At 65.5% G+C, this 56,674-nt stretch carries 50 protein-coding genes and 1 pseudogene (1 of these 51 cut by a window edge); 15 read left to right on the forward strand and 36 right to left on the reverse strand.

What is annotated here, in order from left to right; all coding sequences use genetic code 11:
* Positions 1-129: 129 nt before the first annotated feature.
* The 10 genes from ABZY89_RS03140 to ABZY89_RS03185 all read right to left on the reverse strand — a co-directional run bounded on the left by ABZY89_RS03140 (position 130) and on the right by ABZY89_RS03185 (position 10,563).
* Complete coding sequence (locus ABZY89_RS03140; RefSeq protein WP_355224544.1) at positions 130-1,104, reverse strand: helix-turn-helix domain-containing protein; 975 nt, start codon at positions 1,102-1,104, stop codon at positions 130-132.
* A 113-nt stretch (positions 1,105-1,217) separates the two neighbouring features.
* Positions 1,218-1,928 (reverse strand): ATP-binding cassette domain-containing protein, encoded by a 711-nt coding sequence (locus ABZY89_RS03145; protein ID WP_355224546.1) that lies wholly within the window; start codon positions 1,926-1,928, stop codon positions 1,218-1,220.
* Positions 1,925-3,700: an ATP-binding cassette domain-containing protein gene (locus ABZY89_RS03150; protein ID WP_355224548.1), complete on the reverse strand. Its 1,776-nt coding sequence runs from the start codon at positions 3,698-3,700 to the stop codon at positions 1,925-1,927. Before ABZY89_RS03150 ends, ABZY89_RS03145 begins: the two co-directional genes overlap by 4 nt.
* Positions 3,687-4,529 carry a branched-chain amino acid ABC transporter permease gene (locus ABZY89_RS03155; protein ID WP_355224550.1) on the reverse strand — a complete coding sequence of 281 codons (843 nt, stop codon included), beginning with the start codon at positions 4,527-4,529 and terminating at the stop codon, positions 3,687-3,689. Before ABZY89_RS03155 ends, ABZY89_RS03150 begins: the two co-directional genes overlap by 14 nt.
* Before the next feature lie 26 nt (positions 4,530-4,555).
* Complete coding sequence (locus ABZY89_RS03160) at positions 4,556-5,725, reverse strand: ABC transporter substrate-binding protein (RefSeq protein ID WP_355224552.1); 1,170 nt, start codon at positions 5,723-5,725, stop codon at positions 4,556-4,558.
* Between the two features lie 260 nt (positions 5,726-5,985).
* Entirely contained in the window at positions 5,986-7,131 is a 1,146-nt protein-coding gene (gene fahA, locus ABZY89_RS03165; RefSeq protein WP_355224553.1) for a fumarylacetoacetase, read from the reverse strand.
* Positions 7,132-7,208: 77 nt separating this feature from the next.
* A complete protein-coding gene (locus tag ABZY89_RS03170) occupies positions 7,209-8,186 on the reverse strand; it encodes a helix-turn-helix domain-containing protein (protein ID WP_355224555.1) in 978 nt (325 codons plus the stop codon).
* 20 nt (positions 8,187-8,206) lie between these two features.
* Entirely contained in the window at positions 8,207-8,932 is a 726-nt protein-coding gene (locus ABZY89_RS03175; protein ID WP_355224557.1) for an SDR family NAD(P)-dependent oxidoreductase, read from the reverse strand.
* A complete protein-coding gene (locus tag ABZY89_RS03180) occupies positions 8,929-9,999 on the reverse strand; it encodes an alcohol dehydrogenase catalytic domain-containing protein (RefSeq protein WP_355224559.1) in 1,071 nt (356 codons plus the stop codon). Before ABZY89_RS03180 ends, ABZY89_RS03175 begins: the two co-directional genes overlap by 4 nt.
* Before the next feature lie 30 nt (positions 10,000-10,029).
* Positions 10,030-10,563 (reverse strand): 2,4'-dihydroxyacetophenone dioxygenase family protein, encoded by a 534-nt coding sequence (locus tag ABZY89_RS03185; protein ID WP_355224561.1) that lies wholly within the window; start codon positions 10,561-10,563, stop codon positions 10,030-10,032.
* A 308-nt stretch (positions 10,564-10,871) separates the two neighbouring features.
* On the opposite strand from ABZY89_RS03185, the gene ABZY89_RS03190 reads away from it, so the two are divergent.
* Complete coding sequence (locus ABZY89_RS03190) at positions 10,872-12,335, forward strand: alpha/beta hydrolase domain-containing protein (protein WP_355224563.1); 1,464 nt, start codon at positions 10,872-10,874, stop codon at positions 12,333-12,335.
* Positions 12,336-12,437: 102 nt separating this feature from the next.
* On the opposite strand, the gene ABZY89_RS03195 is transcribed toward ABZY89_RS03190, so the two are convergent.
* A complete protein-coding gene (locus tag ABZY89_RS03195; RefSeq protein ID WP_355224565.1) occupies positions 12,438-12,917 on the reverse strand; it encodes a molybdopterin dinucleotide binding domain-containing protein in 480 nt (159 codons plus the stop codon).
* Between the two features lie 485 nt (positions 12,918-13,402).
* Here ABZY89_RS03195 and ABZY89_RS03200 point away from each other — a divergent pair, with 485 nt between their 5' ends.
* Positions 13,403-14,830, forward strand: a complete 1,428-nt coding sequence (locus tag ABZY89_RS03200; RefSeq protein ID WP_355224567.1) for an APC family permease — start codon at positions 13,403-13,405, stop codon at positions 14,828-14,830.
* Positions 14,831-15,540: 710 nt separating this feature from the next.
* The gene (locus ABZY89_RS03205; RefSeq protein WP_355224569.1) at positions 15,541-16,197 is read left to right on the forward strand and encodes a TetR/AcrR family transcriptional regulator; all 657 of its coding nucleotides are present in this window, start codon (positions 15,541-15,543) and stop codon (positions 16,195-16,197) included.
* 58 nt (positions 16,198-16,255) lie between these two features.
* On the opposite strand, the gene ABZY89_RS03210 is transcribed toward ABZY89_RS03205, so the two are convergent.
* Positions 16,256-17,599 (reverse strand): aspartate aminotransferase family protein, encoded by a 1,344-nt coding sequence (locus ABZY89_RS03210; protein ID WP_355224571.1) that lies wholly within the window; start codon positions 17,597-17,599, stop codon positions 16,256-16,258.
* A 170-nt stretch (positions 17,600-17,769) separates the two neighbouring features.
* On the opposite strand from ABZY89_RS03210, the gene ABZY89_RS03215 reads away from it, so the two are divergent.
* Together ABZY89_RS03215 and ABZY89_RS03220 are read left to right on the forward strand one after the other, a co-directional pair.
* A complete protein-coding gene (locus tag ABZY89_RS03215) occupies positions 17,770-18,546 on the forward strand; it encodes an SDR family oxidoreductase (protein WP_355224573.1) in 777 nt (258 codons plus the stop codon).
* 154 nt (positions 18,547-18,700) lie between these two features.
* The gene (locus ABZY89_RS03220) at positions 18,701-19,063 is read left to right on the forward strand and encodes a thioesterase family protein (RefSeq protein WP_355224575.1); all 363 of its coding nucleotides are present in this window, start codon (positions 18,701-18,703) and stop codon (positions 19,061-19,063) included.
* A 70-nt stretch (positions 19,064-19,133) separates the two neighbouring features.
* Here the strand turns inward: ABZY89_RS03220 and ABZY89_RS03225 are convergent, their stop codons facing one another.
* The 11 genes and pseudogenes from ABZY89_RS03225 to ABZY89_RS03275 form a co-directional block, all read right to left on the reverse strand.
* Entirely contained in the window at positions 19,134-20,630 is a 1,497-nt protein-coding gene (locus ABZY89_RS03225; RefSeq protein ID WP_355224577.1) for an NAD(P)/FAD-dependent oxidoreductase, read from the reverse strand.
* Entirely contained in the window at positions 20,627-21,532 is a 906-nt protein-coding gene (locus ABZY89_RS03230; protein ID WP_355224579.1) for an alpha/beta hydrolase, read from the reverse strand. The genes ABZY89_RS03225 and ABZY89_RS03230 overlap by 4 nt, the downstream gene beginning before the upstream one ends.
* 28 nt (positions 21,533-21,560) lie before the next feature.
* Positions 21,561-22,697 (reverse strand): alcohol dehydrogenase catalytic domain-containing protein, encoded by a 1,137-nt coding sequence (locus ABZY89_RS03235; RefSeq protein WP_355224580.1) that lies wholly within the window; start codon positions 22,695-22,697, stop codon positions 21,561-21,563.
* 25 nt (positions 22,698-22,722) lie between these two features.
* The gene (locus tag ABZY89_RS03240; protein ID WP_355224582.1) at positions 22,723-23,088 is read right to left on the reverse strand and encodes an SDR family oxidoreductase; all 366 of its coding nucleotides are present in this window, start codon (positions 23,086-23,088) and stop codon (positions 22,723-22,725) included.
* Positions 23,085-24,113 carry a phosphotransferase gene (locus ABZY89_RS03245; RefSeq protein WP_355224584.1) on the reverse strand — a complete coding sequence of 343 codons (1,029 nt, stop codon included), beginning with the start codon at positions 24,111-24,113 and terminating at the stop codon, positions 23,085-23,087. The genes ABZY89_RS03240 and ABZY89_RS03245 overlap by 4 nt, the downstream gene beginning before the upstream one ends.
* A gap of 381 nt (positions 24,114-24,494) precedes the next feature.
* Positions 24,495-24,650, reverse strand: a pseudogene (locus ABZY89_RS03250) (acetyl-CoA C-acyltransferase); the annotation flags it as partial.
* Positions 24,651-24,728: 78 nt separating this feature from the next.
* Positions 24,729-25,496: an SDR family oxidoreductase gene (locus ABZY89_RS03255; RefSeq protein ID WP_355224585.1), complete on the reverse strand. Its 768-nt coding sequence runs from the start codon at positions 25,494-25,496 to the stop codon at positions 24,729-24,731.
* A 620-nt stretch (positions 25,497-26,116) separates the two neighbouring features.
* Positions 26,117-26,938 carry a 5'/3'-nucleotidase SurE gene (gene surE / locus ABZY89_RS03260; protein ID WP_355224587.1) on the reverse strand — a complete coding sequence of 274 codons (822 nt, stop codon included), beginning with the start codon at positions 26,936-26,938 and terminating at the stop codon, positions 26,117-26,119.
* A 4-nt stretch (positions 26,939-26,942) separates the two neighbouring features.
* A complete protein-coding gene (locus ABZY89_RS03265) occupies positions 26,943-28,115 on the reverse strand; it encodes an FAD-dependent oxidoreductase (protein ID WP_355224589.1) in 1,173 nt (390 codons plus the stop codon).
* A 32-nt stretch (positions 28,116-28,147) separates the two neighbouring features.
* Positions 28,148-29,530 (reverse strand): NAD-dependent succinate-semialdehyde dehydrogenase, encoded by a 1,383-nt coding sequence (locus ABZY89_RS03270; protein WP_355224591.1) that lies wholly within the window; start codon positions 29,528-29,530, stop codon positions 28,148-28,150.
* Positions 29,531-29,758: 228 nt separating this feature from the next.
* Positions 29,759-32,104 carry a pyruvate dehydrogenase gene (locus ABZY89_RS03275; protein ID WP_355224593.1) on the reverse strand — a complete coding sequence of 782 codons (2,346 nt, stop codon included), beginning with the start codon at positions 32,102-32,104 and terminating at the stop codon, positions 29,759-29,761.
* Positions 32,105-32,758: 654 nt separating this feature from the next.
* Between ABZY89_RS03275 and ABZY89_RS03280 the strand changes: the two genes are divergently transcribed.
* The 3 genes from ABZY89_RS03280 (at position 32,759) to ABZY89_RS03290 (ending at position 35,828) form a co-directional block, all read left to right on the forward strand.
* Positions 32,759-33,229: an aldehyde dehydrogenase family protein gene (locus ABZY89_RS03280; protein ID WP_355224595.1), complete on the forward strand. Its 471-nt coding sequence runs from the start codon at positions 32,759-32,761 to the stop codon at positions 33,227-33,229.
* A 104-nt stretch (positions 33,230-33,333) separates the two neighbouring features.
* Complete coding sequence (locus tag ABZY89_RS03285) at positions 33,334-34,572, forward strand: alpha-hydroxy acid oxidase (protein ID WP_355224597.1); 1,239 nt, start codon at positions 33,334-33,336, stop codon at positions 34,570-34,572.
* 389 nt (positions 34,573-34,961) lie between these two features.
* Entirely contained in the window at positions 34,962-35,828 is an 867-nt protein-coding gene (locus ABZY89_RS03290) for an NAD(P)-binding domain-containing protein (protein ID WP_355224599.1), read from the forward strand.
* A gap of 266 nt (positions 35,829-36,094) precedes the next feature.
* On the opposite strand, the gene ABZY89_RS03295 is transcribed toward ABZY89_RS03290, so the two are convergent.
* A complete protein-coding gene (locus ABZY89_RS03295; RefSeq protein ID WP_355224601.1) occupies positions 36,095-36,625 on the reverse strand; it encodes a hypothetical protein in 531 nt (176 codons plus the stop codon).
* Positions 36,626-37,044: 419 nt separating this feature from the next.
* On the opposite strand from ABZY89_RS03295, the gene ABZY89_RS03300 reads away from it, so the two are divergent.
* Positions 37,045-38,262 carry a cytochrome P450 gene (locus ABZY89_RS03300; protein WP_355224603.1) on the forward strand — a complete coding sequence of 406 codons (1,218 nt, stop codon included), beginning with the start codon at positions 37,045-37,047 and terminating at the stop codon, positions 38,260-38,262.
* A gap of 282 nt (positions 38,263-38,544) precedes the next feature.
* Here the strand turns inward: ABZY89_RS03300 and ABZY89_RS03305 are convergent, their stop codons facing one another.
* Genes ABZY89_RS03305 through ABZY89_RS03315 form a run of 3 tightly spaced genes read right to left on the reverse strand, consistent with a single transcriptional unit; the run spans position 38,545 to position 41,646 of the window.
* A complete protein-coding gene (locus ABZY89_RS03305) occupies positions 38,545-39,399 on the reverse strand; it encodes a 3-hydroxybutyryl-CoA dehydrogenase (protein ID WP_355224993.1) in 855 nt (284 codons plus the stop codon).
* A 43-nt stretch (positions 39,400-39,442) separates the two neighbouring features.
* On the reverse strand, positions 39,443-40,429 hold the full coding sequence (locus ABZY89_RS03310; protein ID WP_355224605.1) for a PDR/VanB family oxidoreductase: 987 nt from the start codon (positions 40,427-40,429) through the stop codon (positions 39,443-39,445).
* Positions 40,426-41,646, reverse strand: a complete 1,221-nt coding sequence (locus ABZY89_RS03315) for a cytochrome P450 (RefSeq protein ID WP_355224606.1) — start codon at positions 41,644-41,646, stop codon at positions 40,426-40,428. Before ABZY89_RS03315 ends, ABZY89_RS03310 begins: the two co-directional genes overlap by 4 nt.
* Before the next feature lie 323 nt (positions 41,647-41,969).
* Here ABZY89_RS03315 and ABZY89_RS03320 point away from each other — a divergent pair, with 323 nt between their 5' ends.
* Positions 41,970-43,235 carry an Nramp family divalent metal transporter gene (locus tag ABZY89_RS03320; protein WP_355224608.1) on the forward strand — a complete coding sequence of 422 codons (1,266 nt, stop codon included), beginning with the start codon at positions 41,970-41,972 and terminating at the stop codon, positions 43,233-43,235.
* A 38-nt stretch (positions 43,236-43,273) separates the two neighbouring features.
* Here ABZY89_RS03320 and ABZY89_RS03325 read toward each other — a convergent pair whose 3' ends face one another.
* Positions 43,274-44,599, reverse strand: coding sequence for an MFS transporter (locus tag ABZY89_RS03325; RefSeq protein ID WP_355224610.1), 1,326 nt, complete (start codon positions 44,597-44,599; stop codon positions 43,274-43,276).
* Between the two features lie 290 nt (positions 44,600-44,889).
* On the opposite strand from ABZY89_RS03325, the gene ABZY89_RS03330 reads away from it, so the two are divergent.
* Together ABZY89_RS03330 and ABZY89_RS03335 are read left to right on the forward strand one after the other, a co-directional pair.
* A complete protein-coding gene (locus ABZY89_RS03330; RefSeq protein ID WP_355224612.1) occupies positions 44,890-46,116 on the forward strand; it encodes a Rieske 2Fe-2S domain-containing protein in 1,227 nt (408 codons plus the stop codon).
* Between the two features lie 7 nt (positions 46,117-46,123).
* Positions 46,124-46,780: an aromatic-ring-hydroxylating dioxygenase subunit beta gene (locus ABZY89_RS03335; protein ID WP_355224614.1), complete on the forward strand. Its 657-nt coding sequence runs from the start codon at positions 46,124-46,126 to the stop codon at positions 46,778-46,780.
* Positions 46,781-46,959: 179 nt separating this feature from the next.
* On the opposite strand, the gene ABZY89_RS03340 is transcribed toward ABZY89_RS03335, so the two are convergent.
* The 7 genes from ABZY89_RS03340 to ABZY89_RS03370 form a co-directional block, all read right to left on the reverse strand.
* The gene (locus tag ABZY89_RS03340; protein WP_355224616.1) at positions 46,960-48,186 is read right to left on the reverse strand and encodes an FAD-dependent oxidoreductase; all 1,227 of its coding nucleotides are present in this window, start codon (positions 48,184-48,186) and stop codon (positions 46,960-46,962) included.
* 2 nt (positions 48,187-48,188) lie between these two features.
* Positions 48,189-48,524, reverse strand: coding sequence for a non-heme iron oxygenase ferredoxin subunit (locus ABZY89_RS03345; RefSeq protein ID WP_355224617.1), 336 nt, complete (start codon positions 48,522-48,524; stop codon positions 48,189-48,191).
* 121 nt (positions 48,525-48,645) lie between these two features.
* Positions 48,646-49,443, reverse strand: a complete 798-nt coding sequence (locus ABZY89_RS03350; protein ID WP_355224619.1) for an alpha/beta fold hydrolase — start codon at positions 49,441-49,443, stop codon at positions 48,646-48,648.
* Complete coding sequence (locus tag ABZY89_RS03355) at positions 49,443-49,910, reverse strand: (2Fe-2S)-binding protein (RefSeq protein ID WP_355224621.1); 468 nt, start codon at positions 49,908-49,910, stop codon at positions 49,443-49,445. The genes ABZY89_RS03350 and ABZY89_RS03355 overlap by 1 nt, the downstream gene beginning before the upstream one ends.
* Entirely contained in the window at positions 49,907-52,276 is a 2,370-nt protein-coding gene (locus tag ABZY89_RS03360) for a xanthine dehydrogenase family protein molybdopterin-binding subunit (RefSeq protein ID WP_355224622.1), read from the reverse strand. The genes ABZY89_RS03355 and ABZY89_RS03360 overlap by 4 nt, the downstream gene beginning before the upstream one ends.
* Entirely contained in the window at positions 52,269-53,114 is an 846-nt protein-coding gene (locus ABZY89_RS03365; protein WP_355224624.1) for an FAD binding domain-containing protein, read from the reverse strand. Before ABZY89_RS03365 ends, ABZY89_RS03360 begins: the two co-directional genes overlap by 8 nt.
* The gene (locus ABZY89_RS03370; RefSeq protein ID WP_355224626.1) at positions 53,111-53,833 is read right to left on the reverse strand and encodes an SRPBCC domain-containing protein; all 723 of its coding nucleotides are present in this window, start codon (positions 53,831-53,833) and stop codon (positions 53,111-53,113) included. The genes ABZY89_RS03365 and ABZY89_RS03370 overlap by 4 nt, the downstream gene beginning before the upstream one ends.
* Before the next feature lie 113 nt (positions 53,834-53,946).
* Between ABZY89_RS03370 and rraA the strand changes: the two genes are divergently transcribed.
* Positions 53,947-54,429 carry a ribonuclease E activity regulator RraA gene (gene rraA / locus ABZY89_RS03375; RefSeq protein WP_355224628.1) on the forward strand — a complete coding sequence of 161 codons (483 nt, stop codon included), beginning with the start codon at positions 53,947-53,949 and terminating at the stop codon, positions 54,427-54,429.
* 30 nt (positions 54,430-54,459) lie between these two features.
* On the opposite strand, the gene ABZY89_RS03380 is transcribed toward rraA, so the two are convergent.
* The gene (locus ABZY89_RS03380) at positions 54,460-55,251 is read right to left on the reverse strand and encodes an IclR family transcriptional regulator C-terminal domain-containing protein (protein ID WP_355224630.1); all 792 of its coding nucleotides are present in this window, start codon (positions 55,249-55,251) and stop codon (positions 54,460-54,462) included.
* A gap of 193 nt (positions 55,252-55,444) precedes the next feature.
* Between ABZY89_RS03380 and ABZY89_RS03385 the strand changes: the two genes are divergently transcribed.
* Both ABZY89_RS03385 and ABZY89_RS03390 read left to right on the forward strand, forming a co-directional pair.
* Positions 55,445-55,924, forward strand: a complete 480-nt coding sequence (locus tag ABZY89_RS03385) for a hypothetical protein (protein WP_355224631.1) — start codon at positions 55,445-55,447, stop codon at positions 55,922-55,924.
* Positions 55,921-56,674, forward strand: the 5' portion of a protein-coding gene (locus ABZY89_RS03390) for a M24 family metallopeptidase (RefSeq protein ID WP_355224633.1). 491 nt of this gene lie beyond the right edge of the window; 754 of the gene's 1,245 nt are visible here — the first part of the coding sequence; it begins with the start codon at positions 55,921-55,923; its stop codon lies off the right edge, out of view. Before ABZY89_RS03385 ends, ABZY89_RS03390 begins: the two co-directional genes overlap by 4 nt.

Here is a 56,674-nt window from a genome sequence, read left to right on the forward strand (position 1 = left end):
GCTCAAGCGCGAGGTGCTGCCGGAGAACATCGCCAACGCCGTCTTCGTGCTCTGCGGCCCCGACCTGACCCACACCACCGGTCTGCACGTCCCTGCGCAGGCGTCGGCCACCTTTCCTTGTGGATCAGATCAGGCGTCGTGAACGGCTTCGGCGCGGAACTGACGCGGCGAGGCACCGTAGGCGGCCTTGAACACCCGCGAGAAGTGTGGCGCGTCCGGTAGGCCCCAGCGGGCACCGATCTCCGAGACAGACCGCCCTGAGTGCACCGGATCGGTCAGCATCCTGCGGCAGTGCTCGAGGCGTCGCGTACGGATCCAGGTCGACACGCTGCTGCCTTCGGTCTGGAACAGCTGATGGAGCTGGCGCACCGAGATGTAGTGGGCTGCGGCGATCTGGCCCGGCGACAGCGAGTCGTCGTCGAGGTTGGCTTCGATGAAGTGTTTGATCTGGCTCAGCAGTCTCCGCCGCGGCTCGTTGGCGCCTTCCAGTCCGATGTCGAGCTCGCTGGCGAACAACGTGGTGACCAGGTCGATCGTCGTGTGAGCGAGGCGGAGCGCCGACACGCCGTGGAGCGACTCGAAGTTCTTGGCCATCCTCAGGAGGAACGGGCTGACCACCTGGCACAGCGCGAGGTCGGCCGGCAGCCGGGTGGCGGTGAGCTCGCTGAGGTCCTCGGTCGACAGGTCGATGGATGTCCGGGGAAACATCAGCACGATGTGCCGCATGTAGTCGTCGGACAGCAAGGTGTAGGGCCGGGTGGTGTCGTAGATCGCGATGTCACCGGGAGTCAGCAGGGCTTCCTTGCCGTCCTGGAGCAGCAGGCTGCTGCCGCGCAGCTGCATGGAGAGCTTGTAGAAGTCACGGCCGGACCGTGCCACCAGCTCCGGGGTGCGGATGACCGCATGTTGGCTCACCCTGATGTCGAACATCGCCAAGCGGTCGATCCGTTTGGCGCGCAGGTCGCCGTGGAACGTGTCAGGACGATCGGTTTGTACTTCCAGCGGCACGAAACTCTCCGAGACGTGGCTGCGCCAGTCGTGGAAATCGGCCGTGCTGAATGTCTCGACTCCGTTGGACGTCCCCGGCATGCTGTCCACCGTCATGGAACCTCCGGTGTGGTTGATATAGCCAAGCATGCCTCACGTGGTGTGACGGATGCCACAATCTGCTGGAATTCAGCGCATGACGTCACTAGGCATGCGCGCTGCGACAAGTTTCAGGCCCGAGCCGCCGACGTCCCCATGTAGCTGCTGTGCAGCAGATCCGGATCGTCCACCAGCGCCTGGGCAGTGCCGGAGTACGTCAGTCGCCCACCGGCGATGACGGCCGCTCCGGTCGAGATCCCCAGCGCCATCTGGGCGAACTGCTCGACGAGCAGAACGCCCATGCCGTCCTCGGCAAACGCCGTCATCATGGGCAGCAGGCGCCCGAAGACCGCCGGTGCCAGGCCCAGCGACATCTCGTCGACGAGCATGAACCGCGGTGCGGTGACGAGTGCACGAGCCAGCACCAGCATCTGCTGCTCACCACCCGAGAGCAGGGTCGCGTCGCTGTCTCGGCGCTTGGCAAGCTCCGGGAACAGGTCGAAGGCACGCTCGATCTCGGCTGCGGATCGGGTCGCGACCCTCAGGTTCTCCATCACGCTCAGCGAGCCGAAGACCGTACGCCCCTGCTCGACGTGCACGATGCCGAGGCGCCGCCTTTCGACCTTGCTGAGCTTGGTGATGTCGTGGCCGTCGCAGCTGATCGCGCCTCCCGACGTCGCGACGAGCCCGGACACGGCCTCGAGGAGCGTCGTCTTGCCCGCGCCGTTGGGGCCGACGAGTGTCGTCACCTCACCGGGGCGTACGCGGATCGTGACATCGGAGACGATCCGCCCTCCTGAGCGGTCGACGCACACGCCGTCGAGGAACAGCTCGCTGCTCATACCGTCACCTCTCCCATGTAGGCCTTCATCACAGCGGGATCTCGCAGCACCACTTCGTGGGGGCCGGCAGCGATGACGCGGCCGAAGTTGAGGACCACCAGCGATGTGCAGACCGACCTCACCAGGTCGAGGTCGTGCTCGATGAGCAGCACCGAGGTGCCGAACTTCGCAGGCACGGCCTGCAGGTGCTGGCCGAACCGGAGGTGCTCCTCGTGAGACAGCCCCGCCGCAGGCTCGTCCAGGAGCAGGACGCGGGGTCGGCTCAGCACGTGCGCCGCAACCTCCACGAGGCGACGCGTGCCCAGGTCGACATCCGCCAGGCGAGCGTGCGCAGGCGGGCAGCCGAAGTGGCTGAGGACCGCGTTGATCTCCGAACGGCTGTGCCGGCCGCGAGCCACGAGGCGTACGAATGCTCCGACGGTAATGCCCGGCGGGACCCGGTCCTGTTGGAACGTGCGCCGCAGCCCGGCTCGAGCCCGCCCGGTCGGACGCATCCGGGTCAGGTCCCGATCGTCGAGGTCGATGCTTCCCGACGCTGGGACGGTGAATCCGGTGAGCACGTCGACGAGTGATGACTTGCCTGCGCCGTTGGGCCCGATCAGGCCGATGATCGCCCCCTGCGGGATGTCGATGTCGACATCGTCAAGGGCGGTGACCGCGCCGAACGACAGCGTGATGCCTCGCGCCCGAAGGGCCACGGCGCCGGCATCGGCGCGATCCGGAGGCGGTGACGACGACCCGAGCCCGCCATCGTCAGGGGAACCCTCTTCGGATGGCTCCGGCCCAGAAGCTGCACTGCCAGGCAGATGGCGCCGGCCCAGCATCTTCTGGATGTTGTCCCCGATGCTGTTTCCGGAGGCGACCGCCTGGATGCCGGCCAGACCGAAGACCACGAGCGCCCAGTCCTGCGGGATGCCCCAGGACTTGAACAGCTCCGGGATGCCGACCCACAGAACACCGCCGACCACCGCGGCGCTGACAGCCTGCGCACCGACCAGGACGGCGAGCACGTACAGAGCGAGCGACGAAGTGGGTTCGAAGCTGCTCGGGTAGAGGACGCCGACCTGGCCGGCCGTCACTCCCCCGCTGATCCCGGCAAGCAGCGCACTGATGCCGAAGGCAGTCGTCTTCGCGTACGGAACGCTTACGCCGGCCGCAGCGGCGCCGCGTTCGGAGTAGGCCACAGCACGCCAGCTCGAGCCGAGCCTGGTCCGATCGAGGTAGGCGACCAGCAGCCCCGACGCGATCAGGAATGCCGCGGCGAGCACGAAGTAGTCCTCGTCGGAGACGGCTGCCATCGGGCGATCGATGTACAGGCCCTCGTTGATCCCGGGGAACTGGGTGAGGCCGAGGGTCAGTCGAAGCGCGGCCGCGAACCCGAGAGTGACCACGGCCAGGTTGACGCCGCGCAGACGCAGGGCGGGAATGCCGATCACGACTCCGACGAGCCCGGCCGCCGCGCCGCCGAGGATGACCCACACGATGAACCCGCCGGGCGCCTGCCACTCATTGAGCTGGGCCACGACGGCCGCGCCCACGGCGGCGAACGACAGCTGGCAGAGCGAGATCATGCCCGCACGTCCGGAGACGACACCGATGCCGACCAGCGCGATGGCGGCTGTGACGACACTGATGCCGAGGAACACCATGTACGGCGACAGCACCCGGCTGCCGACAACCGCCGCCACGAGTGCGAGGACTGCCAGGGCCGCCGGGACGAGCGGCGAATCGCCCAGGGCAGACCTTGTGGGCGCGCTTTCAACGTGCGGCATCCCATACCTCCTTACGCTCGCTCCACAGCAGGAGCACGAGGATCGCGACGAATGGAATCCAGAACTTGAGGACGGAGAGATCGTTGAACTGGGCCAAGGCGCCTTGCAGCATCCCGAGCCCGATGCCGCCGGCGACCGCCAGCCACACCGAGCGGAATGCGCCGAGCAGGGCAGCCGCGGCCGATGGCACGACCAGCATCGACAACGAGTACTGATCGTTCGTCTGTGTTGGGGCGACGAGGGCCACGGCGATGGCCGCGACCAGGCCCGTCGCCATCCACACCCCGATCGTGAGCATCCGGGACGGGACTCCCAGCAGCTCCGCGGTCGTCGGTCGTTCGGCGAGAGCGCGGAGAAGTACGCCCACGTCGGTCTTCCTGAGGAGCACGGTCGCCACGGCAGCGGTGAGGAGCGCCATCGAGCACATGATCAGGCCGACCCAGGTCACGACGGTTCCGCCGACCTCGAACGCGGCGCCATGGACGATCGGGGTGATGGTCTTCGGCTTCGTGCCGAACGCGATGAACGACGCCGACAGCGTGAGCAGAAGGGCAGCGATCGAGACGGCGGATCGCCTCGTGATGTCGGCCTCCGGCATCCACTTCGCGATGACCGCGCCGAGGATGCCAGAGCCGACTGTTCCCACAAGCACTCCGCAGACGATCGCCAACGAGACCGGCAGGCCTCGATCGGCGAGCGTCACTGCCGCGTACGTGCCGAACATCGCGAAGGCGACCTGCGCGAAGTTCACCACCCGCGCCAGTTGTGCCATCAGTGTCAGGCAGACGGCCACCGTGGCGTAGAGGCCGCCGAGCGCGAGCCCGCTCATTGCTCCTGAGAACACCGCAGCCTCGCTTAGTTCTGCTCGACGACGAGCCAGTCGTCGGCTGCGTTCGACCACGCACCGTTCTTCAACATCACCGGGAAGCCGGCGTGGTTGGGGTTGTGGCTGTCACCGGTCCCGAACTCGTACGGCGTGCCGACCATCTCGTTGTCGATCGGCTCCATGGTCTGCAGCGCCTTGGTTACCGACTCTCGGGTGATGTCACCCTTGATCGACTTCAGCACCTCGACCAGGTAGGTGGCCGAGAGGTAGCCGCCCTGGGAGAAGGATGTCAGCGCCAGCTCGTTCTTCGTCATCAGGTCGCGCCAGTCCTTGTTGGCCGTGGCGTTGGCGTCGGTGAACGGCAGGAACTCCGCGGGCAGATAGACCTTCTGACCCGCCGGCGCTGCCTTGGCGAACTGCTCGGAATAGACCGAGGTCAGGAACAGCCACGTGACGTCGGAGATGCTCTGCGCCGTCGCTGCCTTGAGCAGGCCCAGCGCATCAGGCTCGACGAAGTTCGTGAAGACGGCGTCGCAGCCCTCCTTCTTGATCTTCACCGCTTGGGGCGTGTAGTCGGCATTGCCGTAGGGAACGCTGTCGTCGAAGAAGACGAGCTCCTTGCCGGTCGCCTTGCTCCACGCGTCGATGGACGCCTGGTAGGCGGGCTTGGTCGCGCCGGTGATGGAGACGAACCCACAGATCTTCTTCAGGCCGAGGTTCTCCGATCCGATCGTCAGCGTCATCTGCGAGTCGAGGAACGGGCCGGCGTTCACGGGTGCCATCACCGGGCTGGAGAAGCAGCCCGGTCCGACGCCGGTGCCGACGACATTCATGATCTTCTGCTGCTCGTAGAACTTGCCGTTGACGTCGCAGTCGACCAGGCTCGCGCCGCCGACCAGCGCGACGGCCTCCTTCGTGGCGACGAGCTCGCGCGCCAGCTGCGTCGCGGTCGCGGGGTCGGCCTTGTCGTCCGCCGCCGTGTACTCGATCTTGCGGCCGTTGATGCCGCCGTCGGCGTTGACCCGGTCGAATACCGCCTTCGCTGCAGCAGATGCCTCCGGGAACGTAGCCGGGCCGCTGAGGGCGTTGACCGAGCCGAGGACGATGGGATCGTCGGAGCCGGAGCTTCCGGCGCTGCCACCGCAGCCGCTGAGTCCAGCAGCGGCCAGGGCCGTCGCGAGGACGATGATTCGCTTCATGTTGATGAGCCTTTCGATAGGACACCGGAACTCGATCAGCGCCAGCGTCCTCGCCAAGGTAGAAAGAAGTGACCCTTCCGGGCTTGGCTGAGCGGGTAGGGAAGTTGACACTGCGGGCACGCCGGGCATGCGGGGGATGAAGAACGGGTGCGACTCCGCGCGGGGTGGAGACAGAGGCAGTCAACGTGACCGGCGTCACGTGCGTCTTCCGCGAATCGGACATCTGACTTGCCGGATTCGGACATCCGAGGGCTGTCCCCTCAGCGACTGCCGATCGTGCCTTCGACCTCACCGAATGTGATCGCGCCGGCCGTGGCGCGCAGCGTGACGGTGTCGCCGTCCTGCAGATACGTGCGGGTGGCGCCGTCGGCGACGGTGAACGGCTGGGCGCCGCCCCAGGACAGCTCCAGCAGTGATCCGCGCTGATCGCGGTCGGGGCCCGAGATCGTTCCGGATCCGTAGAGGTCACCCGTACGCAGTGACGCGCCGTTGACCGTCATGTGGGCGAGCATCTGGGCCGGTGACCAGTACATCGAGGCGTAGGGCGGCCGTGACACCACCGTGTCGTTGATGACGACCTCGAGGTCGATCGCGTAGCCGGCAGGTTCGGCGACCCGCAGGTAGTCCAGCGGCTCGGGATCCTGTCCAGGCAGCGGCACGCGGGCATCCTGGAGCGCCGCGAGCGGGGTGACCCACGGCGAGATCGACGTCGCGAACGACTTGCCCAGGAACGGACCCAGCGGGACGTACTCCCAGGCCTGGAGGTCGCGGGCCGACCAGTCGTTGAGCAGTGTGACGCCGAAGACGTGGTCGGCGAACGCGTCCGCGGACACCGGCTGCCCCAAGGCGCTGGGCATCCCGACGACGAACCCGAGCTCGGCCTCGATGTCGAGCGCCTGCGACGGCCCGAACCCCGGCCGCCCGTCAGCTCCGGGACGGCGCTGACCGTGAGGTCGCACGATCGGTGTGCCCGAGGGGACGACCGTGCCGGCACGACCGTGGTAGCCGACTGGGAGGTGACGCCAGTTGGGCAGCAGCGGTTCGGCGTCGGGCCGGAAGATCTTGCCGACGTTCGACGCATGATCGAGCGAGGCGTAGAAGTCGACGTAGTCGGCCACCGCGAACGGCATCCGCGGCTCGATCTCGGCCAGCGGGATGCGACCGGCGGAGGAGGTGAACAAGGTGCTCTGCAGCCATGCACGTACGGCCGACCACGTGCCCGGTCCGGCAGCCATCAACGGCGCGAGTTCCGGACCAGCGAGCACCGAGGGGTCGAAGGACGGCGTCGAAGACGCAGCCAGCGACGCAAGGTCGACCACCTCGTCCTCGAGGCGTACGACCACGAGCTGCCGGCCCTGGTGCGTGACGACGCCGTAGGGCAGATGGTCCAACCCGAAGCCACTCATGCGATCAGCCTGTCAGCACGACGCGCCCTCAGCCTTGAGCGTGTGCGCAGGCCACTGGGCATTCCACGCATGCTTGGCTAGGTGCCGTCGCGTGAGGGTCCTCCGGGCAAGGGGCGAACGGACCCGCGGTCCTCCGACGGCGTGCGGCCGAATCGAGCTCGGAACAACCTGGTGAAGTGCGCCTGCGATGCGAAGCCCCAGCGTCCGGCGATGTCGGCGATCCGGTGCCCTTCCATGGAGGGCGAGGTGAGGTCCAGACGGGCCGCCTCCAGTCGACGTCCCTGGATGTACTGCGCAACCGTGGTGCCCTCGGTGGCGAAGGCACGGTTGAGGTGACGCGAGGTGACCCCCACGGCGTGCGCGACTCGATCCGTGCAGAGGTCGAAGTCCCCCAGGTGGGTGGCGATGAACTCCTTGGCCGACAGCAGGTGAGCCGCACCGTTGGGCGTCCCCTTGCCCGCCGTCATCGTTCCCAACAGGTCGAGCAGATGATCGCCGGTCGAGTGTTGAGCCGCGCCAGGATCCTCCACCAGCCCGAGCAGCATCCGCCTGAGCGCACGGGCGGTCACCGCTGCCGGCCCGACCCCGTCCGCGGCGACCTTGAGCGGCACCCCGGGCGTGGGCGCGCAACGTTCTTCGAAGACCGACCTGGGTACGTCGACGAGGATCTGGCGCATGGTGCTGCTGAAGCCGAACAGGTACGGCACGTCCGTCTCGTACACGATCACGTCGCCGGCGCCGAGGGTTGCGCACCCCTCCGCGTGGTAGAAGAACGCGCTGCCTTCGAGCAGGACCGAGGCGAAGACGGCGTCCTTCGGCCGTTTCCGAACGAGTTGAGGCGCCCGCTCGATGACATGGGCGTTGCCCGCGATGTTGGCGACCCGAAAGCCGCCGACATCGAGATTGAGCTCGCTGGCGACCAGACCCTCGGCGACGTACGACGAACAGGTCAGCCCCACGAGTGCCTCGGCGTTGTAGTGCTCCCAGAACGCCAGGCGATCCTGCGGCTCGATCCCGGCTGTCGAGACGGACGAGACGACGGAGGCTGCTGTCATGGCGTACTCCTCTCGGGTCTTCAGATCGTCAGGTATCCGCCGTCCACCGGTAGGACGACTCCCGTGACGTAGGCGGCAGCGGGCGAGGCCAGGAAGACGTACGCATCCGCCACGTCCGCAGGGGTCCCCCACCGGCTGATCGGGAGACGCGACATCACCGCCGCGGATGCCTGAGGGTCTGCCTGCAGTCCCTGCGACAGCGGCGTGTCGATCCAACCGGGAGCGATCGCATTGACCCGGATCCCCTCCCCGGCGTACTCCGCCGCCAGCGAGCGCGTGAGCTGGGCGATCCCGCCCTTGCTGGCGCTGTAGGCCGGTCGGTCGGCGGCGCCGAAGTAGCTGTACATCGAGGCAGTCGTCACGACCGAGCCACGGCGCTGCGCCAGTAGCGGCCGAGCCGCTTCGGCCACCCGCATGGTCGCCCCGAGGTTGACTGCCAGCACCTGGGCGAAGACCTCGAGGTCGTACTCGTCGCGATCGCGGCTGATCCCCGCGCAGCACAGCAGGACGTCGAGTGCGGGCACGCCGGACATGAAGGCGGACACCGCATCGGCGTCGGTCACGTCCAACTCTACCACGCGTACACGCTCATGCACCGGGATATGAGGACTTCGGGCACCCAGTCCCACGGCCAGGACGTCGGCCCCGAGCTCGGCGAATCGAAAGGCCGCTCCGGCACCGATCCCGGACGTCCCTCCTGTCACCAGAACGGTCCGGCCCTCGAACAGGTTGCTCTGCCAGCTCATGGTCGTTTCACTCTCTCGCAGTGGATCAAGGTCTTGATGCCTTCACCGGGGTCCGATGCCATCCGCACCAGGGCGTCCGGCCCCTCGTCCAGCCCGACCACACCGGTCACGAGGGCGGACAGGTCGAGGCGGCCGTCCGCGCACATCGCGATGAGCTCGTCGTGGCAGTCGCGGTAGCCCACGCTCGTGGTGATGGTCTGCTCCTTGTTGAGCAGGCGGAACGCCGGCACGACGAGCTCGTCGACGAGGCCGAGGAGGAGCAGCTCTCCTCCGGTCCGCAGTCCGGCGAGTGCCAGGTCGAAGGTCTGCTGGCTCCCGACGACCTCGAACGCGACGTGGACGCCGACCCCGTCAGTTGCCTGGCCCACCGCGCCGGCGGCGTCATCGTCCGGCGAGAGGACAACGCTTGCGCCGAGCTTGGCGGCGAGCTCGCGTCGAGCGGGGCGAGGATCGATTCCGATCACCACTGCGGCGCCCTTCTCACGCAGAAGTGCGCACACGAGCAGTCCCACCGGACCCAGCCCCACGACGAGGACCGCCTGTCCCGCGGCAAACGTCGACCGACGGATGCCGTGCAACGCGACCGCCGCCGGCTCGAGGACGGCGGCCGCGGCGAGATCGAACCCGTCGGGCAGCGGTCGCGCCATGTACTCGGGCACGACGGCGTACTCGGCCATTCCACCATCGCCCATCAGACCGGCGAAGCCGAATGCCGCGCATACCTCGTAGCGACCCTCCCGGCAGGCGGTGCACGTCCCGCAGCGGTAGTTCGGCTCCACCGCGACCCGGGTGCCGAGCGGCAACGCGTCCACGCCGGTCCCCACCGCGACCACCGTGCCGGAGAACTCGTGCCCCAAGGTGATCGGCGCCATCGTTCCCGACAGTGCATGTGGGGTGCTCACCGGAATGGCGTGCGGGCCGTCGGCGATCTCGTGGAGGTCGCTCCCGCACACACCGCAGTAGGCGACCGCCAACAACACCTCACCGTCGCCGGGCGGCGAGATGTCGACGGTCTCCAGCCGGAGGTCACCAGCCGCATGCCATCGGACCGCGCCTGCTGTCGTCATTGGTGTGCCTGGGTCCTGAGCTTCGGGCGCTCAGCGGATCAGGGTGTCGACGTAGTCGGCGCCGATCCCCACCTTGTCGTAGTGGTCCCGGCAGAGCGCCAGGTAGTCATGCACGTCGAAGTGACCGTCGCTGTTGCCGTCCTCGTCGAGCCAGATCAGCGGGCCGGTGACCACGAAGAAGCAGCGCATCGGCTCATCGGACTCGTACGCCACGAGGGTGTGCCCCTCGCCCGGGGTCTCGTAGACGAACGACCCTTCGGTCGCTGTCCACGGCTGCTCGAGGTATCCCCACTTGCCGCTGATCGTGTAGGCGAACACCTCGTGCGGGTGGTAGTGCCGGTTGACCAGGCCGGCGGACTTGGCCCACAGGACATCGGCCCAGCGGTTGTCGCGAGGAGAGATCCACAGGGGGCGGGAAGCGACGGTGTCGCTGAAAGGCACGTAGTAGCGCTCGTCCTCGACGGGCGCGAACTGGTGGAAGACCTCCGGCTGGGCGTCGGGCTTGAGGGCGTTCTCGATCGGCTTGAGGTCGCGCCAGAATTCCGAACCAGGTGTATCAGGCATGATCGTCGATCCTTTCGAAGTGCGGGCGTCACGCGGTGCGGCGACGTACGCAGTCAACGTGACCGGCGTCACCCGCGTCTTCCACGAACCGGACATCCGATTTGCCGGTCCTGGACATTGTGATGTCCGCCCGCGCGCACCCACTTGCTGCACCACGCACGGCTGTTGATCGCGGGCGCACGACTTGGCTGGCGGTGAAGACCCCAACTTCCCGCCCGACTCAGACTCCCCATGTGTCGCGGGCCGCTCGCCGAGCGGCGAGCCCACGCCTGTCTCGAGGCGCTCCCGCAAACAGGAAGAGGATTGTGATGTCCACACTGCACAAGACGTTGTCAGGGGTGAGCGTTCGCCGAGCTGCGCTGTTGCTGCTGCCGGTAGCTCTCGCCGGGGCCATGATCGCCGTGCCGCCGGCGACCGCGCAGGCACCGAGTCCGGTCGCTGTGCCCGCCGCAACCCTGTCGGAGGTCGACGTTCCCGGGACGTCGCCGATGTCGGCGACGGCCGTTGACCTCGCGGCCGCGGGTTACACCGCTCGCGAGTTCTACGCGGAGGGCCAGGCCAGCCGGTACGCCGGCGCGACTCCGGGCACCTTGACGACCGCCTCCGCGTTGGACGGCGGAAATCCTTATCGCACACGCGTGATGGTGCGTTACCCGAAGGCCGACAAGTTCAACGGAACGTTGGCCGTGGAGTGGACCAACGTCACCATCGGGGTCGACTTCGAGTTCGCTGCCGCCGAGGCCTCTGAGTACCTGCTCCGCGAGGGCTACGCGGTCGCGGTCGTCTCCGCACAGCGCGTCGGTGTCGAGCGGCTGAAGACCTGGAGCCCCGCGCGCTACGCCGGACTCTCGGTCGACGTCAACAAGTGCGGCGACGACGGGGCGTCGCTGTGCCCCGGAGACCCGCTGTCGTACGACATCTTCGCGCAGGTCACCCAGGCGCTGAAGGACAACGCCGGTGGCGCGGCCGCTCCGATGCCGGGCCTGAAGGTCAAGGACGCGATCGCCATCGGTCAGTCCCAGTCGGCCGGCCGACTGGCTGTCTACTACAACACCATCCAGCCGCTCCACGACGTCTTCGACGGCTTCGCCCTCTGGGACCGTTCGGGCCAGCTGCGATCCGATCTGAACGTCCCGGCGATCAGCGTCAACTCCGAAGGACTCGGCGGCTCATTCGGAGGCGCCAGGTGGAGCACATCGAAGTACACCCGCAAGTGGGACATCGCCGGCGCGACGCACGCCTCGCTCTACGGCGCGGAGTACATCGAGGCGATCGCGCAGCGCGATCAGTCGATCCAGGCACCCGACGGCCAGCCGATCACCTTCTTCGAGTGGATCGAACCCGCCTGCATCAAACTCCCGCCCTTCACGACGGTGGACGTGGGTCTGGTCTACAACAAGGCCATCGACTCGGTGCGCAGCTGGTCCAGGACCGGCAAGCCCGCCGCCGCTTCACGGAGCTTCGTGACGACGGACGCAGGGACCGTCGTACGCGATGCCGACGGCAAGGTGGAAGGCGGGATCCGACTCCCCCAGTTCGTCGTGCCGACAGCTGATCAGGGAGCACTCAACGGGCCCGCATTCCCCTGCAACGTGTCCGGCTGGCACCGCTACTACTCGGACGCGGAGCTCAAGGCGATGTACAGGACACACGCCCAGTACGTCTCCAAGGTGCGGAAGGTCATCACCCCGCTGGTTCTGGAAGGCTACGTATTGCCGACGGACGCCGCGGCGGCCAATCGCGACGCTGCCCGCTCGGACGTGGCAAGGTAGCCGAGCTGGTCAGGTGGGTCGACAAGGCATAAAGGCACGACCGGCACCCACACGGCGAGCAGTCCGCAGACCAAGCAGGCGCATGGCGGGCCGCCCACCAAGTCACTTGCTCCCGGCCGGCTCGAGCCGCACGATGACGCCCTTGGAGGCTGGGGTGTTGCTGATCTCGGCGACGCTGTCCAGAGGGACGAGCACGTTGGTCTCGGGATAGTAGGAGGCCGCCGAGCCACGTGCGGCGGGGTAGGCGACCGCCCGGAACCCTTCGGCGCGTCGCTCGGTGCCGTCGGTCCACACGCTGACGATGTCGACCAGGTCACGGTCGTTCAGGCCGAGGTCAGCCAGGTCGTCGGGGTTGACCAGCACCACTCCTCGACCGTTGCGGATGCCCCGGTAGCGGTCGTTGTCGGCGTACGGGATGGTGTTCCACTGGTCGTGGGACCGCAGGGTCTGCAGGACCAGATGACCCGGCGGTGCCTGGAGGTGAACGAAGTCGTTACGGGTGAAGACGGCCTTGCCGCTAGGAGTGGGAAAGACACCGCTGTTGACCGGGTTCGGCAACCGGAACCCACCAGGTCGGGCCACTCGTCATGCCAGGCTGGTTGTTCTGGGTCACAGGACATAGCCAGCAGGGGTCGCGATCCGACGACTCCGCCTGCTATACGACAGCGGGAAGAATCCCCAGCAACTGGAGTTCCCGAAATGCTCGCACCGGCACTGCCCCTTCCCCCGTTCACGCGTGACAACAACAACTTCGCACCGCTATGGCGATCAATCGTTAGGCACCTTCTCGAAATCGCGAGCAACCTTTCACGCGCCCCTCGGGTCCACCAAAATTGCCGCCTCCCCAGGAAGACTCCGGGGACCCCAGCGCTTCTTGTCTCTCCGCTAAATCGAACTTCTTACCATCTGGAGACCCAAAACCCTTGACCGGAGATCATTTCTCCCTCACGATCGTTCGGGTAGGTGACGTGACTTACATCTCTCGGCCTCGGCACCTGTCGCGACCTGCCGCCCCCTTCAACAGCTGGGAGAGACCAATGATCGACACACCCCCCGCAGGAACCAGCGTGACTGTCGCGAACGACCAGCAGAGGCTGCGAGGACGCCTCGGCGTCGTCGGACTCGTTTTCACAGTCCTCGCCTACAACGCCCCGCTCGCCGTGATGGCGGGGTTCGCCCCGCTTGTCATCGGCCTGGGCAACGCCTCCGGCGCTCCCACCACTTTCCTGGTACTGGGCGTCTTGCTGATGCTGCTGGCCGCCGGCCTGGTCGCCATGAGCCGGTACATGACCAGCCCCGGCGCGTTCTACAGCTACATCGCCACCGGCGTCGGCAAGGCACCCGGTCTCGGTGCTGCCTTCATCGCCTTCAGCGCCTACTTCCTCATCGCGGCGGGATCGCTCATCTTCGGCGGCATCGTGGTCGGCTCACTCATCCATGACACACTCGGCGGCCCAGACATGCCGTGGTGGTTCTGGTCGATCTTCATGGGCGTGGCCACGTCGACATTCAGCATGCTGAATGTCGACCTCTCGGCCAAGGTCCTCGGCGTCGCCCTCGTCGCGGAGATGATCGTCGTCCTGGGATGGCAGGCCGCGGTCGGCATCGATCACGGGATCGGCGGCATCCACTGGAGCTCGTTCACGCCTTCAGCGTTCGGCGAAGGCAACCTGACGTTCGCTCTTGTCTTCGGCATCCTGTGCTTCACCGGTTTCGAAGCCGTCGCGGTGTTCCGCGAGGAGACGAATGACCCTATCCGCACCGTGCCCCGGGCGACGTACGCTGCCGTCCTCATCATCGCGCTGATGTACTCCCTCGGCACCTTGATGTACATCACGGCGTTCGGACCCGCGGCCGCCGTCGAGACGTCCGCGGTCGACCCCACCGGCTCGTTCGTGGGTTCAGTCCAGGACTACTTCGGAACCGCCGTCGTCGACGTCATCGCCGTCATGCTGTGCACCAGTTCCTTCGCCGGCATTCTCGCTGCGCAGAACGTCTCGTCGCGGTATCTCTACGCCCTCGGCAAGGACGGCGTGCTGCCAAAGGCACTCGGCGAGGTGCATCCCAAGCACGGATCGCCCAGGAACGCAGCGGCCGTCGTGGCGGTCGGCGTCGCCATCGTGGTCGCCATCCCTGCCTTCGCCGGCACCGCAGGCGTCCAGGCGTACGCCATCATGACTGGAATCGGAGGGTTCTGCCTGCTCGCGCTGATGACGGCAACCGCAGTCTCCATCGTCGCGTTCTTCCGGTCGGCGGGTCACGACGCCACCCTGTTCCAGTCGCTCATTGCGCCGGTCCTAGCATTCCTCGGTCTGGCGACGATCTTCGTGATGGCTCTCCGCAACATGGAGGCCGTGACCGGGCTGGCTCCGACCGGCGCGCGCATCGCGCTCGCGCTGCTTGTCGCTCTCGTCCTGGGGGGCGTCACCCTGGCGCTCTACCTGCGCCGGAAGAGCCCGGCCACGTACGCGCGCATCGGCCAGCAGGACGTCTGACTACCCCTCGCCCCTGTTCTCACAACTAACGGAACTCCATGAACAAGCCAAGTGCTCCCATGCTCGACACCAAGGTTCGTCACGAGGCCCTCGCCTACGACACCGGGTCAGTCCTTAACCAGATCAGCGGCGACTGAGCACGCACCGACACGAGAGGGGCGTGGTCTCAGCCTGACGGCTGGGACCACGCCCCTCTCCGTTCAAGCGGCCGAGTGCGCTGCCCCTCGTCGACGACGGCGACGCCGACGCCGACTGCGTCGTCCTCTTGGAGTCGTTCCTCGACGAGACGGGCCACGGGAAAGCGGATCTTGGTGTCGAACTCGCCCCGCGTGTTGAAACGCAGACGTTCGATTGAACGACACCTTCTTGATGCGTCCAATCTCTCTACCTCGACCAGGTCTCGGACATCCTTCAACCACCGACACGGTGCCTTCAATGACTGCCTCGCCGAGTGCCGGCACCTTCACTTCGATGGTGATGACGATGTTCCCCGAAGACTTAGCGAAGCGCGGGCCCGAACGACGGATGTCCGAAGACATGAAAAGTCCCTAACGATCGTTCGCACGATGGTCAATCAGCTGTGTGATTGCCCTTCCCTTTCGAGACAAAACACGCGAGACAGCCAGTCTTTGCGCTCCCCAGACAGCGCAGATGTGCGTTAGGGTGGGGCCACCTCAGCCTGATGGACGGCTGCGACGATTCGAGGATCCATGACGACTGCCCCCCAAGTCACAAGCACCGATCAGGCGTTGCTGCGGTTCCTGGTTGCGGCGAAGCCGTCGCAGTTGGAGGGCTCGGGTACTACCCGCCGCCAGATCCTCGAGACGTCGATCCGTCTGTTCGCGGAGGACGGTTACGCGGCCAGCTCCATGCGCATCATCGCCGACGCGTGCGGCATCCGGGCACCGAGCATCTACGAACACTTCGGCAGCAAGCCCGAGCTCCTGATCGCAGCGATGACGGAGGTCCTGTCCGACTTCCAGACGTTCATCCGCCAGGTCATCGACATCGACCTTCCTCACGCCGAGCAGCTCGAGCACATCATCAAGCAGCACGCGACATGGCAGGTGAAGTTCGCCGAGCGCGCTGGCGCCTGGGACTCGCTCGCCGCGGCGCACACGCTGGAGAAGCACCTGGATCCCGAGCAGGTCGAACGGTTCAACGGGTTGCGCCAACTGTATCTCGACGTCGTCACTAGCCTGGTCGCCGAGGCCTTCCCAGGCAACCACCCGGTCCTTCGCGCCCGCGCACTGATGTCCCTGTGCGACCGGACGACGTCTTGGGCCGAGGACTCCTCAGCCCCGGTCGAGCGACTGGCGGACCAGGCGTGGGTCCTTGCGCAAGCGGTTCTCACCGCCGACGTGTGACATCGGCCCCGACCCGAGATCGCCGCGTCGCACCGTCGGCTGCAGTAGCCGCGACGGTTCAGCCGAGATAGCGTCCCACTGCGGTGTCGTACGCGGAGATGACCCGCTCCAGGTCCTCGACTGTGTGCTCCGTCGACAGGAACTTGATCCCCCGAGGAGCCGCATGGACCCCCTCGGCAAGGACAAGCTCGTTGATGGCTGCGATGGGTCCGGCCTTCGACTCGGCGGCGTCGGCGTAGTTCTCCACGGGCATCTGCGGCTCCCAGAACGCCTGGAGAACTGAGCCGATCTGGTTCACCACGACAGGGATGCCGTGCTTGTCGGCCACGCGCCTCAGACCGTCTGCGAGCTGGGCGCCACGCGCCTCGAGCCGGGGGTAGAGCACCTGGGCGTTCTCGGACAGGTAATCGAGGTTCGCGATGGCCGCTGCGACGGCGAACGGCAGACCGTTGTAGGTACCACCGTGGGTGACGGGACCAGAGGTGACGCACTCCATCGCGGCTTCAGTGCCCGCAACGGCAGCCAACGGGAATCCCGCGGCGATCGCCTTGGCGAACGTGGTGAGATCCGGAGTGACTCCAAGGAGCTCCTGAGCGCCGCCGAGACCGATGCGGAACCCAGACACGACCTCGTCGAAGATGAGCAGCGCGCCGTGGCGGCGGGTCTCCGCGGCTACGTGGTCGAGGTAGCCCGGAGCGGCGTGCATCGTGCCGAAGTTGAACGGGATCGGCTCCATGATGACGGCGGCAATGTCGTCACCTCGCTCGGCCATGACCGAATCGAACTCGGCTACGTCGTTCCACGCGATGACCAGGACGTCGGTTGAGGTCGGCTGGCCGGCGATGTTGTGAACGACGGGGATCAGACCGTGTTGCTCGCCTGCGGCAGGGACCCCCGGGCTGTTGACGAAGAAGGGGTCGATCCACCCGTGGTAGTGACCTTCGAACTTCAGGATGACCCTGCGTCCAGTGGCGCCCTTCGCGATGCGAACAGCCGACTGGACCGCCTCGGAACCGGTATTGGTGAGCAGTACCTTCTCCGCAGAAGGGACGTGCTGGACGATGCGCTCGGCGAGCTCGACCTCCCCGAGGCTCTGACCGCCGAACTGGAGACCCTTGCCGAGCTGGCGAGTTGCCGCCTCGATGACTGCCTCGGGGTTGTGCCCCAGCAGCATCGGGCCCAGCGCCATGACCAGATCGACGTACTCGTTGCCGTCGACGTCGAACAGATGCGCACCCTTGCCCCGGTCGAACGCCACCGGGACTGCCCGCAGTCGCCCGCGGGAGGACATGCCACGCGGGATGACCCGTCGGGCGCGTTCCATGTGAGCGGTCGAGCCCGGCACATGAGCCAGGGCGTCAGACAGGTCGACAGGGCGCTCTCCGAAGCTCGAGATTTGCATGCACAAATCCTAACGATTGTTAGGGGTCCGGTCAACGCGTTTCATAAACCAAGACCGACCCCATCTCGCCATTTCCGCAAATGCGTCCTTGCTGTTGACGCCTAACGATCGGTAGTGTGACGCGCAGTACACTCGGCGCCTTCCGCGGCGCGAGCCTAAGGAGGCACTTCATGAACGAAGCACCCAGTGGAGTCCAGCGCGTCGCGCTAGTGACCGGCGGCGGTAGCGGCATCGGACTCTCAGCGGCTCAATTGCTGGCTCGACGGGGATACGCCGTCGTCGTCACCGGCCGCGACGAGGCCAAGCTGAAGGCAGCTGTCGGCACTCTCGACGGCAACGCCGGTTCGTACGTCACCGCGGACGTGTCCAGTTCTGCGACCGCCAAGCACCTCGTCGCCGAGGTTTACGAACGCCATGGTCGACTCGACGTCCTGGTCAGCGCTCACGGCGTCCTGGGAACGATGAAGCCATTGACCGAGCTGACCGACGCCGACGTGACGGAGGCCCTCGCCATCAACCTGGTCGGCCCCGTGGTCATGGCGGGTGCCGCTGCGCCGCTGCTGGCCGAGTCGAAGGGGTCGATCGTCAACGTCATCTCCATCAACGCGCTCCAAGCCGAGCAGGACGCCGTCCCCTACGGAGTTTCGAAGAGCGGCCTGCTCGGGTTCACTCGGTACGCCGCCGTCGAGCTCGCTGGAATCGGCGTTCGCGTGAACGCGGTCCTGCCGGGTTGGGTGCGCACGCCGATGACCGAGGAGATCTTCGGCTCGCCAGAGTTCGAGGGCCGGCCCATCAGTGCGAACCTCATGCAGCGCCCGGCCCACCCCGACGAGATCGCCCACGTCATCGGATTCCTCGCCAGCGACGAGGCAAGTTTCATGACCGGGTCGAACCTGGTCGCCGACGGCGGCCAGGTCATCAACCTGACCCCGCTCGCCCCCGTCTGAGGCCGATCGCGGGAGCGTCCGCGCGGGGGAATGGCGGCGTAGGATCGAAAGACCAACCGGGGAGGCGAACGATGTCCGATCGCTTACGGGGCCAGCGCTCGAAGAAGTCCGGGACGTTCAAGTCGTCCTGGAGCACCATGTCGGCGAGCGCGACGTGGACGATAACGGTCACCTCAGGGTACGGGGCTCCTTCGACCTGCACATGCTTGGTTGCGAGTCCTTCTTCAACCGGCTCGGGTTCGACGAGGACTACAGAGCCCACAATGGGCTCACCATCTTCAGTCTCGACGACCGGCTGACGTACGTCGACGAGGTTCGCGACGGCGAGCACGTCACGGTGCACGTGTGCGCGACGTCGGCGAGCGACTCCGTGGTGCGCGGACGGAGCGCCATCGTGAACCAGATGCGACGGGCCGTCGCGAGCGTCCTCTACTTCGTAGATGCGAGCGCGGGTCTCCATAGTCGACGTCTCGAACCGTTCGCCGACCCGTTGGCCGGCGAGTTCAGGCCGCCGTGAGACGTGGCTTCACCCGAGGCTCAGCGAAAGCAGGGAAGGGCACCGACGGCACCCCACCCTCGGCCTGTGGTCAGACCGGCATGTAGCTGTCCTCGAAGACGCGCGGGATCTGCTCTTGGAAGGAGTGGGAGTAGTCAGGCCACAACGTCGTGAGCCGGCCGTTTCGCTGGTCGATGTACCAAGTCTGACATCCGCCGGTCAACCACACGGTGGTCGCGGCCTTCTTCTCCATCTCCTCGATGAAGGCATGCTCAGCCTCACGTGCCACTTCGACGGCCGCGATGCCACGGGCTCGCATGAGATCGAGAACCCCCATGATGTGCTCGATTTGGGCCTCGAACATGTACACCTGGGAGTTGTGACCGATGCCGGTGTTCGGTCCCCCGATGAGGAACAGGTTCGGGAACCCGCTGACCGACGTGGTCTGGTAGGCCTCGGCCCCGCCGGACCAGCGCTCAGCGAGCGTACGCCCTCCGGTACCGACGATGTGGGCGGCGATAGGCGGCTCCGTCGCCTCGAACCCGGTGGCGAGGACGAGGACGTCCAACTCGTACCGACCGCCGTTCTTGCCGATGACCGCGTCTGCCTCGATGTGGGAGATGCCCTCGGCGACCAGATCGACGTTGTCGCGCATGAGCGCCGGGTAGAAGTCGCTGGACTTGAGGATGCGCTTGCAGCCGATGGCGTAGTCCGGGGTGAGCCTGGCACGCAGCTCAGGGTCAGGGACCTGCTCCTCGAGGAGGGCGAGCGCGACCTGCTCAGCCTTGGCGAGCAGCACCGGGATCGCCGCGCGCTGGGCGAATCGCTCCTCGTTCTCCCAGAACATCGATGTCCGAAGTTCCTGGAGCCTGTCCGGGTTTCGGCGATACATGCGCTTCTCCACCTCGCTGTATTGGTAGTCGCCGCGAGGCGTCACCCAGTGCGGGGTGCGCTGGAAGACGAAGAGCTTCTCCAGCTCGGGTGCGATGCGCGGCACGATCTGGATGCCCGACGCGCCCGTGCCGACGACACCGGCCCTCTTCCCTGCCAGGTCGGCCCCTGCATCCCAGCGGGCCGAGTGGAAGACGTCGCCCTTGAAGTCGCCGAGCCCTGGGATCTCAGGCAGGCGCGGCTCGGACAGGAGGCCGGCTGCGGACACCAGCACCTTGCCGCGCACCACCCCCCGACTGGTTTGGATGACCCACGTGCGGGTGTCGGCGTCCCAGGTCGCGATATCGACGTTCGCGTTGAAGCGGACGTGGGGCAGAAGGTCCTCCTCCTCCGCCGTCGCCTTGAGGTAGTCCAGGATCTCCGGCTGCTCGGAGAAGATGCTGCTCCAGTCCGGATTGAGCCGGAACGAGTACGAGTACATGTGGGACGGCTGGTCGCAGGCGGCGCCGGGGTAGGTGTTGTCGCGCCAGGTGCCGCCGACTTCGTTGGCCCGCTCGAGGATGATGAAGTCCTCGTTGCCACGTCGCTTGAGCTGGGTGCCCATCGCGAGGCCGGAGAACCCGGTACCGATGATGACGACGTCGTGGACGGTCGACCCGTCGAGGAACAAGCTGGTGTCGTTGCGCGGGTTGCTCATGCGGGCTTCCTCTCGAGTGCGGCGAGCTGGAGGACGACGTCGTCCCCGATGCGGCTTCCGCTCTTGAATGCTTCAGGCTCCCTGAGGAAGCGGTCGATCAGATGAAATAGGTGCGCGGGCCGTTCGGCGACCGAGGCGTGCCCGCCTGGAATCTCGGCGAGGGTGGACTCGGCGATGGCGCCGAACAGCTCGTAGCTGTGCTCGAGCGGGACGAGCTGGTCGCCGCGGCAGGCGATGACGAGGGTGCGGCAGGAGATCTCGACGACTCGATCGGCGATGTCCATGCGCGAGTTCATTGCCATGTGCCGGTCGGCTGACGGGCCGGCGACGTAGTCGGAGCACATTTGCAGCACCTGGGACCAAGGACGCGGACCAATGTACGGAATGGCGTTGAGGAACGCGCGCCCGTAGATGTTCATGACCATGAACTCGCGGAAGGACGTGAGATCCCGCTCGTTGTAGAGCCGGTGCCACAGGTCGAACCTCAGCCGCATCGCGTTGTCCGTCTGCGCCCACCCGTTGAGCAGGACGAGCGAGTCCACGCGGTCGGGGACGGCAGCGGCCGTGGCTGCGGCGACGCACGAACCCATCGAGTAGCCGACGAGCGTCACCGCATCGTCCGGGCATCGCTCGTCCATCACGGCAGCCACCTGCGCGACGAGGTCGTCGACCTCGAGTGGACCGTCTCCGCTGTCGCCGAGGTCGATACCGATGACCCGGCCGCGGGAGGCGAGCATCGGAAACAGGGTGAAGAAGTGCGCTTCGACCGAGCCGCCGGTGCCGTGCACCATGAGGACGACCGGTCGACCGTCGTGCTGCTCACCTGCGTCGTGGTACCCAACGACCGCGTCGCCGACCTTGACCGTGCCGGCAACCGTGCCGGGGAAAAGCTCCTGCGTCATGTGCAAACTGCCTTTCCGTCCTGCTGAATCAGAAGGTGATGACTTGGCGGATGGCGTGTCCGGCGTCGAGGCTGTCCATCGCCTCGTTCACGTCCTCGAGGGTGATGTAGGACGACACGAGCGCCTTCACGTCCAGGCGACCGGTACGCCACAGGTCCACGAACAGCGGAATGTCGCGCTCAGGGACGGCCGACCCCAAGTAGGACCCGACGATTGACTTTGCTGCAGCGGTGATGGCCAGCGGCTCTATGGACGACGTGGCGCCTGGGGCCGGCAGCCCGACTGTGACCATCGTTCCGCCGGCGCCTGTGACAGCGACCGCGGTCTCGAACGCGCGCGCATGGCCGGCAGCCTCGATGACCAGGTCAGTGGTGATGCCCTGATCGGCGGCCTCCCCCGGCGTGTACGTGTGGGTCGCGCCCAGTTCTGTGGCACGCGTAAGCTTCTCAGGCAGGTGGTCGATGGCCACGAGGCGCTCGACGCCGATCGCTTTGGCCGTGATGAGAGCAGCCATGCCGACTCCCCCTAGACCGACGACCGCGACCGATTCGTCGGGAGAGGGCCGGCGGACGTTCAGCACCGCGCCCCCGCCGGTCAGCATGGCGCAGCCGAGGATGGCTGCGACGTCGGCAGGTACGTCATCGTCAACCGCGACGACCGAGCGACGGTCGACGACGGCATAGGTGGCGAACCCGGAGACTCCGAGGTGGTGCCTGACTTGGTCCCCGGGTGCGTGCAGTCTCAGACCGCCGTCCATCAGGGTTCCGGCGCCATTCGCGGCAGACCCCCGTTCGCACGGTCGCCGCCCGTCGGTGGCGCAGCCCGCACACTCTCCGCACCTCGGTAGGAACACCATCACGACCCTCTGCCCTTGATGCAGATCCGTGACGTCGGAGCCGACGTCGTGCACGATGCCCGCAGCCTCGTGGCCGAGCAGCATCGGCAACGGGCGAGGGCGCGACCCGTTGATCACCGACAGGTCCGAGTGGCACAGGCCCGCGGCCTCTATCTCGATCAGGACCTCGTGGGGGCCGGGTGCATCAAGGGTCATCTGCTCGATTCTGAGCGGACGTGACTCCGCGTACGGCGCCGCGGTCCCAGACTCGCGCAGAACGGCACCCGTGATGGTCAGCGGGTACGTGACTGCGGTCGTTCCGTGCGTCATGCGGTGGCCTCCTTCATAGTGCAACCTAACGATCATTAGGGTACTTTGTCAACGTTCTCCCTGCCTCGGCGCCGGTTACGAAGGAGCCGTCCCCGGAGGCGAGGAACAACACACACCGCGAGACCTCATCAGGGGCAGCGCCGCGACGGAGCGGAGTCGCCCGCAGGAAGTCATCGAGCGAGTCCAGACCTAGACCCTCGAGCTCCTGGTCGAGCATCTCGGTAAACACGACGCCAGGGTGGACGCTGTTGATGCGAATGTTGTCGGGCACGCAGGTGACAGCCACGCTCTTGGTCATCAGCAGTCGGGCGTGGGCGGCGCCCATCCCGCGGGCAGCCCCGGTGACCACAGCCACCTTCCCGGCGACCCGTCCAGCCGTCCTCGTTGTCATGCGGTCGCGCGGCGCGCGGCGTCTGCGAACAGGTCGGCGTCGTCGAGTGCTGGACCGGCGACATCGAGCGCCGACCGGAAGTCCTCGCTATCTATGAGCTCAGCAATTTCGCCGAAGAAGCGCGTGCCCCACGCGGCGTAGTCGTAACCGGTCACGGGGCCGAGGACCGGTTCGGCGATGACCGACCAAGCGGCGTCCCGCGCCGCGGCGCCGAAGTACATGAGCAGGGAGCGAGCGTGATCGCACGAACGCGCCGCACCGAGGTAGGCGGTGAAGATCCTTTCAGCACCATCTCGGCCGACCTCGCCGTAGTGGACGAGCATGGCCAGGTCCGAGTACGGATTGCCCATGGCGCCGTACTCCCAGTCGACGAGCCAGGCCTTGTCCGGCTCGACGAGGTAGTTCTGCACCTGGAGGTCGTTGTGACAGAGGAGATCGGGGATGTCGAGGGAGTCGAAGATCCCCTCGACCTGGCGGAGCATTGAACATACGGCGTCGATGTCGTCAGGCAGCTCGAGGCCTTCGGTGCGCGCAACGTCGATCCACGTCTGAGTGTCCTCGAACATCGAGAAGCGACGGCCTCCGATGGGTTGGGCGTGATGCACCTTCAGGAGCGCCTCGGTGCACAGCTCCAGGATGTTGTCTTCGGCGAGGATCTCGGTCGTGAGGGTGCGGCCAGGGACGAACGCCGAAAGGCAGTGGCCTTCGGGAAGTACCGAAGCGTACAACCGCGGGGCGTAGCCGGTTGCGTAGGCGTGCCGGTGGGCGTCCAGCCCTCGGGGGCGATCGAAAAGGAAGCGATCGGTCAACTGGCCGGCAACCCGGAGAGCCATCTTTGCCTCGCCTGTCGTCACGACGAAGTTCTCATTACTTCCACCACCGTCGAGTCGCTTGACCGCCACGGCGCCGTCGAGACCCGGGGCCTCGAGCTTGGCCAGAACCTCACGCACCGCCTGGCGCGAGGCCTCACTGATGTCGTCGGCGAAGGTGAGGCGCTCCGCACTGGCTACCGGTGAATAGTTCATCTCTCATCCTCCAAGGGTTTTCCTCACTCTAACGATCGTTAGGGAGGGGGTCAACGATTCAGCGAAACGAAATGGGCCTCGAGACGCTCGCCGAACAAAGAAGCGCGCGGGCGCCGTCGTCGCACGGGCAGACGTCGCTGGCAGCGACGGTGCGGCCGAGGCGAAAGACGGGCTTGAGCTGGTTGACGGCCTCGAGCGTCACACCCGGGCCGCGGGCCGAAGGCCGGGTTGTGCCCCTCGGGTGTCGTCTAGCGACTCACGGTCTCAACACCAGCACGGAGATAGAAGTCGCCTTGCCGGCCTTGATCGCCATGGAAGCCCCCTCCCAGGGAGGGGGCAGGCTCGAGGCGCCGAGACGGTGACAGTCACGTCCGGCACGTGGTCGTCGCTCTCAGGCAGATCGAGCTCCGGCGTCCCCACAAGGCCCGCCCGCACGATCTGGACAGTGAGATCGTCGGGCCGCATGTCCTTCAGCGGACCTTTGACGGCTCGGCCGATCGGCGCGCGTGCGGTAGCAACGAATGCAGCTTCCGACATTCGGACTCTCCCTCGACGCAACTAGGCGGCCCTAGACGTCGGACCACCTGGCGCGGTGACCCGACGATGCCGACTTGCCTAGATGGCGCCACTGTCCCAGCGCGTGCGGCTGATGCCGGCAGCGATGCCCTTGTCAATAGGGATTGCGAGCCCAGACAGGACGGGGCAGTCGTCGGCGACGAGGAAATGCACCATGGCGGCGACGTGCTCTGCGTCGATGATGCCGCCGAGCGCAGCCGCGTCTCCGAGGACCTTGGCCTCCTGCGCGCCGGCCGGGAACGAGTACAGCATCGGGGTGTCGACCGTGGTCGGGCAGACGGCGTTGACCCGGATGCCACGCGGGCCGAGCTCGACTGCGGCAACCTTGGTAAGGCCGACAACCCCGAATTTCGACGTCGCGTACGACGCGTACCCGGGAATGCCGAACACGCCAGCCACCGAGGACGTGTTCACGATGGCCCCGCCGTCGCTCATGTGCTTGCCGCCATGACGCAGCCCGTTGAGGACACCGAGGGTGTTGACCTCGAGGTGCTTCATCAGGTGGTCGGGTTCGGTGTCGGCGATGGTGGCCGGATCAAGTGCGATACCAGCGTTGTTCACCAGCGCGTGGATGGAGCCGCGCCGACCGGCAATGTCGGTGAAAACCTGCTCCATGGCGACGCTGTCCGACACATCGACGCCGATGCCGAGGCCGCCGGTGGTGTCGGCGGTCTCCCTGGCCGAACCCTCGTCGAGATCAAGACCGACCACGAACGCGCCGGCTTCCGCCAGCCGGACGGCGCATGCCCGGCCTATGCCGGATCCCGCACCGGTGATTACGGCGGTCTTGTCGTCGAGCTCGAACATAGTCACTCCTCGATCTGGTCGATGATGAAGGTCGTGTCGTACGCGAGGGTCTCGTGCCGCACCTTCGTGTCGACTTCGTTGGATTTGTGATCGTGGTCACGCACCTAGCGGACATTCGATGAACCTAACAGATGTTCGGGATCTATCGCTAGAGAGCTGGTGATAAAGTCCTGAACCGGCGAAGGTGTAATGCGGATGACGCCTACCATCCGTTCGGGGATGGGGCGTTTCACACATTCAGAGTATTCATCCGACACGCTCGCGACCGTCCACTTGCGTCGAAACAAGCCAGTCCCGCCCCTGCCGCATGGTGCGACGGGGGCGGGACGATGTCAGTCGGCGACAGACGGCTTCAGATGTCGAACGCTCCAGACTCAAGGGCGGGTCCTGACTGAATCGCCCGGCTTTCGTGGAGCCTCCGCTACCGGGCCGCATCATCGGGTTGCGGATGCACTCTGCCTTGAACCGGACGGCCAGAAGATCGCGGGACACGTCGAGAACGCCGTCGACTGGTTCGACCACCGACGACTTCACGGCGAGAGCGGGTTCGCCCCGCCCGCACTAGGCCGAGACCGGCCAGGAGTCGCCCTGAGAGCGCGGCTCGCCGATAGACGGCATGGTCAGTCCAGGGTGACGTCGCCCGCGCGGGCGATGATGTCCTCGACCCAGGTACCAGAGTCGTGCCCTGCGGGCCGGCGGTCGGCATCGATCGGCGTGACACCGACGACGCCACTGATCACGGCGTTGAAGTCGGTGCCGTCGTCCTTCTCATACGGGGGGTCAGGGAAGTCGGCGGATGCGTACGGCGCAACGGTCCACTCGCCGGCGGAGACCCTGACTGGGGACACCCGCGCCTTGTAGTACCGGCGCCCCAGACGGGTGGCGCGAGCCGTGGTTTCGATCGGCTCGTGCGGCAGATTGACGTTGAGGAAGACACGCTCGAACGCGTCCGCCTCTTCGAGAGCCTCGACGAGGCGAGCCGCGTACCTGGTGAGGCGGTACTCGTGGTCGGAGTGGTTGATGAAGGGGGCCCCGCCGGCGGTGCCCTGCTGGGAGAACGCGATGGCCTTCACCCCGTGCAACGCAGCCTCGGCCGCTGCGGACACGGTCCCCGACATGTTCACGTCGTCGCCCAGGTTGATGCCGATGTTGATGCCCGACACCACGACGTCCACCTCTGGCCACAGGCTCTCGGTGAAGAGTCCGACGCGTGTGCAGTCAGCCGGGCGCCCCGAGCAGGTATATATCGCGTTGGGGTCGCCGAGTCCGGTGAGACGCTTGAGTGTGAGCTCAGGTCGGATGGTGACCGCGTGACTCGTGGCGCTGCGGTTGCCGTCGGGAGCGACGACGGTGACATGATGACCGGCCTCGATCAGCGAGTGGCGAATGGCGGAAAGTCCTGGACTGTCGAAACCGTCATCATTGGTCAGCAGAGCGTGCACTGTCTCAGCCCTCCGGGTAGAGGCTCGCCCGATCCGGGACGAGCTCGGTGGCGAACGAGAACGTGGTCGGTTCGCCGTTGACGATCCACTCGGCCGCGGTACGGCCGACGGCCGGGGCGTTGGTGAGACCGACGCCGCCGAGGCCTCCTACGGAGATGATGTTGGGTCGGTCGTGGTACGGGCCGATCTGGAACCGGCCGTCTGCGCTGACCGGGTACAGACCGGACCAGCCGCCGGCCAGACGGAGGTCGTCCCATCCCTCGAAGCGGGAGACGATCTCCTCGCCGACAGCCTCGGCGTAGTCCATGTCGACCTTCTCGTTGAAGTTCTCGGGGTCAATGGTCTCCCCCGTGTCTCGGATCTCCTGGGTGTGGAGACCTGCGAGAAGGGAACCCGGCCCCTCGGTGCGGACCCAGAGCGACTCCTGGCCGGAGCCGGGCACGTAGGTCTGGACGGCGGGGATCCGACGCTCGGGGCGGTCCTCGAACTCGACCATGCAGATCTGATGGCGCTCGTTGACGATGTTCTGACGGACCCCGAGTGCTTCCGCGACGAGTGGTCCACTGGGCCCGGCGGCGTTGACGACGATGTCGTAGGTGCCGAGGTCCGAGTTGTCGGTGCCGATCAGACGTACTTGGCTGCCGACCTGCTCGGAGTGAGCGACGGAGGTTCGGTTCCGGACCTGGGCGCCGAGCTCGACGGCACGGAGACGGAAGGCCTCACAGAGCTCGTGTCCGTCCATGTGCCCGTCTTCGGCGCCGTAGAGGCCTCCAACGAAGTCGTCGACGCGCATGCCAGGCACCAGCGCGGCGAGTCCGGCTTGATCGAGGAGCTCTCCGGGTACCCCGAGCTCGTCCTGGAGTGCTCGAGCGGCGGCGTACGCCTCCATGTGCTCTTCGGTCTTGGCAACACGGACGTACCCACGACGCACCAGTGAGAAGGAACTCCAGGTGGAGAGTCGGTCCAACTCCCTGCCCCCAAAGGCGCGGAGCTGCAACTCCTCCATCTTGTTGGTCTGGCGGTTGAATATGCCCGCCGACCGACCCGATGATCCCTCCGCCGGGTGGCGGGCCTCGAACACGACGATGTCGGTGAATCCGAGTTCGGCGGTGTACATCGCCGTGCTGAGGCCTGCGGCTCCGCCGCCAACGATGGCGATACTGGGGGTGCTGGTCATAGTGACCCCTCCTGCGTTGAAGTGTGGCTGCTTCAGGAACCGGCAGGCACGTAGATGAGTTTGTGGTTGAGGAACTCCTCGATGCCGGACGGGCCGAGCTCCCGGCCGAAGCCAGAGCGCTTGGTGCCGCCGAACGGCATCTCGGGCCCGCCGCCCTCGCGCTGGTTGATGAAGACCATGCCGGCGTCGATGCGGCTGGCGATCGCCTCAGCCTCCGCGACGTCCGTGTGGAAGACCGCCGCTCCGAGTCCGAACGGGCTCTCGTTGGCGACACGGATGGCTTCCTCGACGTCCGAGACTCGGTGGATCACCGAGACCGGGCCGAACAGCTCCTCGGAGTAGGCGCGCGCCTCACGGGGGACGTCGACGAGGATGGTCGCCTCGAAGTAGGCGCCGTCGCCGCCGGGGCGACCGCCGCCCACGATGGCCTTCGCGCCGTGCGCGATGGCGTCCTTGACCTGCTCGTGGAGCTCGACTGCGGCGGATTCGGAAGACATCGGGCCGAACGTGGACGCCTCGTCGAACGGGTCGCCGGGGTTGTGGGCCTCGAACGCTGCCTTCGACTTGGCGACGAACTCGTCATACAGCTCATCGAGGACGATGAACCGCTTGCCGGCGTTGCACGACTGCCCACCGTTGCTCATGCGGGCCTTGGTGGTGTGGACGACCGTGGCGTCCATGTCGTCGGTCGACACGATGAGGTAGGGATCCGAGCCACCGAGCTCCAGAACCACTTTGGTGAGGTGCTTTCCGGCGAGCGCGGCGACTGCAGAACCCGCGCGCTCACTACCAGTCAGGGAGACGCCGGCGATACGGGGGTCGGCGATGACGGACTCGAGCTGGTCGTGCGTGACGAACAAGTTCGTGTACACGCCGGCGGGCGCGCCAGCATCCACGAACAGCTTCTCGAGCTCGAGGGCGGACTCGGGACACTGGGACGCATGCTTGACAAGCACGACATTGCCTGCCACGACGTTCGGCGCAGCGAAACGAACGACCTGGTAGTACGGGTAGTTCCACGGCATGATGCCCAGCAGCGCGCCGGTCGCCGTCTTGCGCACGTAAGCGCGAGACCCGTCGAGCGACGGGACCGGGACGTCAGCGAGCAGAGCGACGGCGTGGTCGGCGTAGTACTCGAGAATGGCGATGCAGACGTCGAGCTCACCCTTGGCGTCGACATGGCGCTTGCCCATCTCGCGAGAGATGGTGGCGGCGAGCTCGTCCTTGCGATCCTCCATCAGGCGAGCGACGCCTCGCAGGACGTCGACACGAGCCGACAGGTCGGTGCCTCGCCACTCGCGGTAGGTCTTGTGCGCCGTCTGAATCAGCGCCTTGAGCCCATCCACAGGAACGGCGTCGTAGGTCGCTTCGACCTTGTTGTTGGCGGGGTTGGTCAGCACGAACTGAGATGCCACGGCTCTATGGCCCTTCTACTTCGGAACGGTTGGGACGCGCTGTCGACGACGAGCGCGAAGTCTGAACAAACATGACCCTATCAGTCGTTAGGGAGATGCTCAATGGATCATCGCATGCGGTCATGGGCAGCCATATCAGCTCTATGCCGGCGGCCGTCGTTGCGGCCAGGCCGCCCACCCCGACTTCGATCGGGCACCGAGAAGCCCGATGGGGTCGGCCGGATTGCCTCACCTCCCGATGAGGTCGAGCGCCGCCGTGGCGATCGCGTCGGCGCCGATGCCGTGCAGACGGTACGCATCCTCAACGCTGGACGACTGGCCGAACTCGGAGACGCCAAGACAGCGGATGCGGTCGCCTCGAGCGCCGGCCAGGAACGACAGCGTGTGCGGGTGCCCGTCCAAGGCGGTGACCAGAGGCGCGGGTCGATGGGCAGGAAAGAGCGTGTCGATGATGTTCCCGGCCCCGCCGTCGAGTCGACCGCGCTGCTGGAACGAGCGGAAGACCAGGTCAGGGCTGGTCAGGCAGATGACACCGGCGTTCACGCCCCGATCGCGAAGGCGCTCGGCCGCCGCGATGACCTCGGGCATGAGGGCACCGACGCCGACGAGGGTGACGTCGTCGGGTGCTGCGTCGTTCCCGCTGATGCGATAGCCGCCGGCGGCGACCTGCGCGCGCCTGCGCTCCAGCAGGTCGGCCTCGCCCGGCAGCTGCGAGAGTGCCGGGTCGATGGGGCGGGTGCTGAGTCGGAAGTACGAGGACGTACCTCCTTCGATGCCAACCTTCGACATCGCCTCGAGAAACGTCCACTCGAGGTCCTGCGCGAATGCAGGCTCCCATGCGATGCAGTTGGGTTGCTCGAGCCCGATGGATGGCGTGGTGATGGACTGGTGAGCGCCGCCCTCTGGTGCGAGCGTCACTCCCGACGGAGTGCCGACCAGAATGGACTGCCCTCCGGCGTAAATGCCTGTTGACCAGGGCTCCAGCGCGCGACTGACGAACGGGTCGTAGATGGTCCCGATCGGGATGAGGCGCTCGCCCCACCGGCTCCAGGTCGCACCGAGCTCGCCGAGCAGGCTGACCAGATTGACCTCGGCGATGCCGAGCTCGACGTGCTGGCCGGCCGGCGCCTCGGACCAGCGCAGGAGCCGCTCCGCATCGTCCGCGAACCAGTCGTGGCGCTCGATACTGGACCAGACACCGGTCTTGTTGATCCACCCCCCGAGATTGGTCGAGGACGCAACATCGGGGCTACAGGTGACCAGACGTGCGGCGACATCTGGGGCAGTGCGCGTCAAGTCCGACAGCAAACGGCCGAGCACCGCCTGAGTGGACATCGGCTTGCGCCATGCCTTGCCGAGCGATCGGGGGAAGACCATCGGCGGCGTCGCCGCCGTGTAGGGGCGCTCGAGCGCTGCGGCCCGCCGACGGCAAAGCTCGTGTTCAGCGGTTCCGTCAGCGAACACGGCCCACGGATCGTCGACCGAGGCGTCGCAGGTTTCAGCAAGGGACTCCATCTGCGGAGGAGTCAGCAGCGCGGAATGGTTGTTCGGGTGACCCTCGGTCGAGAGGCCGCGACCCTTGATGGTGTAGGCGAAGATGACGGTCGGCCGATCGTTCGCGACAGCGTCGTACGTGTCGAGCAGCAGCGGGAGATCGTGGCCGCCCAGATCGCGAATCGCATCGCGCAGGGTATCTCCGTCGAGCCCGGCGACGAGCGAGCGAAGTGCATCACTGCCTGTGTTCGTGACGATGCGGCGCACTGTCTCCGAGGAGTCCGCACGCAGCAGACGCTGATACTCCTCGTTCGGCATGGACTCCAAGCGGTTGCGGAGCTCGTCACCACCGGGCCGTGCGAAGATCTCGCTGATGAGGCGGCCCCACTTGAGCGTGATGACCTGCCAGCCAGCGGCGGCGAACATGCCTTGCAGACGCTCGATCTGGATGTCGGGGACTACCCGATCGAGCGACTGACGATTGAGGTCTACGACCCACAGCAGCTCGCCCATGCTGGCAACAGCCGGGTCAGCCACGGCCTCCCAGATCGCACCCTCGTCGAGCTCGGCGTCGCCGAGGAGGCTCACGAAACGACCGGCCTTCGGCGCGCTCGGGAAGTGCGAGTGGACATACCGGTGCGACATCGCTGCCCAGATGGCGGCCGTTGCGCCGATGCCGACCGAACCAGTGGAGAAGTCCACGGTGTCGGGATCCTTCAGGCGGCTCGGGTAGCTCTGGAGTCCGCCCTTCTCACGCAGGGTCGTCAAGTACTTCCGGTCCAGGTCACCGAGCAGGTAGTTGATGGCGTGCAGGACCGGCGAGGCGTGCGGCTTCACCGACACGCGGTCTTCGGCTGTGAGCTCGTGGAACCACAGCGAGACCATGATGTCGACCATCGACGCCGAGGACGCCTGGTGCCCGCCGACCTTGACTCCACTCCCGTTGGGGCGACCATTGTTCGCCGCGTCGACGATGGCTGCAGAGACCCAGAGCACTCGGCGGGAGATCTCGCGAAGAGTGTCGACCGTCTCAGGCGTCACGGCGTCGTCGACGGAAGCGGTCAGGTCGGTCGTCGTCATGTCGGATCCTCACTGTGTGGCGAATGGCGCCGACTCGCCGTGGCGCCATTCCTGACCACGGCGCCGGTGTGCGGCACCGCCATAACCCTAACGTACGTTAGGTATTTTGGGAACCAGCCAGCCCAAGTAGGGTCCTACAGGTCGTCCTCGTCGAACTTGGGCGCGAGACCGTGGGCGTACTGAATAGCGTCGTTGCTCGCGCCTGCGGCGATCATGGACCATGACCCGGGTCATGCCGATGATGTCGGCCTCCAGGGACGCATCTGCGCCGAGGCCGGAGCCGTCCACCTGACAGGTGGTCGCCACCACGGGAGTTGAGTCCATCGGCGCTGGCCAGATCGCTCGTTTGCCGGTAGGTTCACCCCGAACGTTTGTTAGGAGCGAGTAAGTCTCAATGAAGGGTCAGACCGACGTGGACCGTGGACTCGTCCGATCGCCGTGCCGACGGTCCGGCGGAGACGCCGTCCCCGCCGCCAGCATCCCTAAGCGTCGCGGCGACTCGGCGGAGGGCATCACCGGCCGCCGCGTTCAACACCACTCCTCGTCCGCCGAGATCGACCGCACACACCGGCACGACCTGAAACTCTCCGCGGCCGACACCAGCCTGGCGTTCAGGCGCGTCGCCGAAGCCCACATCCCGAGAGGCCATTGCTCGTGACCAGCGCCCTGGAATCCCTCAACGCATCTCGCGGCGTCCACGTCGACGGTTCGTGGCGGCGCGGCGGCGCGGGCCTGTTTGACGTCGAGGACCCAGCCGATCGTTCGTTCTCCGCCCAGGTCGCTGATGGCGACGTCCGCGACGCTACTGCCGCAGTCGACGCCGCGGCGGCGTACTCGGCCTGGCGCTCGACGGCACCGCGGCAGCGCGCCGACAACCTGCGCCGGACCTTCGATCTCATGCATCGCGACATGGCCCAGCTCGCCGAGCTCATCACCCGCGAGAACAGGAAGTCACTCCCTTACGCTAAGGCCGAGGTCGGATACGCAGCCGAGTTCTTCCGCTGGTTCCCCGAGGAAGCCGTTCGCCCCCAGGGCGACTACGGGCCGTCGCCGGCGGGCACCACTCGGACCATCGTGACCCACCGGCCCGCCGGGGTAGCCGTACCCCTCAGACACATGTCTTGAATGCGTCAATCGAGTCTTGTACCGATCGAGCACGTTGGTCTTCCACCGGGTCGTGTGTGAGCGACCGGTCACGGCCGCTTCGTTACGAAAAGAGGTTGTAGTTCATGGTTCAGCGTCAGTTCCCGAATCCGCGCGAGGTGTTCGACCTCCTGAAGTTCAGGAGGCCGGTCCTGAACAGCAAGCGGCGTCGACTCGAGTCGGCTCTGACCATTGCCGACCTTCGACGCATCGCTGCGCGCCGTACGCCACGCGCCGCTTTCGACTACACCGACGGGGCGGCCGAAGGGGAGATTTCGCTCGCCCGTGCGCGCCAGGCGTTCGAGGACGTTGAGTTCAACCCCCGCGTGCTCCGCACAATGCAAGACGTCGACACCACCTCGATCATCCTAGGTGCGCCTTCGCGCCTTCCTCTGGCGATCGCTCCCACTGGGTTCACCCGGCTCATGCAGACAGAAGGTGAGATCGCAGGCGCAGGCGCAGCAGCAGCCGCAGGCATCCCATTCACCCTCTCAACGTTGGGCACGACCTCTATCGAAGATGTTCAGGCAGCCAACCCGAACGGGCGAAACTGGTTCCAGCTGTACGTGATGCGTGACCGTGAGATCTCCTACGAGCTGACCCGTCGAGCGGCAGCCGCAGGGTTCGACACTCTCCATTTCACAGTCGACACCCCGGTCGGCGGTGCTCGGCTCCGCGACAAGCGCAACGGCTTCTCGATCCCGCCCCAGATCACCTTGGGAACGATGCTGAATGCGCTCGTCCGCCCGTGGTGGTGGTGGGACTTCCTGACCACACCGAAGCTGGAGTTCGCGTCCCTGACTACTACAGGAGGCACAGTCGGAGAGCTCATCGACGCCGCCATGGACCCGACCATCTCGTACGCGGACCTGGACATCATCCGCGACCTGTGGCCAGGGAAGATCGTGGTCAAGGGAGTCCAGAGCGTCGACGATGCAAAGCATCTGACCAGTCTGGGCGTCGACGGCCTCGTCTTGTCCAACCACGGCGGACGACAGCTCGATCGCGCGCCGGTCCCGTTCCATCTCTTGCCAGAGGTGGTTCGCGAGGTGGGCGGTGACGTCGAGATCGGCATCGACACCGGCATCATGTCCGGCGCAGACATCGTCGCCGCCGTCGCACTCGGAGCAAACTTCACCATGATCGGCCGCGCCTACCTCTACGGGCTGATGGCTGGTGGACGCGAAGGCGTCGATCGAACGATCGAGATCCTCGAGGACGAGATGACACGAACGATGAAGCTGCTCGGCGCCTCAACCATCTCGGAGCTGGAGCCTGGTCACGTCACGCAACTGCAGCGTCTGATGGCCCGCCCAACGAGATAGCCGTCGTCGACTGCGCGAATCGTGACGGGCCCGACGCGGCCTCGCCTCGAGCACGATGGCACTGCAGGGTCGGCGACGGCCCAGCCGATGCACACGTTTCCCGGAACTGCATCGGCCGTTTCAAGAGCGCGTCCTGTCCGAAGCCTGCGCGTCGCGGTGGCGTATCGGGCGGCACTCCCATCACGTGATCGCTCCGGGCAGTCCCGCGTCAAATGAGCCGTCGAAAGGCAGCGTCGGCTGGCCAGACCCGCTCGCGCAGGCTCCGTACGATCGGTAGGAACTTGTTCGATCAAACCTCTCCTCGGCGCAAGAGAGCCCTATTGCCAGTGAGGAGAAAATGAGATTGACTCAGCCTAACACTCGTAAGTTTACGGCGACAGGATTCGGATATGACTTCGGACCAGCACATTGCAATGATCGGTTGCGGAAACATCGGCGCGGCGCTGGCACGCTGCTGGCGTGACAGCGGGCGCCACGTAACGGTCTGGAACCGGACGCGCTCGAAGGTGGAGACGATCGGCGGCGATGGCATCTCCATCGCGGACTCCGTCCAGGCCGCTGTTGACGCAGCGCCTGTCATCATAGTCAGCGTCTCCACCTACGCAGACGCCGAGGAGGCACTCCGCGGTGTCACCATCGACGGAAAGACCGTGATCAACCTGACCACGGGAACTCCTACGTCTGCCACGACGCTGGACGCCGACCTTCGTGCTCGCGGCGCGCGGTACGCCGATGGTGCACTGATCGCCTATCCCCAGTTCATCGGCACCGATTCGGCCCAGATCATGCTCGCTGGTCCCTCGAGCCTCTGGGAGGCCCATTCCGACCTTCTCCTGACGGCCGCCGGCGGGTCTCGCCATGTCGGGCAGAGCGTCACCTCGGCCAACGTGCTCGACGTAGCGGTCGTCGGCGCGTTCTACACGTCGGCGATTACCGCGTTCATCGAGAGTTCGGCGTACGTCTCCGATCACGGCATCGAGCCATCCGTCCTCATCGACACGGTCACCCCGCTCCTGTCGATCCTTGCACCAACGATCGAGGGCCTCGCTGCCGCCGTCGCCACCGGTGACTTCACCACGGACCAGGCGACCCTCTCTGTGTATGACGACGCCGCCACCGCCTGGGTAGCGGCAATCCGCGAACACGGACACCGTGCGGCCATGCTTGGGACTGCGTCCGAGCTCCTTGCCTCTGCCCGATCCGCCGGCCACGGCAACCTCAGCATCGGTGCAACGGCTCACCTCGCGAAGGTGTGATCCCGGACGCCACCAAAAACGGCGCAGCCTTGGAATGGGTAGCGTGGGACACGACGGCTCCTTCGGTGGCGGAGCGGTTCCTAGACGGCTCCACTCCACACCGGGGGCCTTCGTCCATCTGTGTCTCAATCGCGTCGTCACACGATCTCAACCAACGCGACTGGCCATCACGCCTAGCACGCCGCCCAACGGCTCACACGAGCCGGCCCTGCAGGTCGCCGCAGACCCATAGCGCACTACCAGGGGGCAAGGAGTGGCCCGATCCATCAGCCCGATCCCTCAGGTGACTGATCATTGGGTGCGCCGCGTTTGCGGTCAGGTGGATCCGCATCCGCGTCGCCGAAAGCGACCTCGGCAGAAACGCCCCACGCCACGGCCATCGCGACCATCGCCTCGATCGGTTCTCCACGGTCTTCGTCGACGACCGACTCACCGTCTCGCACCTTCTCTCCTCTCCCGCCAACACCGTCGGCCTGGGTGAAGCCATACGTGCGTCCGTCCGGGCCTCGGAAGTGGCGGTACGCGACTGTGTCCGTACGGACGATGTCCCCGAGGAGTACGCCGCCGGCATCAACGACCGCCGCGGACGCTTCGTCGATGTCGTCTACGAAGAAGCCGAATGCGATCCCTCCGTTGAGCCCGTGTTCCGGCACATGGACGGGCGCCAACAGCTCGAGACTCGAACCGTCGGGAGCCCGGAAAGCCGTGAATCCCTCGACCTCCCAAGCGGGGTCGGAGTCGAGCAGCCGGGCAAAGAACGCTCTCATCGGCGCGAAGGTGCTCTCATCGGCGAGCACGGCGTGCCAGCCGATTCCCTGGATCTTCATGTCTTCTCCTGCGTCTGCGGTGACTCGGAGACCTTTGACAGATCAAGTTCGACCATGCCAATTGATTCCTCTACGAGACAATATCTCTCATCTGTAGGTCAAATGACCTGAGCGCCGATCTGTCTCACGGAACGGGAGACACTGCGCACAGATTGAATCCCCACATCAAGAGAGAACTTGACACCCATCCTTGACGTCGCTCGCTCCGGTGACTACGGTCACACGAACGGAGACAATTTGTCCTACCAACAAGACGTGACGCCGAGTGGGCACTGATGCCCCGGTCGAAGGTCGTGCATTCAAGAAGGATCGCGATGACCGCCGCTGGCCACCCTCACTCGTCAAGCCTGCACCGCCCCTCATGACCGATGATGCGAGGAGACCTTGGAATGAACGCTCACTTCGACGCTACCGAGGCACTGCGACCACTGAAGAGCAGCCCGAAGTCAACCACGGCCGACGCGTACGCGGACGTACTAGCCCGATGCCCTGTCAGCCGGGTGCGTATCGACGGCTCTGATGTCGACTGGTGGGGTGCACTGGGGCATGCCGAACTGCAGGGGGTTCTTCGCGACTTCAGGTCGATGAGTAGCACAGTGGCGACCGAAGCGGATGGGACGACCCCAGCGATCTTCCCCCTGTTCGCCGACCCGCCGCTGCATACCGGCTACCGCAAGCTCCTCAACCCAAACTTCCCTGTTGAGGTCGTTGGGCGCCTCGAGGCCGGCAACAGGGCCATCGCCGTCGAGATGATCGACGACATGATCGGTCGGGGCCGGGCCGACTTTGCCAAGGGTTACACCTCTCGGTTTCCCACTCGAGTCCTGTGCCGTTTCCTCGGTGTTCCGGACGAGGACTGGCCCGTCCACCACGAGTTCGTGATGGCGACTGGCGAGCAGGTGGGCTTCGCGGTCAGCGGCCAGGACGACGAGCAGGCGTTTGTCGACGCGATGTTCAAGGTCCTGCCCTACGTCCAGAAGGTCATTGACGACCACCGGGCGAACCCGCGCGAGGACATCGTCAGCAGCTTCGTCTCCGGAGAGATCAAGGGTCGCTCCCTGACAGACATGGAGATCAGCAAGCTCATCATCGCCATGATGCTGGCGGGACATGGCACCACCACCGCGGCCTTGTCCAACACAGTGCTGCGGCTCGCGCTCGACCAGGATCTCCAAGACCGCTTGCGCGCCGAGCCGCACCGGATCCCCGACGCCCTCGAAGAGAGCCTGCGCCTCGACACGCCTCAGCAGACCCTGAGCCGGAAGTGCATCAGGGACACCGTCATCGGAGACCAGGCCATCTCCGCCGGTGAGTACGTCCTCACGAGCTACGGGTCAGCGAACGTCGACCCAAGGAAGTTTCCGGATCCCGGGAAGTTCGATCTCGACCGCCAGGACAAGAGCCACATGTCGTTCGGGTTCGGGCTGCATGCGTGTCTCGGCCAGCACTTCGCCCGAATGAACATGCGCCTTACGCTCGAGGAACTGCTCGCTCGCACATCCTCGTTCGCGGTCGCTGGAGACGTTGTTCGTCGGAGCTTCCCCGTACTTTCGGTCGACGAGATGCCACTGGAGTTTCGCCCCGCAGACGGGCCGAGCATCTCCTGAGACTTGGCCCGGGTTACGAACAGTGGGTCGCACCCAATGAGGGTCTTGCTGCCCGTACCTCCGAGACCGGAGACCTGCCAACCGTCCTATCGATCTCCAGGCCCGTGATTGGCTGAGACACCCACCCCGGAGGTGCTGGTTGACAAGAGATTCATTGCCCAGAAAGTGGCGATCCCGCTCCGGTCGACTGCACCAGCCGTTGTGCCTACGGACATTCCGGGGTGGGTTAAGTCGGCCGAACGCTCAATCGGGCCGCGAACAGGCGAGGACTTGGAACCGCAATCAGGCGTACAGATGAAAGCCGCGGCCGCTCTTTCGACCGAGCAGGCCGGCGTCGACCATGCGGGCGAGCAGTGGCGGGGCTGCGTACAAGGGTTCCTTGAACTCCTCATAGAGTGACTCGGCGACAGCCCTGACTGTGTCGAGGCCGATCAGGTCGGCCAGCGCGAGCGGTCCCTGTGGGTGTGCGGCTCCGAGAACGAGGCCGTTGTCGATGTCCTCAGCAGAGGCGAATCCGGATTCGAACATCCGAATCGCCGAGAGGATGAACGGGATCAACAGGGAGTTGACGACGAAGCCGGCGCGATCCTGGCAGTCGATAGCAGTCTTGCCGAGGTCGTCCTGGACAAAGGCGCGGGCACGCTCGGTGATGGCTTCGTCGGTCATCAGCGACGGTACGAGCTCGACCAGATTGAGCACGGGGACAGGGTTGAAGAAGTGCACGCCGAGGACGTGCGTCGGGCGCTTCGTCGCGACCGCGAGCTTCATGATCGGGATCGAGGACGTGTTGGACGCAAGGATTGCGTCCGGGCTCTTGACGATCTCGTCGAGGTGGCGAAATAGATAAGTCTTGGCCTGTTCCTCCTCGACGATCGCCTCGATGACGAGGTCCCGGTCGGCGAGCGCCGCGAGGTCCTGGACCACCCGGATCCTCGCGAGCACCGCGTCCGCAGCCGCGACCCTTCCTCGGCTCTCGGCTCGCTTGAGCGAGTCCTCCAGCCTCTGGCGGGCGGCTTCAACCGCGGGGGGCGATGACTCGACGACGATGACGTCCTTGCCAGCGCGAGCGTTGACCTCTGCAATGCCCGACCCCATCAGGCCGCCTCCGACCACACCAACTCGCCGAATGTCGCTCATACTCTCGCTCCTTCTCGCGTCCGCACAGCATTGACCGCCGGCATTACAGGTCCAGCACGAGCTTGGCCCCACGGCACCGAGAGACGCAGATCATCATGCGATCTCCCGCCTTGCGCTCCGCATCAGAAAGCACGGAGTCACGGTGGTCGATGTCGCCGACGAGGACCGTCGTCTCACACGATCCACAGGTGCCCTCGGCGCAGGAGCTGATCACGTCAGCTCCTGCGTCCTCCAAGACGGACAGCAGAGTCTGCTCGGCTGGAACCTGCAGAACAGTCCCGCTCTGCGCCAGCTCAACCTCGAATTCTCGGTCGGCATCAGAAGCTAGCTCGAGGTCGCTGCGAGCGCTGAACCGTTCGACCCTGAGCGCCCCGTCTGGCCAGTGGGCAACTCGCTCCTCCACCGCGTCGAGCAAGGGCGCCGGGCCGCAGCAGTAGATGAGCGTCCCAGGCGCAGGGTCCGCGAGCAGCCGATCGAGATCGAGCAGGCCGACCTCGGACTGCGGAGCGATCTCGATCCGGTCACCGAGACCAGCGAGCTCATCGGCGAAAGCCATCGATTCACGTGTTCGCCCACCGTAAACGACCCTGAACTCGACGCCAGCCGCGCGAGCAGACGCGATCATCGGGAGAATCGGAGTGATTCCGATACCCCCGCCGATAAATAGGTAGCGTGAAGCTGGACTGAGCGGGAAGTGGTTCCGCGGCCCGCGAGTGGTAACCAGGTCGCCCTCCCCCAGTCGTTCGTGAATCCATCGCGATCCACCTCGCCCGTCGGGCTCCAGCAGCACCCCGACTCTCCATGCAGATCTGTCCCCCGGGTCACCGCAGAGAGAGTACTGACGCACGTTCCCATCAGGCAGCACCATGTCGATATGGGCTCCAGGAGCCCAGACCGGGAGTTCCCCGCCATCCGCGTCCGTGAGCTCCAGGGCGACAACGTCGTCAGCCGCCGCCCACTTCCGTACCACACGTACGGTCCGCTCCTCGCGCGTCGCCAGCTCCACACCATCCACCTCGAGCATGGTCATTCCACACCTCCTGTGCCAGACGCCTGGGTCGCGAGCGGCATCTGGAGGACCGACAGCACAGGGTAGCTACGACGCCGGACCTCTCCATCGATACGCAGGCTCGTCGTACGCCCCAGCAGTTCCTCGATGAGAATCCTGAGGTCCAGCCGCGCCAAGTGCTGACCCAGGCAAGCGTGAAGGCCGAAGCCGAAGGACATGTGGCTCTTGTCCTCCCGGTCGATGTCGAACTTATCCGGGTCTGAGTAGTGGCCCGGGTCGACATTGGCGGACCCGTAGTTGACAAGCACGTTCTCACCGGCGCCGATCGTCACATCGCCAAGCTGGGTGTCGGCGAGACACTTACGCGAGAGCGCCTGCTGGGGCGCATCGATCCGCAGGCACTCCTCGATGGCGTCGGGGATGCGGTGCGGTTCGTTACGCAGACGCTCCTGGAGTTCGGCGTCCCGGGCGATACGCAGGACGGTGTTGCCGAGTGCGGCCGTCGTCGTCGCGTGCCCGGCGAGCATCATGGCGATGATGAGCTTGGTGATCTCGAAATCTTCCAGTCGGCGGCCAGCGACCTCGCCCCTGATGAAGCTGTTGACGATGTCGTCGCGCGGCCTCTCGCGGTGGTCGGCGATCACCTTCTGGATATAGGGGATGATGTCGCCGAACGGCTTCTCCAGACCCCGCTCGAAGCCTTCGGTATCCGGGTCTGCCAGACCGTTCGTCAAACGGTCGACCGCCATGACGAACTCGTGATGGACCGGCCAGTCCGAGTCGGGCACGCCGAGGAAGAGGCAGAGGACGCGGGTCGGATATGGGAAGGCGATCGCAGATGAGAAGTCCACAGTCCCTTCCGCGACGACCGCTTCTACCATCTCGATCGCGATCTTGCGGAGCTCGGGCTCCAGACGCCCCACCACCTCGGGCGGGAAGTTGGGGTTCAGGAGCTTGCGGAAACCCGTGTGCAACGGCGGGTCGGCGAACAGCGGAATGATGGCCGGCGTGCCGTCCTGCTCCGTCGTGACGGTGCTGCTCATCTCCTTGAAGTTGCGGAGCGTGGTCTTGAGCTCCTCATACCCGAGCGCAGCCCACCAATCCGCAGACGAGCCCTCGACTTTGACTCGGGATACCGGACACTTGGACAGCACCTCCGGATATACGTCGGCAGGGCTGATCGTCGGATCGGTGTCGAGACGACGCATCGCCTCCGTTGCATTCCAGCGGGTTGTCATCGCATCCTCCAGCGCGTGTAGCTCCACTCGCACATGAGCATCCTCCTGGGACTCGCCCGGACCAGTGTCGTAACCAGTGTGCGGCACCGTCTCTTCAGACGGACATGATGTCCTCTATGCGTGACGATACTCACAGGCATCCGCGGGCGTCAAGAGTTAGGGAACGCCACTCACCAAAGCGGCGGCCCAGCCCACCCGACGGACCCACACGGGCCGTTGTATCCAGCCGGCCCGACCCACCGCAGCAGCGCAGAACGCAAAGTACCAACGACCGAACTGAACACCATTGCCACAATAAGTCTGTGATGCTAGACATCTCATCCATGTCACAAGACTTGTCTCAAAGTTCAGTCGAGCAGGCAGCGACCCATTGGCGCATCATCGGCCCCGGGCTCGTCGCCGCTGCCACAGGAGTCGGTGCCGCAGACCTGATCGCCACGCTGATCGCGGGAAGCAAGTTCGGCTATCTGCTGCTGTGGTGCGTGGTCGTCGGATGCATCATGAAGCTGGTACTGGTTGAAGGTGTCGGTCGGTACAGCCTCGTCAGCGGTCAGACGATCTTCGACGGCTGGGCGAGTCTCGGCCGTTGGACCAGCTGGTATTTCGCCCCGTTCATCGTCATCTGGGGATTCATGTGCGCCAGCGCTGTCATGGCGGGTAGCGGGCTTGCCCTCCACGCACTGCTCCCTCAGTTGTCGACTGCAACCTGGGGCGTGATCTCAGGCCTCGTCGGGCTGGCGTTCGTGTTCTCAGGCCGGTACGGCTTTTTCGAGAAGTTCTGTGCCGCGATGGTCGCCGTGATGTTCGTGACCATGATCTACGCCGCCGCACTCACCGTGCCGAACCTGCCCGAACTGACGAACGGCCTGGTCCCACGGATACCCGACGACGGTCTCATCAACGTGCTTTCGTTGGCCGGAGGCCTCGGCGGAACGGTCATCCTGGTCGCCTATGGAAACTGGATCAGGGAGAAGGGCTGGCACACGCCGGCGCACATGCGATTGATGCGTTTGGACAACACGGTGGCGTACGTGATGACTGGAATATTCGTGGTCTCTACTCTCATCGTCGGCGCCGAACTGCTCTACTCTGCCGGGCTCGCCATCGATGACGGGGACCGCGGGATGGTCGATCTCGCTGCGGTGCTGAGCGAGCGGTACGGAACGTTCGCCGGCACCATCTTCCTCATCGGCTTCTGGGCGACGGCGATGTCAACGCTGGTCGGCGCCTGGAACGGGGTCTCGCTCATGTTTGCGGACTTCGTTGGACAGCTTCGCGGGCTCACCAGCGAAGACCCGGAGCGGGGTTCCAGCGGTACGACCTACAAGATGTACGTGCTCTGGATGACGTTTCCTCCGATGCTGCCGCTGTTCGTGGGCAAGCCCGTCTGGTTGATTCTCGCCTTCAGCGTCCTGAGCGCATTCTTCATGCCATTCCTGTCGATCACGCTCATGCTTCTACTGAACAGCGAACGAGTGCCACGCGAGTGGCGAAACGGTTTCATACGAAACCTGCTGATGGGGGTGGCTGTCCTCGCGTTCGTCGCACTTGCAGTTGACCAGCTGACGAACACCATCGGCGGCGGCTGAGCCACCACCGAACGCGGCCAGGCGAGCAGCCACCCACGTCAGCTTGCGAGTTCTGTGCCCCTGGTCTCGGGCGTGAACGGTGCGACGATCAGGCCGAGGATGTAGATGAGACCGATTGTCGTCGCAGCGACGCCGTACCCGCCGAGGGCCGAGATGATCGCTCCAGCGAGCAGCGGTCCGAGGAAAGCAACGAAGCGAGCCGCATTGAAGACGAAGGCCGCACCCGTCGCACGCAGGTGCGTCGGGTAGAGCTCGGGCAGCCAGACTGGCATCCAGGTGTACTGGCCAAGCGTGAAGAAACCGTTGATGACCAGCACGACGACGACCAGGCGCAGGTCATGGGTCCACAGGAACAGAACGGGCGTAAGGATGAGCGACGCAGCAAAGTAGACCATCGTCGCGGGCCTGCGGCCCCAACGATCAGCGATGAACCCGAAGCAGATATAGCCGGCGATTCCGCCGAGGTTGTAGATCATCCCGGCCGTACTCGCCCACACGGTCGCATCTGCACCGGACTTGTCAGCGACCCCGCCGACATAAGCGGGGATCCAGGTCGAGATTCCCCACCAGGCGAGTGTGGTGGTGAGCGACATGAGAGAGCCCAGGACCGTACGCCTCCTGAGCTCAGGGTCAGCGAAGATCTGCCGCAGGGTCAGCCGGATGTAGGAGTTCTCCTCCCGAGTCAGGGTCTCGCGTCGAGACCGACGAAGCGACCGCCGCCGAGCAGCGGCCGCCTCCCATTGCTCGGACTCGGGAACGCTGCGGCGGAGCCAGAGCGCGAAGAACGCGGGCAGCACGCCGATCAAGAACATCATCCGCCAAGCCTCGGGACCGGTCGACCCGATGAAGTACCAGCAGGCGGAAGCGATGAAGAAGCCGAGGCCCAGGCCACACTGCATGAGGCCGGCAGCCTTGGCACGTGCATGGCTCGGCCAGATCTCGGCGACCAGAGACGCACCGGTTCCCCATTCGGAACCGAGCGCGAGCCCGGTCAAGAAGCGAAGCACGAGGAACGAGGTGAGGTCCCAGGAGAGCGCCGTCAGCCCAGTGAAGGCCGCATAGAGAACGATCGCGAGCAGCAGCGTGCGCCGCCGACCAAAGTAGTCGGCGACAACCCCGCCGACGATGCCACCGATCCCCCACCCAAGAAGCGTCACGGCGATCGTGGCACCGCTGAGAAAGGCGACCGACGGCTGAGAGGCGTCGGGCTCCAACGTCGCGAGCACGGATCCCACGGTCAAGATCAACGCGTATGTCTCGAAACCGTCGAACAGCCAACCAAGGTTTGCGGCGAACAGCGAGCGCCATTGTCTGCGCGTCACCCCCGCACGCCACGATGGCCGTTCAATGCTCTCGCTCTTCATCGCCGCCTCCAACACAGTCCCGTATATAGGACATGCACTCTCTCTATTTGGACAGCACTGCACCGTAGTCGTCCTTGCACTCCACAGCAAGACCCCCACGCAAGGGCAGCGCGGCCCCACACCGTGTCGCGTCAAGCCAGGCAAAGAGGCCGCTACGCCAATCGGAGGGCTGTTGCGAGCCGACGCGATCGACTACCTCTTGACGTCCAGTGACGTCTGTCACTAGTCTCACATAGCATACATTCGGTCCTCGATACAGAACGTCGACCACGTACGACGAAGGGTGCAGCATGACACTGACCAGTCAGAGAGCGGCGGCCACCGACCGCCTCGTCGACCACGAGAAGGGGCTCATCAGTCGGGCGATCTTCACTGACCCCGAGATCTACAAGCTCGAGCAGGAGAGGATCTTCGCGCGCGCCTGGTTGTTCATGTGTCATGAGAGCCAGATCCCCAAACCGGGCGACTTCTTCCAGACCTACCTGGGCGAAGCCAAGGTTCTCGTCACGCGGACCAAGGCCGGCGATGTGGGTGTGCTGATCAACACCTGCATGCATCGTGGGAACACTGTGTGCAAGGCCGACTCAGGCAACGCCTCCTCGTTCATGTGCTCCTATCACGGGTGGACGTACAACCTCGAGGGAAAGCTCGTTGGGGTCCCCGGGCAGAAGGAGTTGTACGCAGGGGGGATCGACAAGAATGCGTTCAGCCTCAGAACGGCCGCTCGCGTCGAGTCCTACCGCGGATTCGTCTTCGCCACCCTGGACCCTGAAGCACCGGACCTCGAGGAGTATCTCGGCGCGCAAGGTCGATACATCATCGACACCTTCGCAAACCTGGGGGACATGGCCGTCACTCCGGGCATCATCAAGCATCGCATGAAGTGCAACTGGAAGGTCCCAGTCGAGAACGACCAGGACTACTACCACCCCGGTATCACGCACGCGTCGTACCTCGACGCACTGGGGTCGTCCTTCGAGGAAGCCAACAATGCCTTCTGGGGGAACGCCGGCAAGGTCATCCTCGGAGAGTACGGACACGTCGCCGACACCCAGCCTGGCTACGACCACTCAACGATCTTCCCGCACATGACGCTGCTCACCACGTCCCTCAACATCCTGGAGATCCGGCACCCGAAGGGGCCGATGGAGACCGAGAACTGGTACTTCTGCTTCTACGACAAGAACGCCTCGGAGGAAGCGCGTCAAGCAGCTCGCATGACCCAGCTCCGAAGAGTTGGCCCGGCCGGCCTGGTCGAGCAGGACGATGGCGAGAACTTCGAGCTGAGCACGAGTGGCTCCGGCATTGCGGCAGTACGCGACGCGCGGCTCAACTACGCCCAAGGACTGCATGCCGGCGAGGTCGTCTTCGATCCCGACCTCGGATTCCCCGTACTGCAGTCGCCGTACACGACCGAGGCGTACGCGCGCTGGTCTCGACGTGCCTGGGTGGACTGGATCGAAGCCGAGGACTGGACGGCCCTGAAGCGCAATCACGCCAAGTTCGGCGAGGAGTGAACCCACGATGACAGCGAACAGCAACGCCACGGCGGCCTGGGACATCAATGCCAGTCTCGACAAGAGCGGTGCCTCGACGGCTCAGGAAGACCATGCCGATCTCCCGGACCTCGGCATGGTCCCTGGGACCGGCGCCCTGGACGGGAAGTTCCTCTTGCTCCCCGAGGAGCAGTACGAGCTCGAGCAGTTCTACTACGCCGAGGCTGCCCTGCTCGACGCCCAACGATTCACCCAGTGGGCAGAGCTCTTCACGGACGACTGCGTCTACTGGATGCCGATCCGGCAAACCAGGCTCACCGGACAGCTCGACGCCGAGTTCACCGACCGCAGCAACATGGAGATGGCCTTCTACGACGACGACAAGTCCGTCCTCCGTCTGCGCGCGCACAAGCTCGAGAGTGCCTATGCCTGGGGCGAGAACCCTCCGTCCCGGACGAGGCGCTCCTTCACCAACATCCGAGCGCTGTCTCGCGACGGTGACGAACTGTCGACGAGTCTCAACTTCACGTTCTTCCGGGGCTCCTACGATCGAGAAGAGGACTGGTGGGTAGGCAAGCGGGACGACGTCCTGCGGCGAGTCGACGGACGCTGGCAGATCGCTCGAAGAAGCATCTTCCTCGACCAGACGGTGATCTTGTCCCGGAACCTGAGCCACATGTTCTAGACAAGATGCCCGGGCCGGTGGCACCGGCCGAAGGCGGTGCACCTGTTCGACAAGACGATGGCCTCCGGTTGTGACTAGTTCCAGGTCACAACCGGAGGCCCGCTGGCTTTTGAGCTGGTGCCGCCATGACCAAGGCCCCGCCGGCCGGCATCATGCACCGTCGACGGGGCCTTGCTGTCTTACGCCGCAACGGCCCGAAGATCGCTGCTCTCATCACGGAGCTGTGCGGCGTCGACTTTCGCACCAGCTGCAATGTGTGGGGTCGTACGCTTGACGTCACGAGGACGGTTGACGGCGACGGCGGCGCGGAGGACGCCGTCTCGGAGGAAAAACGCGCTGAACGACCTGGACTCGAGGTCGCCGCGGTACACGACGTTGTCGCAACCACCTGGGAGGCCAGCCATCTGCACGGAGAGGTCGTACTGGTCGGACCAGAACCAAGGCACCTCGCGGAACGGCTCCTTCTTGCCGACCATGGCCCGGGCCGCGGCCGCGCCTTGGTTCTGGGCGTTCTGCCACTGCTCCAAACGGACGCGCTCGCCGAGGAGTTCATTGGGGTGGTTGGTCACATCCCCTGCAGCGAAGATCGCAGGGTTGGAGGTGCGACAGTACTCGTCGACGACGACTCCGTTGTCGACCGCGAGCCCCGCCTGCTCTGCGAGCTCAACAGCCGGGATGATTCCGATACCCACCACGACGAGTGCAGCATCGATCCGCTGACCGGTCGTCGTGATCACATGCGTTACCTCGCTGCCACCTTCGATCGACGCGACTGACGTCTCGGTGAGGACGATGACTCCCTCTTCACGGTGGACCCGTGTGAGCGCCGCTCCGATCTCGGCACCGAGAATCCGAGCCAACGGCGTTGGCCCGTTCTCGAGAAGGGTGACCTCGCAACCGGCGAGACGTGCACTAGCTGCTACCTCTGCCCCGATGAATCCACCACCGATCACGACGACACCCACGCCCGGACGCAGCTGCTCGCGAATCCGCAGCGAGTCCTCAATGGTTCGCAGATAGGCAACGCCGTCGAGGTGAGCTCCTGGCACTTCGAGCTTCCTCACCCGTCCGCCGGTTGTGAGGAGCACCTTGTCCGCACTCAGCCTCACTCCTGAGGCGAGCTCGAGCTCCGCATCGGCGGCGCGCAGACTTGTCACCGGGGATCCGAGATGGAGATCTACACCCAGCTCCCCCCACCCCGCTTCCGACATCAGAAAGGATCGCTCCGGTTCGCACTGCCGCAGCAGCACCTCCTTGGAGAGCATCGGGCGTTCGTACGGCGGGTGGGCCTCGGCCCCGATGAGCCGGATGCCACCCTCATAACCATTCGCACGCAGAGCCTGCGCGGCACGCCCGCCTGCGAGATTGGCCCCCACGATGGCGATCGTCTTGGGAACGGCAACCATGCCTACTGCCCTTCTTCGGCTGGGCCGACGACGATCTCGTCTCCGTCGACCCGCACTGCGTACACCTGGACCGGTTCGTCCGCCGGGACCTCGTGCGGGCTCCCGTCGACAAGGCTGAACCGACTGTCATGGAGGGGGCATTCGACCTCCAGGTCATCGGGGTAGAACTCACCCCCGGACAGCCGGGTTGCGAAGTGCGAGCAGATGTCGTTCATCGCGTAGTACTTGTCCTCGACCCGCGCCAAGCAGATCTTGACCTGGCCGGCATCGACGCCGATCATCTCGCCGTCAGGCAAGTCGCCAACAGCTGCGACCTTCGTCCACTGATCTAGGGACATTCCCTACTCCCTTTCTGTTACCGATCTCGCGACCGCTGCGCAGCCGCTGCCTCGAGATCGAAGAAGTTCCATCTTGTTGGGGCGATTACGTCGCCCTCCACCTCATCTGACGCCGAACATGTCAGTCACGCAGCACGTCCAAACCGGACAGATGACGGGCTGCGAGCAACCGGGCGGTTGGGTTCTCGACCAATGACATGTGCCGCGTCTTGTACAACACGAGGTACGTGGAACCCGCGATGCTTTCATGGATCGTCTGAGCCATCCGCGGCGGAGTCGCATAGTCGTCCTCACCGACCAGGACGAGCGTGGGCGCCTTGATCTCCCCGAGCCGGCCCAGGTCGCTGTAGGCACCGAGGGCGCGGCAAGCCGCCGCATGGGCCTCAGAGTCCGTGTCGACGAAGATCTTCGAGATCCGCTCGACCTCGGCTGGATCCTGTTCGATGAATCCGGTGGAGAACCAGCGCTCCACCTGGAAACGGAGCTGCTTGGCGCGAGGAACTGCGACAGCCCTCTCGGCTCGCTCCGACCACGCCTCCGTCTTCTGCGGACCATAGTCAGCGGTGGTGTCAGCGAGTACGAGCCGCCCGACGAGCTCGGGGCTTCGTATGGCGGTCGCCACTGCCGTGCAACCACCCATCGAAAGGGCCACGAGATGGGCAGGACCGGAGTCGAGGTGCTGAATGAGGGCAGCCACGTCGTCGGCCAGGTCTGGAACGGTGAACTGAGTGCCGTCCCATGTCGAGGCACCATGCCCTCGAGCATCAGGTGCTACCACACGGAAGGACGGGGTCAGCTCGTCGATCAGGCGTCGCCACAACTCGCCCGTTGCTGCCAGCGGGTGCAGCAGCACAACCAGCGGTCCGGCACCCTCGTCGAGGTAGTGGTACGTCCCCCAAGGACGGTCGAGTTTAGGCATCAGGTTGTCTCCCCTGCTCGGGCAGCCGCCTCGCGAACCGCCTTCATGATCTCCGGATAGGTCGCACACCGGCAGATGTTGCCCTCGAGGTGATCAGCGATCTCCTCATCAGTTGGCGACGGGTTCTCCCGGAGCAACTCTTTGGTCATCAGGACGAAGCCGGGAATGCAGTAGCCGCACTGCATGGCGCCGTTGTCGACGTAGGAGGACACCACTGGGTCGTTCTCCGGGAGGCCGTCAGCCGTGACGACCTTCTTGCCGTCATAGCGGCGAGCATTCGCCATGCAGGACGACACGCTGTGCCCTTCAACGAGCACCGTACAGGCGCCGCACGCGCCGACGCCGCATCCCTCCCGAGCGCTCGTGACTCCCACTTGCTGACGCAGAGCGTCGAGAAGCACTGTGTTGTCCGCGACCCGCACCCGGTGGCTGGTGCCGTTGACATCGAGCGAGATCTCCGTGCTCATCGTGCCTCCCGGGCATCGAGGTGGTGAAGGACGCGTTCGGGCGTCAGCGGCAACTGGGTCACGCGAACGTCGCAGGCGTCGCGAAGCGCGTTCGCGTAGGCCGGCGCGATCGGAAGGATCCCGGTCTCCCCCACGCCCTTGGCACCGAAAGGACCGTCTCGGTGCGCGCTCTCCACGATGATCGGCGTCAGCCGATCAGGCACGTCCTTGATCGACGGCAGCTGGTAGTCGAGCAGGGTCGCGTTGATCATCTGGCCGTTGTCCAGCACCAGCTGATCGAACAGTGTGTGCCCCAGGCCCATGATCGCCGAGCCGGTGAGCTGCTGTTCCACCAAGGCAGGGTTGATCGCCTTTCCGACATCTCCTGCGACCGCCAGATGATGGGTGTGAATGCGACCGGTTCGGGTGTCCACCGCGATACGCACCGCAACTGCGCCGGCGAACCAGTGCTCGGTCACCTTCTCCGAGCGACCGGTGCCCTTGTCGTAGGGGTGCCACCAGCTGGTGAAGTTCTCCGCGGTGGTCACAGTCGCTCCCCGAGCGCCGTACTTGGTGCGTACGACATCCGGGACGGTCAACGTCTTGTCCGTCGGTACGTGCCTGATCCCGTCGGCACCGAGCTGCAGCTCGTCGGCCGCGACCTCGAGCTGCTCGGCGGCGAAGCCCAGGAGCTTCGTCCGCATGGCCTCCGCGACCAGGCGCACGGCATTTCCCGTGTGATAGGTAGAACGACTGCCAGCTGTGATCGTGTCGTACGGGGTCGCGTCGGTGTCGGCGGGAACGACATGGACTCTCCGGCTGTCGATCCGGAGCACCTCTCCGACGATCTGAGCCATGATCGTGTCGCTACCTTGGCCCATGTCGACGGTGCTGATCAGCAGCGTCGCCGACCCGTCCTGGTTCAGGTTCAGGGTCGCGTTCGCGATCGTCGGCGTGAGAACAGCCTTGATGCCGACCGCGATGCCCTTGCCGTGAATCCAGCGCCCATCGCCGCTCGGGGTGGGGTCGTCCCAGCCGATCGCGTCGGCGACCGAGTCGATCGAGGTGACGAAGTCAGCACTGTGCATGGGGGTGCCGACTGAGGCGACATCACCCTCCCGCAGCAGGTGGCGGCGGCGGAACCGATACGGATCCTCGCCAAGCTCTCTGGCCAGCTCATCGATCAGCGTCTCGTGGGACCACGTGATCTGAGGGACGCCGAAACCGCGGAACGGACCGGCGGACACCTTGTTCGTGTAGATGCACCGTGACACAACATCGACGCTTCGTACGTTGTAGGGCCCGGCGGCGATCAGCCCGGACTTTGCCGCGATACGGGGACCAACATCGGCAAACGCGCCGGTGTCGTAGCGGACGTCGGAGGTGACGGCCACGATGTCGCCGTTGGCATCGGCCGACATCGAGGCGACCACCTCGCAACCGTGCCGCGTGGTCAGGAGGAACGCCTCTTCGCGCGTCACGTCGAAACGGACGGGCTTGCCGGTCGACCATGCCAGCGCCGCGGTCAGCGGCTCGAGCCGGTCGTACATCTTCGACCCGAAGCTTCCTCCCAGTGGACGCGTGGTGATCCGCACCTGCGACAGCGGGATCGCCAAGAGGTCCGAGATGGTCTGACGGCAGTACGACGGCGTCTGGGTCGTGCTGAGCATCTCGAGACGTCCGCCCTCGACCCAGGCTGTGGTCGAGGGGAGCTCGATCGGCACATGGTGCGTGGGCGGCGCCCAAGTGGTGGCTGACACCGTCGTAGTGGCGGCGTCTGCTTCCATTGCCACGTCCCCGAGGACCTGCCGGTACTCATAGGCGATGTTGGTGTCACGAACTCCGCCGAGGTGCGCGAGGTCTGCGAACACCGAGCTCGGCCTCAGCTCGTCATGGACGAACGCGCTCCCCTCGAGCGCGGCCCGCACGTCGTGGACCGCGGGGAGCTCCTCATACTCGACGGCGATCAGATCTGCTGCCGCTTGGGCGACAGCGCGGTCGGATGCCAGGACCGCCGCGACAGGCTCGCCGACGTACCTGGTCTTGTCGACGGCCAGGCACGGTTGGTCGGCAAAGGCCGGGCCGGTGTAGATGCGGTCGCCGAACAGCTCGTGCAGGTCACGCCCGGTCACGACGCTGAAGACGCCGCTGACGGCCGCAGCCTCATCGGTATCGACGGAAAGGATCCGGGCGTGCGGCATGGTGCTGCGGTGCACGGCGGCGTGCAGAGTCCCCCGGGGCGGCGTCTCGTCCCCGGTGTACCGAATGGTGCCGCGAACGCGGCCAAGAGCATCGAACCGCCGTCTCCGCTGACCGACCCCCTGAACCTCCGGCGGCGCAGCGCTCCGAGCAACCTGTGTGTCGGGGTGATCCACAATGTCAGTCACGATTGATCTCCTTCAGGACCGTGCGTACGGCCTCTTCGACCGCCACCCGCCCGAGCGTTGCCTTGTAGCTCGCACTTCCACGTACGTCCGCGATCGGGTCCATGGCGGAGTCGGCGATCTCGATCGCGGCCTCGACCGTTTCTTGGTCGTTCATGTCGGGCGTCATGTCGAAGGCCACATAGCGGGTGGTCGGTGCAAGCGCGCCGAGACCGATCCTGATCTCGACGAAGTCGTCCTCTGGGACCGCGAGCACAGCCGCGGTGGCACAGGGCCAGTCGTTCTCGCTCAGGCTGCTCAGCTTGGCGTAGTGCCCGACCGAACCCGGCGGCTCGTGCGGAATGAGCAGCGCGGTGATGATCTCGTCGGGCTGGAGGTCGGTGACCTGGAAGTCGACGAAGAACTCCCTGACCGACACCTCACGCGTTCCCTCGACGGAGGAGAGCTCCAAGGTCGCATCGAGGACCGCTAGCGCCGTGGGCGGGTCGAGCCTGTAGTCACCGTGGGCGACATTGCCACCGACGCTCGCCGTGTTCCTCACCCGCGGGTTTGCGACCTTGCCGTAGGTCTGGGCGACCAACGGTGCGAGCCGCCTCACGTCCTCGCTCGTCTCCATGTGCCGCAGGCTGACGAGAGAACCGACGCGGAACCCGCCGTCAGTGAGGACCACGTCATTCAGACCAGGAACTCCAGAGATGTCCAGGAAGTCCTCGGTGAACAAGATCCCCTGCTTGAGGAGGATCTGAATGGCGGTGCCTCCTCCGTAGACCATCGCGTCGTCGAGCTCGGAGAGCAGCGTTGTCGCTTCCTCCAGGCTGCCGGGCCGGTGAAAGCGAGTCATCGGCGGGCTCGCGCGCGGCCGCCGGCAATCACGCCGTAGGCGAAAGCTGCAGCGACCGCCAGCCCGAGGACAAGCAGGTCCTGCGACGAACGCGGTGCCACGGGCACCGGGGTGAGACTGATCTGCCCGGACTGGTCGACCTGACCCGGTACGTCGTTCCCGACACCAATCGCGACGGCACCATTCGCCCGCGTCCGAGCGGCTGCCCGGCCGCTCTTACCCGATGCTCGCGTCGGCACCGGCTTGCCCGCGCACACCGCGGCCAGGGCCTCGGCGAACTGCGCCTCCACCTCAGCGGTGCGACGGCGGATGACGGCCTCGCCAAGCCGGCCGAGCTTGCCCCACATCGCCATCTCCATCTCGTAAGAGACCTGAGAGTTGGCGTTGTCGCCGTCGGTGTCGACCGGCGAGACCGTCAGGAGAGCGTCGAGCTTGACGGTGCTGCCGAGTCGACGGTCTTCCCCCTTCAGCACTGCCTTGATCATCGCCGGCTTCGCGGTGTCCTCGGGGATGTCCCGTTCAGTGATCTCGGCGATGAACGTCGCCTTGAACTTCACGTGGGCGACTTCGTTCACGAGGCTTCCGCGATAGGTGTTGTCATCGACCTGCTTGACCTCCTCGCAGCCCGGGAGACACACCTGCATGATCGCTGGATCAAGGAAGGAGTTGAGCACCTTGTCCGGCGAACCAGGCACGAGAAAGGAAGACGCAAGTTTCATAAGTGACCACCATAGGAGAATTCGTGTCTTGTATCGAGGACATGATGCTAACATCGCCGACACCGAAGCGAAACCCCCAAGGCACAGACCTGCGCCCCGAATCAGGAGTTGACATGACCGCGAAAATCCCCCTGAGCACGGCGGATCTCTGCGACGAGCACGGCAACGAGATCGACGTCTGCGACACACAGCTCCGGCAGTACGGCGGTCGGCGCACCTTCTCAGGGGCCGTAGTGACACTGCTTTGCTACGAGGACAACTTGTTGCTCAAGCAGGTCATCTCAGAGCCGGGCGAGGGCCGGGTGATCGTCGTCGACACAACCGGATCGGTGCGAGTGGCGATGCTGGGCGACAACATGGCAATGCGAGCAGCAAGCAATGGCTGGGCAGGGATCGTGATCAACGGCGCCGTCCGCGATGCGGCGCCTCTCGGCACCCTGCCCCTCGGGATCAAGGCGCGGGGAACCAACCCGCGACGAAGTCTCAAAGAGGGTCGAGGTCAGCGCGACGTTCCCGTCTCCTTCGGCGGATGCATCTTCCTGCCCGGATCGACACTTGTCAGCGACGACGACGGCATCGTCGTACTACGTTCATGACAATGTCGCGCGAACACACAGTCCGCTCGGTCATCGTCCAGACAGGACGCGCCCTCGCTCCGGCACCGCACCGCCGATCCGCGCCGTAATCCGGTCCGCTGCATCGCGAATCGCCGCACCGACGCGGTCAAGGTTGTCCTCATCCAGCTCGCTCGAGAACGTGATCGTCATCAGGGCCAGCTTCGGCTGCCCGTTCGGACCGAACACGGTCGCCGAAGCACCGCTGTGCGCCACGTTGAACTGGCGAATGCTCGAGCCATACCCGCGAGACCGAACCTGTTCGAACACATCCTTCAGCTCGTCGGCATCCGTTACCGTGAACTCGGTGAAGCGCTCGACGAGACGCCTCCGTGCAAGGTCGCGGAAATCCTCGAACGGGCGATACGCCCAGAAGGCCTGCATGAGCCCGGGCGCCGAGAAGGGGAAACGGTCACCGACGTCGACCGTGACCCGAACCCCGCGGCCCGGGTCACCAACCGCAACGACGGTATAGCTGCCCGATCCATCCTCCTGGCAGGCAAAGACGACCACCCCGAGTCGCCGACATAGCTGCTCGACCTCCTCCTTGGCGACAGCATGAATGCCCTCGTCGCCAAGACCGGACAGCGTCGACAGTCCCGGCCCGAGCGTCCATCCCGACCGTTTGCCGAGGTTGTTGACCCAGCCAGCCTGCTGCAGCGTGGCAAGAATGTTGTAACAGGTCGACCGGTTGAGCCCGAGCTCGTCCACGAGCGTGCCAGCCGACACAGGCTGAGGGGCGGCGGCCGCAAGGCGCTCGACCAACCGGACAGCGGCACTCACCGCGGGTACCTCGTTCACCATCAGTAGGCCTCCTCGTCTCCGAACTGGCCGATTGCCGCGGCCGGAAGACTTCAGTGTCCTCGACACAGGACATCTAGTGCAACTGGAAACGCCGTTACCTAAGCCCCTTGACGCCCCCTATCCCCCAATCTAGTATTCATGACAGGACATTGTGTCCTGTTCTTTGGACAATAGATCAGAAGGAAGGCCGACGATGATCTTTCACGTCTCGATTCCCGCGGACAACACGCAACTCGTCGCAGAGGTGATCGCCGAGATCTGGGGAGGTGAGGCTTTCGAGTTTCCGCCGTGGCCCGGCGCCTGGGTGGCGATCGCCGGCGACGAGAATGGCACGACCTGCGAGGTCTATCCGCGTTCTCAGACGATGGCGCCCGGGAAGGGCGACGAGGACCCGGTGTGGCCCAAGCCGGATGAGTCCCCGTCCAAGTACGTCGCCTTCCACTTCGCGACCTCGACGGAGAAGTCGCAGGAGGAGATCATGGCGATCGCACGACGCCACGGGTGGCGCACTGTGTCGTGCCCTCGAGGTGAGTTCTTCGACGTCATCGAGGTGTGGGTCGAGAACCGCCTCCATGTCGAAGTGCTGACGCCTGCGATGCAGGAGGACTACCGCAAGAACGTGAACATGGAGATGTGGGCGTGGACGAAGAAGCCCAAGGAGAACATCGCGTGAGCGTCTCTCCCGACCTGTCGACGCCCACGCTTTCGCTGGCCGAACGGGACCGTCGCTGGGGTCTGCTGCGTGATCTGATGCGTCGCAACGAGGTCGAGGCTCTCCTCGTCCCCCCTGCTCCGGTGCGATATCCAGCCGACACCTACCTGACCAACGATCTGCCGGGATCTGCCGTGATACTCCCGCTCGAAGGCGAGCCCGTCGCCATCCAGCGCGGTGCCTCATTGGCGGGATCGTGGCTGCAGGCGCAGGAGCTCGGAGAGGGTACCTGGATCCAGGACATGCGATTCGGGCCTCGCGCGCCGGCCATGGTGCGGGTCCTGGAGGAGCTCGGACTCACCAAGTCCCGCATCGGAACGATCGGCATCCTCAGCGGTCCCAACCTGCTCCCCTATGGCTGGACGCCGCAGCCGATGTGGGCCTACCTCCAGGCCGAGCTGCCGCAGGCGACATTCGTCGACGTCCTCGACGAGTTCACGGCCGTCTGGCTGGTGAAGAGCGACGAAGAGCTCGCACTGTTCCGTTTCGTCTCTGAGTTGGCCGAACGGGCCTGCCAGGTCATGTTGGACGTGACCAAGCCGGGTGTCAGCGAGATCGACGTCTACGCCGCGATCCTGCACGAGTTCCACCGCCACGGCGCCGGGATGGCCCACGACCTGTTCCTCCACTCCGGGCCCGACAACCTCAGCTGGGACGCACCGCGCTGGCTCCACCGTGCACAGCCGGCACGCGTGATCCAGAACGGTGACA

The organism is Nocardioides sp. NPDC006303 (genome assembly GCF_040613175.1).
Lineage (GTDB): Bacteria > Actinomycetota > Actinomycetes > Propionibacteriales > Nocardioidaceae > Nocardioides.

What these genes read in the sequence shown, in the direction of transcription:
- ABZY89_RS03330 (WP_355224612.1), top strand. Translation starts at nt 44,890, where the DNA reads ATGACACTGACCAGTCAGAGAGCGGCGGCCACCGACCGCCTCGTCGAC.
- ABZY89_RS03235 (WP_355224580.1), bottom strand. Translation starts at nt 22,697, where the DNA reads ATGACGCACGGAACGACCGCAGTCACGTACCCGCTGACCATCACGGGT.
- ABZY89_RS03370 (WP_355224626.1), bottom strand. Translation starts at nt 53,833, where the DNA reads ATGAAACTTGCGTCTTCCTTTCTCGTGCCTGGTTCGCCGGACAAGGTG.
- ABZY89_RS03380 (WP_355224630.1), bottom strand. Translation starts at nt 55,251, where the DNA reads ATGGTGAACGAGGTACCCGCGGTGAGTGCCGCTGTCCGGTTGGTCGAG.
- ABZY89_RS03285 (WP_355224597.1), top strand. Translation starts at nt 33,334, where the DNA reads ATGGTTCAGCGTCAGTTCCCGAATCCGCGCGAGGTGTTCGACCTCCTG.
- ABZY89_RS03170 (WP_355224555.1), bottom strand. Translation starts at nt 8,186, where the DNA reads ATGACAGCAGCCTCCGTCGTCTCGTCCGTCTCGACAGCCGGGATCGAG.
- ABZY89_RS03305 (WP_355224993.1), bottom strand. Translation starts at nt 39,399, where the DNA reads ATGAGCGACATTCGGCGAGTTGGTGTGGTCGGAGGCGGCCTGATGGGG.
- rraA (WP_355224628.1), top strand. Translation starts at nt 53,947, where the DNA reads ATGACCGCGAAAATCCCCCTGAGCACGGCGGATCTCTGCGACGAGCAC.
- ABZY89_RS03140 (WP_355224544.1), bottom strand. Translation starts at nt 1,104, where the DNA reads ATGACGGTGGACAGCATGCCGGGGACGTCCAACGGAGTCGAGACATTC.
- ABZY89_RS03180 (WP_355224559.1), bottom strand. Translation starts at nt 9,999, where the DNA reads ATGACGACAGCAGGCGCGGTCCGATGGCATGCGGCTGGTGACCTCCGG.
- ABZY89_RS03190 (WP_355224563.1), top strand. Translation starts at nt 10,872, where the DNA reads ATGTCCACACTGCACAAGACGTTGTCAGGGGTGAGCGTTCGCCGAGCT.
- ABZY89_RS03320 (WP_355224608.1), top strand. Translation starts at nt 41,970, where the DNA reads ATGTCACAAGACTTGTCTCAAAGTTCAGTCGAGCAGGCAGCGACCCAT.
- ABZY89_RS03355 (WP_355224621.1), bottom strand. Translation starts at nt 49,910, where the DNA reads ATGAGCACGGAGATCTCGCTCGATGTCAACGGCACCAGCCACCGGGTG.
- ABZY89_RS03240 (WP_355224582.1), bottom strand. Translation starts at nt 23,088, where the DNA reads ATGACAACGAGGACGGCTGGACGGGTCGCCGGGAAGGTGGCTGTGGTC.
- ABZY89_RS03345 (WP_355224617.1), bottom strand. Translation starts at nt 48,524, where the DNA reads ATGTCCCTAGATCAGTGGACGAAGGTCGCAGCTGTTGGCGACTTGCCT.
- ABZY89_RS03175 (WP_355224557.1), bottom strand. Translation starts at nt 8,932, where the DNA reads ATGAGCTGGCAGAGCAACCTGTTCGAGGGCCGGACCGTTCTGGTGACA.
- ABZY89_RS03150 (WP_355224548.1), bottom strand. Translation starts at nt 3,700, where the DNA reads ATGCCGCACGTTGAAAGCGCGCCCACAAGGTCTGCCCTGGGCGATTCG.
- ABZY89_RS03225 (WP_355224577.1), bottom strand. Translation starts at nt 20,630, where the DNA reads ATGAGCAACCCGCGCAACGACACCAGCTTGTTCCTCGACGGGTCGACC.
- ABZY89_RS03385 (WP_355224631.1), top strand. Translation starts at nt 55,445, where the DNA reads ATGATCTTTCACGTCTCGATTCCCGCGGACAACACGCAACTCGTCGCA.
- ABZY89_RS03205 (WP_355224569.1), top strand. Translation starts at nt 15,541, where the DNA reads ATGACGACTGCCCCCCAAGTCACAAGCACCGATCAGGCGTTGCTGCGG.
- ABZY89_RS03265 (WP_355224589.1), bottom strand. Translation starts at nt 28,115, where the DNA reads ATGACCAGCACCCCCAGTATCGCCATCGTTGGCGGCGGAGCCGCAGGC.
- ABZY89_RS03290 (WP_355224599.1), top strand. Translation starts at nt 34,962, where the DNA reads ATGACTTCGGACCAGCACATTGCAATGATCGGTTGCGGAAACATCGGC.
- fahA (WP_355224553.1), bottom strand. Translation starts at nt 7,131, where the DNA reads ATGAGTGGCTTCGGGTTGGACCATCTGCCCTACGGCGTCGTCACGCAC.
- ABZY89_RS03155 (WP_355224550.1), bottom strand. Translation starts at nt 4,529, where the DNA reads ATGAGCGGGCTCGCGCTCGGCGGCCTCTACGCCACGGTGGCCGTCTGC.
- ABZY89_RS03310 (WP_355224605.1), bottom strand. Translation starts at nt 40,429, where the DNA reads ATGACCATGCTCGAGGTGGATGGTGTGGAGCTGGCGACGCGCGAGGAG.
- ABZY89_RS03185 (WP_355224561.1), bottom strand. Translation starts at nt 10,563, where the DNA reads ATGCCTGATACACCTGGTTCGGAATTCTGGCGCGACCTCAAGCCGATC.
- ABZY89_RS03255 (WP_355224585.1), bottom strand. Translation starts at nt 25,496, where the DNA reads ATGTTCGAGCTCGACGACAAGACCGCCGTAATCACCGGTGCGGGATCC.
- ABZY89_RS03245 (WP_355224584.1), bottom strand. Translation starts at nt 24,113, where the DNA reads ATGAACTATTCACCGGTAGCCAGTGCGGAGCGCCTCACCTTCGCCGAC.
- ABZY89_RS03230 (WP_355224579.1), bottom strand. Translation starts at nt 21,532, where the DNA reads ATGACGCAGGAGCTTTTCCCCGGCACGGTTGCCGGCACGGTCAAGGTC.
- ABZY89_RS03215 (WP_355224573.1), top strand. Translation starts at nt 17,770, where the DNA reads ATGAACGAAGCACCCAGTGGAGTCCAGCGCGTCGCGCTAGTGACCGGC.
- ABZY89_RS03340 (WP_355224616.1), bottom strand. Translation starts at nt 48,186, where the DNA reads ATGGTTGCCGTTCCCAAGACGATCGCCATCGTGGGGGCCAATCTCGCA.
- ABZY89_RS03350 (WP_355224619.1), bottom strand. Translation starts at nt 49,443, where the DNA reads ATGCCTAAACTCGACCGTCCTTGGGGGACGTACCACTACCTCGACGAG.
- ABZY89_RS03275 (WP_355224593.1), bottom strand. Translation starts at nt 32,104, where the DNA reads ATGACGACGACCGACCTGACCGCTTCCGTCGACGACGCCGTGACGCCT.
- ABZY89_RS03365 (WP_355224624.1), bottom strand. Translation starts at nt 53,114, where the DNA reads ATGACTCGCTTTCACCGGCCCGGCAGCCTGGAGGAAGCGACAACGCTG.
- ABZY89_RS03335 (WP_355224614.1), top strand. Translation starts at nt 46,124, where the DNA reads ATGACAGCGAACAGCAACGCCACGGCGGCCTGGGACATCAATGCCAGT.
- ABZY89_RS03325 (WP_355224610.1), bottom strand. Translation starts at nt 44,599, where the DNA reads ATGAAGAGCGAGAGCATTGAACGGCCATCGTGGCGTGCGGGGGTGACG.
- ABZY89_RS03300 (WP_355224603.1), top strand. Translation starts at nt 37,045, where the DNA reads ATGAACGCTCACTTCGACGCTACCGAGGCACTGCGACCACTGAAGAGC.
- ABZY89_RS03160 (WP_355224552.1), bottom strand. Translation starts at nt 5,725, where the DNA reads ATGAAGCGAATCATCGTCCTCGCGACGGCCCTGGCCGCTGCTGGACTC.
- ABZY89_RS03315 (WP_355224606.1), bottom strand. Translation starts at nt 41,646, where the DNA reads ATGACAACCCGCTGGAATGCAACGGAGGCGATGCGTCGTCTCGACACC.
- ABZY89_RS03210 (WP_355224571.1), bottom strand. Translation starts at nt 17,599, where the DNA reads ATGCAAATCTCGAGCTTCGGAGAGCGCCCTGTCGACCTGTCTGACGCC.
- ABZY89_RS03145 (WP_355224546.1), bottom strand. Translation starts at nt 1,928, where the DNA reads ATGAGCAGCGAGCTGTTCCTCGACGGCGTGTGCGTCGACCGCTCAGGA.